At 62.7% G+C, this 56,974-nt stretch carries 53 protein-coding genes, 2 tRNA genes and 3 pseudogenes; 26 read left to right on the top strand and 32 right to left on the bottom strand.

Annotated features, from left to right (window positions below; translation table 11 throughout):
- Nucleotides 1-55 precede the first annotated feature (55 nt).
- Complete coding sequence (locus tag M9924_00290) at nt 56-391, top strand: hypothetical protein (GenBank protein MCO5062831.1); 336 nt, start codon at nt 56-58, stop codon at nt 389-391.
- A gap of 299 nt (nt 392-690) precedes the next feature.
- Here the strand turns inward: M9924_00290 and M9924_00285 are convergent, their stop codons facing one another.
- Nucleotides 691-1,170 carry a hypothetical protein gene (locus tag M9924_00285; protein MCO5062830.1) on the bottom strand — a complete coding sequence of 160 codons (480 nt, stop codon included), beginning with the start codon at nt 1,168-1,170 and terminating at the stop codon, nt 691-693.
- 547 nt (nt 1,171-1,717) lie between these two features.
- On the opposite strand from M9924_00285, the gene M9924_00280 reads away from it, so the two are divergent.
- On the top strand, nt 1,718-3,361 hold the full coding sequence (locus M9924_00280; GenBank protein MCO5062829.1) for a hypothetical protein: 1,644 nt from the start codon (nt 1,718-1,720) through the stop codon (nt 3,359-3,361).
- 331 nt (nt 3,362-3,692) lie between these two features.
- Here the strand turns inward: M9924_00280 and M9924_00275 are convergent.
- Nucleotides 3,693-3,767: transfer RNA gene (locus tag M9924_00275), tRNA-Asn, on the bottom strand.
- A gap of 154 nt (nt 3,768-3,921) precedes the next feature.
- Between M9924_00275 and M9924_00270 the strand changes: the two genes are divergently transcribed.
- The 8 genes from M9924_00270 to M9924_00235 all read left to right on the top strand — a co-directional run bounded on the left by M9924_00270 (nt 3,922) and on the right by M9924_00235 (nt 13,702).
- Nucleotides 3,922-4,209, top strand: a complete 288-nt coding sequence (locus M9924_00270; protein MCO5062828.1) for a hypothetical protein — start codon at nt 3,922-3,924, stop codon at nt 4,207-4,209.
- A gap of 128 nt (nt 4,210-4,337) precedes the next feature.
- A tRNA-Cys gene (locus tag M9924_00265) sits at nt 4,338-4,411 on the top strand.
- 77 nt (nt 4,412-4,488) lie between these two features.
- Nucleotides 4,489-5,160, top strand: a complete 672-nt coding sequence (locus M9924_00260) for a protein-L-isoaspartate O-methyltransferase (GenBank protein MCO5062827.1) — start codon at nt 4,489-4,491, stop codon at nt 5,158-5,160.
- 125 nt (nt 5,161-5,285) lie between these two features.
- On the top strand, nt 5,286-6,701 hold the full coding sequence (locus tag M9924_00255; protein ID MCO5062826.1) for a TolC family outer membrane protein: 1,416 nt from the start codon (nt 5,286-5,288) through the stop codon (nt 6,699-6,701).
- 403 nt (nt 6,702-7,104) lie between these two features.
- On the top strand, nt 7,105-7,797 hold the full coding sequence (locus M9924_00250; GenBank protein ID MCO5062825.1) for a DUF2497 domain-containing protein: 693 nt from the start codon (nt 7,105-7,107) through the stop codon (nt 7,795-7,797).
- Nucleotides 7,798-7,921: 124 nt separating this feature from the next.
- Entirely contained in the window at nt 7,922-10,705 is a 2,784-nt protein-coding gene (locus M9924_00245; GenBank protein MCO5062824.1) for a valine--tRNA ligase, read from the top strand.
- A gap of 402 nt (nt 10,706-11,107) precedes the next feature.
- Complete coding sequence (locus M9924_00240) at nt 11,108-12,334, top strand: outer membrane protein transport protein (GenBank protein MCO5062823.1); 1,227 nt, start codon at nt 11,108-11,110, stop codon at nt 12,332-12,334.
- 573 nt (nt 12,335-12,907) lie between these two features.
- On the top strand, nt 12,908-13,702 hold the full coding sequence (locus tag M9924_00235; GenBank protein MCO5062822.1) for a sel1 repeat family protein: 795 nt from the start codon (nt 12,908-12,910) through the stop codon (nt 13,700-13,702).
- A gap of 2 nt (nt 13,703-13,704) precedes the next feature.
- Here M9924_00235 and xth read toward each other — a convergent pair whose 3' ends face one another.
- Nucleotides 13,705-14,511, bottom strand: coding sequence for an exodeoxyribonuclease III (gene xth / locus M9924_00230; GenBank protein MCO5062821.1), 807 nt, complete (start codon nt 14,509-14,511; stop codon nt 13,705-13,707).
- 120 nt (nt 14,512-14,631) lie between these two features.
- On the opposite strand from xth, the gene M9924_00225 reads away from it, so the two are divergent.
- Both M9924_00225 and M9924_00220 read left to right on the top strand, forming a co-directional pair.
- A complete protein-coding gene (locus M9924_00225; protein ID MCO5062820.1) occupies nt 14,632-16,119 on the top strand; it encodes a purine permease in 1,488 nt (495 codons plus the stop codon).
- A 183-nt stretch (nt 16,120-16,302) separates the two neighbouring features.
- Nucleotides 16,303-16,641: a ribbon-helix-helix domain-containing protein gene (locus M9924_00220; GenBank protein MCO5062819.1), complete on the top strand. Its 339-nt coding sequence runs from the start codon at nt 16,303-16,305 to the stop codon at nt 16,639-16,641.
- Nucleotides 16,642-16,661: 20 nt separating this feature from the next.
- Here the strand turns inward: M9924_00220 and erpA are convergent, their stop codons facing one another.
- Nucleotides 16,662-17,009: an iron-sulfur cluster insertion protein ErpA gene (gene erpA / locus M9924_00215; protein MCO5062818.1), complete on the bottom strand. Its 348-nt coding sequence runs from the start codon at nt 17,007-17,009 to the stop codon at nt 16,662-16,664.
- A 75-nt stretch (nt 17,010-17,084) separates the two neighbouring features.
- On the opposite strand from erpA, the gene M9924_00210 reads away from it, so the two are divergent.
- The 3 genes from M9924_00210 (at nt 17,085) to M9924_00200 (ending at nt 22,952) form a co-directional block, all read left to right on the top strand.
- Nucleotides 17,085-18,302 carry a deoxyguanosinetriphosphate triphosphohydrolase gene (locus M9924_00210; protein MCO5062817.1) on the top strand — a complete coding sequence of 406 codons (1,218 nt, stop codon included), beginning with the start codon at nt 17,085-17,087 and terminating at the stop codon, nt 18,300-18,302.
- Between the two features lie 75 nt (nt 18,303-18,377).
- On the top strand, nt 18,378-20,135 hold the full coding sequence (argS, locus tag M9924_00205) for an arginine--tRNA ligase (protein MCO5062816.1): 1,758 nt from the start codon (nt 18,378-18,380) through the stop codon (nt 20,133-20,135).
- Nucleotides 20,136-20,225: 90 nt separating this feature from the next.
- Entirely contained in the window at nt 20,226-22,952 is a 2,727-nt protein-coding gene (locus M9924_00200) for an SPOR domain-containing protein (GenBank protein MCO5062815.1), read from the top strand.
- Nucleotides 22,953-23,061: 109 nt separating this feature from the next.
- Here M9924_00200 and M9924_00195 read toward each other — a convergent pair whose 3' ends face one another.
- Entirely contained in the window at nt 23,062-24,273 is a 1,212-nt protein-coding gene (locus M9924_00195) for an NADP-dependent isocitrate dehydrogenase (GenBank protein ID MCO5062814.1), read from the bottom strand.
- A 176-nt stretch (nt 24,274-24,449) separates the two neighbouring features.
- On the opposite strand from M9924_00195, the gene M9924_00190 reads away from it, so the two are divergent.
- The 4 genes from M9924_00190 to rpsD all read left to right on the top strand — a co-directional run bounded on the left by M9924_00190 (nt 24,450) and on the right by rpsD (nt 27,241).
- The gene (locus M9924_00190; protein ID MCO5062813.1) at nt 24,450-25,340 is read left to right on the top strand and encodes an RNA methyltransferase; all 891 of its coding nucleotides are present in this window, start codon (nt 24,450-24,452) and stop codon (nt 25,338-25,340) included.
- The gene (gene murI, locus M9924_00185; GenBank protein ID MCO5062812.1) at nt 25,333-26,133 is read left to right on the top strand and encodes a glutamate racemase; all 801 of its coding nucleotides are present in this window, start codon (nt 25,333-25,335) and stop codon (nt 26,131-26,133) included. The genes M9924_00190 and murI overlap by 8 nt, the downstream gene beginning before the upstream one ends.
- 53 nt (nt 26,134-26,186) lie before the next feature.
- Entirely contained in the window at nt 26,187-26,372 is a 186-nt protein-coding gene (locus tag M9924_00180) for a DUF3008 family protein (GenBank protein ID MCO5062811.1), read from the top strand.
- A 251-nt stretch (nt 26,373-26,623) separates the two neighbouring features.
- A complete protein-coding gene (rpsD, locus tag M9924_00175; protein ID MCO5062810.1) occupies nt 26,624-27,241 on the top strand; it encodes a 30S ribosomal protein S4 in 618 nt (205 codons plus the stop codon).
- A gap of 79 nt (nt 27,242-27,320) precedes the next feature.
- Here rpsD and rimO read toward each other — a convergent pair whose 3' ends face one another.
- The 4 genes and pseudogenes from rimO to M9924_00155 form a co-directional block, all read right to left on the bottom strand.
- Entirely contained in the window at nt 27,321-28,637 is a 1,317-nt protein-coding gene (gene rimO, locus M9924_00170; GenBank protein MCO5062809.1) for a 30S ribosomal protein S12 methylthiotransferase RimO, read from the bottom strand.
- A gap of 105 nt (nt 28,638-28,742) precedes the next feature.
- On the bottom strand, nt 28,743-29,438 hold the full coding sequence (locus tag M9924_00165; GenBank protein MCO5062808.1) for a TerC family protein: 696 nt from the start codon (nt 29,436-29,438) through the stop codon (nt 28,743-28,745).
- A gap of 156 nt (nt 29,439-29,594) precedes the next feature.
- Nucleotides 29,595-29,777, bottom strand: a pseudogene (locus M9924_00160) (hypothetical protein).
- Nucleotides 29,778-29,862: 85 nt separating this feature from the next.
- Nucleotides 29,863-30,093: a helix-turn-helix domain-containing protein gene (locus tag M9924_00155; GenBank protein MCO5062807.1), complete on the bottom strand. Its 231-nt coding sequence runs from the start codon at nt 30,091-30,093 to the stop codon at nt 29,863-29,865.
- Nucleotides 30,094-30,398: 305 nt separating this feature from the next.
- Between M9924_00155 and M9924_00150 the strand changes: the two are divergent.
- A pseudogene (locus M9924_00150) lies at nt 30,399-30,487 on the top strand.
- A 145-nt stretch (nt 30,488-30,632) separates the two neighbouring features.
- Here the strand turns inward: M9924_00150 and M9924_00145 are convergent.
- Entirely contained in the window at nt 30,633-31,541 is a 909-nt protein-coding gene (locus tag M9924_00145; protein ID MCO5062806.1) for an AraC family transcriptional regulator, read from the bottom strand.
- A gap of 92 nt (nt 31,542-31,633) precedes the next feature.
- Here M9924_00145 and M9924_00140 point away from each other — a divergent pair, with 92 nt between their 5' ends.
- The gene (locus M9924_00140) at nt 31,634-32,377 is read left to right on the top strand and encodes an SDR family oxidoreductase (GenBank protein ID MCO5062805.1); all 744 of its coding nucleotides are present in this window, start codon (nt 31,634-31,636) and stop codon (nt 32,375-32,377) included.
- A 333-nt stretch (nt 32,378-32,710) separates the two neighbouring features.
- On the opposite strand, the gene M9924_00135 is transcribed toward M9924_00140, so the two are convergent.
- Nucleotides 32,711-33,049 (bottom strand): helix-turn-helix transcriptional regulator, encoded by a 339-nt coding sequence (locus M9924_00135; protein ID MCO5062804.1) that lies wholly within the window; start codon nt 33,047-33,049, stop codon nt 32,711-32,713.
- 89 nt (nt 33,050-33,138) lie between these two features.
- Between M9924_00135 and M9924_00130 the strand changes: the two genes are divergently transcribed.
- The 5 genes and pseudogenes from M9924_00130 to M9924_00110 all read left to right on the top strand — a co-directional run bounded on the left by M9924_00130 (nt 33,139) and on the right by M9924_00110 (nt 38,368).
- On the top strand, nt 33,139-33,888 hold the full coding sequence (locus M9924_00130) for an SDR family oxidoreductase (GenBank protein ID MCO5062803.1): 750 nt from the start codon (nt 33,139-33,141) through the stop codon (nt 33,886-33,888).
- Between the two features lie 131 nt (nt 33,889-34,019).
- On the top strand, nt 34,020-35,054 hold the full coding sequence (locus M9924_00125) for a nuclear transport factor 2 family protein (protein MCO5062802.1): 1,035 nt from the start codon (nt 34,020-34,022) through the stop codon (nt 35,052-35,054).
- 742 nt (nt 35,055-35,796) lie between these two features.
- A complete protein-coding gene (locus M9924_00120) occupies nt 35,797-36,168 on the top strand; it encodes a MarR family transcriptional regulator (protein MCO5062801.1) in 372 nt (123 codons plus the stop codon).
- Between the two features lie 3 nt (nt 36,169-36,171).
- Nucleotides 36,172-36,987 (top strand): NAD(P)-dependent oxidoreductase, encoded by an 816-nt coding sequence (locus M9924_00115; protein ID MCO5062800.1) that lies wholly within the window; start codon nt 36,172-36,174, stop codon nt 36,985-36,987.
- A gap of 556 nt (nt 36,988-37,543) precedes the next feature.
- A pseudogene (locus tag M9924_00110) lies at nt 37,544-38,368 on the top strand (LysR family transcriptional regulator).
- A gap of 120 nt (nt 38,369-38,488) precedes the next feature.
- Here M9924_00110 and M9924_00105 read toward each other — a convergent pair.
- The 21 genes from M9924_00105 to M9924_00005 all read right to left on the bottom strand — a co-directional run bounded on the left by M9924_00105 (nt 38,489) and on the right by M9924_00005 (nt 56,974).
- Nucleotides 38,489-38,731, bottom strand: coding sequence for a DUF2274 domain-containing protein (locus M9924_00105; GenBank protein ID MCO5062799.1), 243 nt, complete (start codon nt 38,729-38,731; stop codon nt 38,489-38,491).
- Between the two features lie 2 nt (nt 38,732-38,733).
- Nucleotides 38,734-39,957 (bottom strand): TrbI/VirB10 family protein, encoded by a 1,224-nt coding sequence (locus M9924_00100; protein ID MCO5062798.1) that lies wholly within the window; start codon nt 39,955-39,957, stop codon nt 38,734-38,736.
- Nucleotides 39,954-40,976 (bottom strand): P-type conjugative transfer protein TrbG, encoded by a 1,023-nt coding sequence (trbG, locus tag M9924_00095; protein MCO5062797.1) that lies wholly within the window; start codon nt 40,974-40,976, stop codon nt 39,954-39,956. The genes M9924_00100 and trbG overlap by 4 nt, the downstream gene beginning before the upstream one ends.
- Nucleotides 40,977-40,999: 23 nt before the next feature.
- Nucleotides 41,000-41,683: a conjugal transfer protein TrbF gene (gene trbF, locus M9924_00090; GenBank protein MCO5062796.1), complete on the bottom strand. Its 684-nt coding sequence runs from the start codon at nt 41,681-41,683 to the stop codon at nt 41,000-41,002.
- Complete coding sequence (trbL, locus tag M9924_00085; GenBank protein MCO5062795.1) at nt 41,683-43,035, bottom strand: P-type conjugative transfer protein TrbL; 1,353 nt, start codon at nt 43,033-43,035, stop codon at nt 41,683-41,685. The genes trbF and trbL overlap by 1 nt, the downstream gene beginning before the upstream one ends.
- Nucleotides 43,036-43,039: 4 nt before the next feature.
- Complete coding sequence (trbK-alt, locus tag M9924_00080; GenBank protein MCO5062794.1) at nt 43,040-43,354, bottom strand: putative entry exclusion protein TrbK-alt; 315 nt, start codon at nt 43,352-43,354, stop codon at nt 43,040-43,042.
- 10 nt (nt 43,355-43,364) lie between these two features.
- Nucleotides 43,365-44,129 carry a P-type conjugative transfer protein TrbJ gene (gene trbJ / locus M9924_00075; protein MCO5062793.1) on the bottom strand — a complete coding sequence of 255 codons (765 nt, stop codon included), beginning with the start codon at nt 44,127-44,129 and terminating at the stop codon, nt 43,365-43,367.
- Nucleotides 44,126-46,564 (bottom strand): conjugal transfer protein TrbE, encoded by a 2,439-nt coding sequence (gene trbE / locus M9924_00070; protein MCO5062792.1) that lies wholly within the window; start codon nt 46,562-46,564, stop codon nt 44,126-44,128. The genes trbJ and trbE overlap by 4 nt, the downstream gene beginning before the upstream one ends.
- 10 nt (nt 46,565-46,574) lie before the next feature.
- Nucleotides 46,575-46,856, bottom strand: a complete 282-nt coding sequence (locus M9924_00065; protein ID MCO5062791.1) for a VirB3 family type IV secretion system protein — start codon at nt 46,854-46,856, stop codon at nt 46,575-46,577.
- Entirely contained in the window at nt 46,856-47,188 is a 333-nt protein-coding gene (locus M9924_00060; protein ID MCO5062790.1) for a TrbC/VirB2 family protein, read from the bottom strand. Before M9924_00060 ends, M9924_00065 begins: the two co-directional genes overlap by 1 nt.
- Nucleotides 47,185-48,168, bottom strand: a complete 984-nt coding sequence (gene trbB / locus M9924_00055; protein MCO5062789.1) for a P-type conjugative transfer ATPase TrbB — start codon at nt 48,166-48,168, stop codon at nt 47,185-47,187. The genes M9924_00060 and trbB overlap by 4 nt, the downstream gene beginning before the upstream one ends.
- A 172-nt stretch (nt 48,169-48,340) precedes the next feature.
- On the bottom strand, nt 48,341-48,775 hold the full coding sequence (locus M9924_00050) for a CopG family transcriptional regulator (protein ID MCO5062788.1): 435 nt from the start codon (nt 48,773-48,775) through the stop codon (nt 48,341-48,343).
- A gap of 12 nt (nt 48,776-48,787) precedes the next feature.
- Nucleotides 48,788-50,773, bottom strand: a complete 1,986-nt coding sequence (locus tag M9924_00045; protein ID MCO5062787.1) for a conjugal transfer protein TraG — start codon at nt 50,771-50,773, stop codon at nt 48,788-48,790.
- Nucleotides 50,774-50,798: 25 nt separating this feature from the next.
- The gene (locus M9924_00040; protein MCO5062786.1) at nt 50,799-52,538 is read right to left on the bottom strand and encodes a relaxase/mobilization nuclease and DUF3363 domain-containing protein; all 1,740 of its coding nucleotides are present in this window, start codon (nt 52,536-52,538) and stop codon (nt 50,799-50,801) included.
- A 244-nt stretch (nt 52,539-52,782) separates the two neighbouring features.
- Complete coding sequence (locus M9924_00035) at nt 52,783-53,547, bottom strand: lytic transglycosylase domain-containing protein (protein MCO5062785.1); 765 nt, start codon at nt 53,545-53,547, stop codon at nt 52,783-52,785.
- Nucleotides 53,548-53,550: 3 nt separating this feature from the next.
- Nucleotides 53,551-53,898 carry a DUF736 domain-containing protein gene (locus M9924_00030; GenBank protein ID MCO5062784.1) on the bottom strand — a complete coding sequence of 116 codons (348 nt, stop codon included), beginning with the start codon at nt 53,896-53,898 and terminating at the stop codon, nt 53,551-53,553.
- Between the two features lie 45 nt (nt 53,899-53,943).
- Complete coding sequence (locus M9924_00025) at nt 53,944-54,489, bottom strand: S26 family signal peptidase (GenBank protein MCO5062783.1); 546 nt, start codon at nt 54,487-54,489, stop codon at nt 53,944-53,946.
- Complete coding sequence (locus M9924_00020) at nt 54,486-54,995, bottom strand: DUF2840 domain-containing protein (protein ID MCO5062782.1); 510 nt, start codon at nt 54,993-54,995, stop codon at nt 54,486-54,488. Before M9924_00020 ends, M9924_00025 begins: the two co-directional genes overlap by 4 nt.
- Nucleotides 54,992-55,246, bottom strand: a complete 255-nt coding sequence (locus M9924_00015; GenBank protein MCO5062781.1) for a hypothetical protein — start codon at nt 55,244-55,246, stop codon at nt 54,992-54,994. Before M9924_00015 ends, M9924_00020 begins: the two co-directional genes overlap by 4 nt.
- Nucleotides 55,243-55,881 carry an AAA family ATPase gene (locus M9924_00010; GenBank protein ID MCO5062780.1) on the bottom strand — a complete coding sequence of 213 codons (639 nt, stop codon included), beginning with the start codon at nt 55,879-55,881 and terminating at the stop codon, nt 55,243-55,245. Before M9924_00010 ends, M9924_00015 begins: the two co-directional genes overlap by 4 nt.
- A 208-nt stretch (nt 55,882-56,089) precedes the next feature.
- Nucleotides 56,090-56,974, bottom strand: coding sequence for a replication initiator protein A (locus tag M9924_00005; GenBank protein ID MCO5062779.1), 885 nt, complete (start codon nt 56,972-56,974; stop codon nt 56,090-56,092).

The raw sequence follows: 56,974 nt of genomic DNA, 5'->3' as shown, positions 1-56,974 counted from the left end.
AAATTGGCTGAATTGCTTTCAGCAGGTTTCAACCCCTGGTTGGGTACCATGCAACATGCGAGCAAACTCCACATCCTGGCCAATCGCTTTGCTGCTGTGTGGGGCGGCGGGTTTCGGCTACATGGCTGCCGACAGCCGGGTTGTTTCCGGTGCGGGTGGCGCTGCCGTTCGCCTTATCAAGGGAGGCGAAATCAGGGGAGGCGAAATTCGGGGCGCTCGGGCGGCCTGCAACATCAAAGGCAATGTCAGCATCAACACCGGCGAGAGAATATACCACGTGCCGGGTCAGAAATACTATGAAGCGACAATCATCCGCCCTGAATATGGGGAGCGCTATTTCTGCTCCGAGCAGGAAGCAAGGCGCGCGGGCTGGCGGCGGTCAAAAATCTGAAAAAACGAACACCAGCCAAGTGTTTGCTCTATTGCACGCTCACCGTCGGCACGATGGATGCTGTCGGGTAGTCCGGGCACTCCGTCGCCCTCGGACTGCAGAGCACCGATGGTGTGCTGGGGCCGGGGCCGCCGACACACCCGCAAAGGACCACGCAAGAAAGTATTGCGATTGATATGCGTGCAGAGAGTCTCATGTCGAGTTCCCCTGTGAACATACCATTACGCCTCCGTACGAGGCTTGTAGTCAAGCGGTGCTGGAGCCGCTGGCAGCCCCCGGCGCAGAATCTCAGCCTGAAATCAGGCTGAGACGTCACAAGTCGGCAGATATTTGCGCGTGTGATCGTACTTCATGGTCTTCAGCGTGCTCGTAAGGCCGCCATTTGCCGCTATCCATTCCCGGACCCATCCCGGATAGGATCGCATCAGAAACTCAGTTGCCGCGGCGACCGTCGCGCTTGAACGCGCGGTCGGACGGTGAAATCGAAAATAGGCTCCAGGCTCCACGCAAACCCTGTTTCGGGGAAGGCCAAGATACATGGTGCAGGCTGAATCGCACCGGCCAGCAAATCTGAGTTTTCGTTCGTTCCGCTTAAGCTCGGCGACTCGCATCGCATAGGCGACCACATAGCCGCCGCTATCATTCCTGACGACGAATTCCTTCGCTGATTGCCGCGCCTTGTAACCCGCCGAATCACTGGTGCTGGCGGTAGAGCCGCCCACGGTGGAACAGCCACTGAGGAGGGCGGTGACTGCAAAAGCTACCAGTATGCGGTTCATTGAACGACCTCTTTTGCTTGAGGTCGCAAGCGGTAATACATGAGATTAAACAGAATACAAAAGCAGCAATGAGCTGCCTTCAGTATTAGATTTTATATTTAATGCAAGATAGTTTGATTATCGAAAATTTTATCTAAGTACTTAAGTTTGAGGAAACATGTAAAATATAAATATTTATATCAATTTAAACTTTAATAACCTTAAATTATTCAATGCGGGTAAATTCCCTCTTGTGTAAGGGTGAAAAATTTATCTAGGAGAAACTTACAATTTAATTTGAATCATCACGATCTCGCATGAATGGGGCAATTGGCTAGAGATGCATCGTTCGACTGATTTCGGTCGGCCAGCAGCGAAATTGCCTGGTGCACCGAGCCTGATTCCCGTTCAGCCGCCACGCCCTTGCGCCGCCCTTGCGCTGCCGGGCGGAGGTCCAGTGGCACCCCCTTCCAAGACAACTCGCAGTTGAGAGCCGCTTCAGCACTCGTGGTGAAGAGGTCCGAACGGAGCATGTCCTGCTCCGAGTAAAACGCAGGAGAAAATGCCAATGCGCATGCACATTTTTGCCGCCTCAATTCTTCTTCTGGGATCTCCCGCACTCGCTGCCGATCCTGTTGGCATGAAGTGGGTCGATCTCGGCGATGCGCGCGCTTCCACGGCTCAGGAGGTTGGAACCGAAGCCGTTCCGACCGGCGATCCAGGTGCTGGCGCCTCCACGTTGAAATCGGCCGGCGCGCAAGCGACGGCCGAGTGCAGGGCCGAAAGTGGAACGGCCGAGGACTGCCTGTGCGCGAGCGTCCTCGAAACCGGGTCCAGCGACGCGCTTGCGCGCTTCCAGAAACAGCATCCGAATGCGGGCACCATTTGCAATGCAACGGCTTCAACCGCATCGACAAGGGCCGGTGCCGGAAACGGCACCACGCCAGGGCAGGTGGGTGGCGAAAAGAATGCAGCCAATTTGTGCGCAAGCATTCTGAAGTCAGGCTCCATCGAAGCCCTTTCGCGATTCCAGAAGCAGTATCCGAATGCAGGCACGATCTGTAACGCGACTGCTTCGACCGCACTGACACCGGTTGGAACCGGAAATGGCGAAAATGGGGACTTTGCCAATCGTGCGGGCGGCGCCGGGAATTTGGCCAGCCTTTGCGACAGCATTATCCAGTCTGGATCCAGCGCCGCGCTCGCGCGGTTTCAGAAAGACCATCCGAATGCCGATACACTCTGTAACGCATTGGCATCGACTGCGCTGGCGCCGTCTGGCCAGAGAAACGGTGACAATGATGGTCGTCATGGAAACGCAAATGGTGACGGCGGCAACGCAAACGGTAACGGCGGCGGTGACGGCCGCAATGGAAATGGCGGCGGAGACGGCGGCAATGGAAATGGCGGCGGTGACGGCGGCAACGGCAACGGCGGCGGAGACGGCGGCAACGGCAATGGCGGCGGAGACGGCGGCAACGGCAATGGCGGCGGAGACGGCGGCAACGGAAATGGCGGCGGTGACGGCGGCAATGGCAATGGTGGCGGTGACGGCGGCAACGGCAATGGCGGCGGAGACGGCGGCAACGGCAATGGCGGCGGTAACGGCGGCAATGGCAATGGTGGCGGAGACGGCGGCAACGGCAATGGCGGCGGAGACGGCGGCAACGGTAACGGCGGCGGTGACGGCGGCAATGGAAATGGCGGCGGTGACGGCGGCAATGGAAATGGCGGCGGAGACGGCGGCAATGGCAATGGCGGCGGAGACGGCGGCAACGGCAATGGCGGCGGAGACGGCGGCAACGGCAATGGCGGCGGAGACGGCGGCAACGGAAACGGCGGTGGCGATGGCGGCAACGGCAATGGGGACAATGGCAGTGGTCATGGACCAGGGCACGGCGGGGGACATGGACATGGACATGGCCACGGCGGAGATCATGGCGGCAAGGGTGACGGCGGCAAAGGCGGCAAGGGTGACGGCGGCAAAGGCGGCAAGGGTGACGGCGGCAAAGGCGGCAAGGGTGACAGCGGCAAGGGCGGCAAGGGTGACAGCGGCAAGGGCAGCAAGGGTGACGGCGGCAAGGGCAGCAAGGGTGACGGCGGCAAGGGCGGCAAGGGTGACGGCGGCAAGGGCGGCAAGGGTGACGGCGGCAAGGGCGGCAAGGGTGACGGCGGCAAGGGCGGCGAGAGCGGGAAGGGAAGGAACTGGTAATCCAGAGAGATTGGCTGACCGCTCGCAATTCTCCGCGATGATTGCCATGTTGGTCGAGGGGCGGGACAGGCCGGATCTACACCTCTAACGATGATTCCAAAGCGCTTCGCGTTAGAGGTGGAGCAACGGGGCATTGCCCCGTGTTCGAGCGCAAAGTGACCTGTCGGACGGTGCGACTTTGTTCTGCGGTTTGGTTCTGATCCGAATCGCGCCCGAAAGTGGTGATCCACTTGCGATCACGCAGAGAGCAATTCTGGGCAAGAAATTGATACCAGAACCGCGCTGCCGTCGATTCTGACGGGCGATAAATCTGCTAAGTCTCTGAAAGTGTTGGCTCCCCGGGCCGGATTCGAACCAGCGACCAACCGGTTAACAGCCGGTTGCTCTACCGCTGAGCTACCGGGGAACTTGGGCTCGCGTTACGCGGCGCTGCCTATAGCAAACAGTTTTCCCCTTTGCAAAGAACAGATACGAACTTTTTTTCGTGCCGTGACATTCTGCGACAGCACGCACATATGTTGAGCGCAGACCGGGAGATCGCTTGGGGCAATGCTGGACGCATGAAAGAGAACCAAAAAGACAGAATTCACCAGCAAAATCCGGCGCCTCGCGCAATTCGAGTTTTTGGGCGTTCGATTCCTTTGCCACAGTCGCGTGCGTTGCGCGTCGCGATTGGCGTGGCGCTGTGTTTCTTCGGATTGCTTGGCTTCTTGCCTGTGCTCGGGTTCTGGATGATACCCTTGGGTCTGCTGGTGCTTTCCTACGAGTTTGCGGTCGTCAGGCGCTTTCGTCGCCGCGCCGTGGTCTGGTGGGAGCGCAGGCAGCGCCGCTCCGCAGGCCGTGACTAGAGCCTTGCAAGATATGCCGCGCCACGGCATGCGGCATAAAGAGGCCAGGAAACGCCGGGTAAATCCCACGGGCGGCTTGACGCCAATTTTGCGGCAACCTAAGAGCCTCGTGTGCGCCAAGCACGTGGGGCCTCGTGGCGGAATGGTTACGCAGAGGACTGCAAATCCTTGTATCCCGGTTCGATTCCGGGCGAGGCCTCCAAAGGCGCACCTATGCGATTCTAACTGCGCCCTTGCCGCATTTGTCGCGCTGGGCGCCTTGAGGTGGGCCGGCGCGTCATGAACATCGACTATACCGGGCAGCGCGTGAAGATGGTGGACGGTCAGGTGCGCACCACCGATGTCACCGATCTCGCCATAATTTCGGCGCTTCTGGAAATTCCGAGGGAAGAGTTTGTCCCCGAGCGGGTAAAATCGCTCGCCTATATCGATGAGGATATCGCCCTGACCGAAGGCGAGGGCGGCGCTCCGCGTTTCCTGATGGAATCCTCTCCCTTCGCGAAGCTGGTGCAGCTAGCTGAAATCCAGCCGTCGGACCTTGTTCTGGATGTCGGCTGCGCGACCGGCTACTCCTCGGCAGTGCTGTCTCGCCTCTCCGGCCAGGTGATCGCGCTCGAATCGGATGCCGAGCTGGCGCGCCGCGCGACCGAAACGTTGAGCGCGCTTGGCTGCGACAATGTCGCGGTGGTCGAAGGGCCGTTGCAGGAGGGCTATCCTGCCGAAGCGCCCTATGATGCAATCATCCTTGAAGGGGCCGTCGGCGCGGTGCCGGGCGCGCTTCTGGACCAGTTGAAAGAAGGGGGGCGGCTGGTTGCCGTCGAGGGGTACGGAAACGCCGGCAAGGCGCGAATCTATCTAAAGACGGGTGGGAAGGTGACAGGCAGATACGCATTCAATGCGGCAATTAAGCCACTTCCCGGCTTTGAAATCGTTCGTGGTTTTGAATTCTAAACTGTTTCGGTTGCATATTTTGTCGTGACGTGTTGCCTTCCCGGCTCGATTGATTTGCGCTTGCGATTAAGATCGGGCAAATCCTTTGGGGCCATGCGACTGCGTAATTGAATGAGGGATCGATCCTGGTGTCGATGAGAAAAAGACTGTTTGCGACCTTCCTGGCGTTCTCCACAGCGATGGCGACGCCCGCCTTTGCAGAAACAATCACCGGCGCGTTGTCCAAGGCATATCAGTTCAATTCCTCGCTGAATTCCGCGCGCGCGAGCGTGCGCGCCACGGATGAAAGCGTTCCGTTGGCCAAGTCGGGATACCGCCCGCAAATTGCCGGCAGCGCAGACATATCCTACACGAACACGCGGCGCGACCGCATGTTTTCCAATGGCGTTGGAGGCGTTACGCCGCGCACCACCAATTCGACGAGCGGGGGCGTCGGCGTCCAGTTGCGCCAGATGTTGTTTGACGGGTTTCAGACGCGCAACAACGTTGCGGCAGCCGTCGCGCAGGTTTACGCCTCAAACCAGAGCTTGCGGAACACCGAACAGACAACCCTGTTCAATGCCGCGCAAGCCTACATGGACGTCATCCGCGACCGTCAGATCGCAGCGCTGACAGAACAGAATCTCGCATTCCTCAATGAACAGGTTCGCGCCGCAAATTCCCGCTTCGAAGTGGGCGAGGGAACGCGCACCGACGTGGCGCAGGCCGAGGCGTCTCGCGCGAATGCCGTCGCGCTTGTGAGCGATGCGCGCGCGCGGGTGGCGCAAAGCTCTGCAAATTATCGGGAGTTTATTGGTGAGAAGCCGGGCAAACTGGCTGCTGCTTCTCCCTTGAGCAAGTTGCTTCCCAAATCCGAGGACGGTGCCATCGCCATTGCGCTCGAAGAGCATCCTGCGATCCTGGCGAGCAAGCACCTTGTTGACGCAGCCGACTATGGCGTGAAATCCGCTGAAGGGGCGATCCTGCCTCAACTTGACGCATTCGCCGGCATCAGCCGCGATTATTCGGGTTCGCAAACAGGTGGTATCGACAGCGAATCCAACACATGGTCGCGAAACGCACAGATCGGTGCACAGCTCACCATCCCGATCTATCAGGGCGGACGCACATCGGCGGAAGTTCGGCAGGCTAAGGAAAACCTTGGCAAGGCCCGGATCGATGTCGACGTCAATCGCGACACCGTACGCAATGCGGTGTCATCGTCCTGGGCGAGCTATGTGTCCGCGACTGAAGGCGTGCGTGCGCAACGCTCAGTTGTGGAGGCGGCGCGCCTCGCCCTCAACGGCGTGATCGAAGAGCGCAATGTGGGTCAGCGCACCACTTTGGACGTGCTCGACGCGCAGGCCGATGTCATCGAAGCGCAGATCAATCTCGTCAGCGACGAGCACGACGTCGTGGTCGCGTCCTACGCTATTCTGTCGGCGCTGGGTCGTCTTACCGTAAAGCGCCTTGGCCTCAGCGTTGCGGAGTACGATCCGCAGGAGCACTACCGCGCGGTCAAGGACAAGTGGATCGGCCTGCGGACACCTGACGGAAGGTGATCCGTCGTCGGCCATGGTCGCCTGCGATGCGACCATGGTCCGGTCTGGCCCGGGATCAATGACCAACCCGACCCGGCACGCTTAGCCTGTTGATATTTTTCCTGACAACATATTGACGATTCTATCTCGCCGTTGCGTCAGCTACGCTGGTTTCAGTGATTCGGGCCGGGTATATTCGGCGGGAAGCTGTCAGGCGGAAAGAATGGCACAGTCAAGCGCACAACGCGATCCAACAATGGAAGAGATACTCGCCTCTATCCGCAGGATCATTGAGGAAGGCGAAGAGGCCCGCAGGCCCGCCGAAGCGCATGGCGATCATGACCCCGTCGTCATCGGCCCTGCGGCGAACGATGCTTTGCGCCGCCCGTTGCCTCCGGCTCCGGAGTTGAGCAGGGACATACCAATGGTTGACCCGGTCGAGCCGAGCGCTTTTGCAGGCGCGACCGGTCGCGACCGGGTGGAAAGCAACCTGACGCCGGAACAGAGAGTTCAGGCCGCTGGCGATGAACTGGCGCTTTCTCTCGAGGATTTCATTATAGATATGGACGAGGTTCGCGACGTCGCTCCTGCGGCCATTGCTCAACGCAGCGTTGAGGCCCCGGCAGTCGTCGCAGGTTCGGATTCGCCTGCACCGGCGGCGTCCACAATGCCGAAGGCTGCGACCTTGCCGGAGGCTGGGCGCCAGCACGTCGAAGCCCGAATCGTTCAGTCACAGCCAGCGTCCCCGCCGCGAGAAACTCCAGAGGCGCCATCTGGTGCGCGCGCAGCTACGGTCGCAAGCATTATGATCACGGGCGGCAGGGCCGCCGGTACTGCACCCGCTGCGCCAGGCGCGGCTCCGACTGAGACCGCTTCTGCTCCCGAACAAGCCGACCATAAGTCCTCAATCCTATCTCACGTTGCAGAAAAGCAAATTGCCGCTTCGTTTACCGAGTTGAGTGAAGCGCTCGCCGCGAGCCGCCGTCGTTCGATTGACCAGATCGCGGAAGAAATGCTGCGTCCCATGTTGCAGGAATGGCTTGATAACAATCTTCCCACGATGGTTGAACGCCTCGTGCGCGAGGAAATCGAGCGGGTCGCGCGCGGCGCAGACTAGAATTTCGGTTGAAAGGGGACGCGGACGCCGCCTTCGGGCGGCGTTTGCGTTTCCGGGCAGTCTGCCTTGTTGCGGCCTTGTGCCTTTCGCATTACATCGGGCCAACAGAACCGGACTGATATCTATGCTCGAAAAGACATATGACGCGAAGGCCGTCGAGCCACGCATTGGCAAACTTTGGCAGGACGCGGATGCCTTCCGCGCGGGAGCCGGCGCCGAGCCGGGCGCGGAGGCTTTCACCATCGTCATTCCTCCGCCCAATGTGACCGGCTCGCTTCATATGGGCCACGCGCTGAACAACACGCTGCAGGACATTCTGGTTCGATTCGAACGCATGCGCGGCAAGAATGTGCTCTGGCAGCCGGGCATGGACCATGCTGGCATTGCCACGCAGATGGTTGTTGAGCGTCAACTGATGGAAAAGCAGGTTCACCGCCGCGACCTCGCGCGCGAGGACTTCGTCAACCGCGTCTGGACATGGAAGGCCGAGTCGGGAGGCATGATCGTCAACCAGCTCAAGAGGTTGGGTGCGTCCTGCGATTGGTCGCGCGAGCGCTTTACCATGGACGAGGGCCTTTCGAAGGCGGTTATCGAAGTATTTGTAACGCTTTACAAGGAAGGGCTGATCTACAAGGACAAGCGTCTCGTCAATTGGGACCCCAAACTCCTGACGGCGATTTCGGACCTTGAGGTCGAGCAAGTCGAACTTAACGGCAATCTCTGGCATTTCCGCTATCCCATCGAGGGCAAAACCTTCGATCCTGACGATGAAAGCACCTTTCTCACGGTCGCCACTACGCGGCCCGAAACGATGTTGGGCGATACCGCCGTCGCGGTTCATCCTGAAGATGGGCGCTATGAGGCACTGGTCGGAAAGAACGTCGTATTGCCCATCGTGGGGCGCAGCATCCCTGTCGTTGCGGACGAGTATTCCGATCCGGAGAAGGGTACCGGGGCGGTCAAGATCACGCCCGCGCATGATTTCAACGACTTCGAGGTCGGCAGGCGTCACAATCTGCCGGCGATCAATATCCTGACCGTCGATGCGGCCATCGACATCATCGAAAATGACGATTTCCTGGCCGGAATTGAACAGACGCCTGAACGCCTTCAATTGTGGGAAAAGCTGCACGGAAAGGACCGTTTCGCCGCCCGCAAGCTTGTCGTGGAGATGATGGAAGAGGGCGGATATCTGGCAAAGATCGAACCGCATCGGCACATGGTGCCGCATGGCGACCGCGGCGGCGTGCCGATCGAGCCGTTCCTCACCGACCAGTGGTATGTCAACGCTGCGGAACTTGCGAAGCCCGCGATCCGGTCTGTTCGCGAGGGCCGCACGAAATTCGTCCCGAAAACCTGGGAAAAAACCTATTTCGACTGGATGGAAAACATCCAGCCGTGGTGCGTTTCGCGCCAGCTTTGGTGGGGTCACCAGATCCCCGCTTGGTACGGGCCGGACGGCCACCCCTTTGTCGAGCGGACGGAAGAGGAAGCGCTGGATGCGGCCATCCAGCACTATCTCGCTCATGAAGGACCGTGGAAGGCCTGGGTCGAGGAAAAGCTGGAGAATTTTGAACCGGGCGACATTCTCACGCGCGATGAAGATGTGCTCGACACGTGGTTTTCGTCGGCCCTGTGGCCGTTTTCGACGCTCGGCTGGCCGGACAAAACCCCGGAGCTTGAAACCTATTATCCAACCAGCGTGCTCGTGACCGGCTTCGACATCATTTTCTTCTGGGTCGCCCGGATGATGATGACGGGGCTGCATTTCACGGGCGAGGAGCCTTTTCACACGGTCTATGTGCATGCGCTGGTGCGTGACAAGAACGGCGCGAAGATGTCCAAGTCGAAGGGCAACGTCATCGATCCGCTCGACCTGATCGACGAATATGGCGCGGATGCACTGCGCTTCACGCTGGCCATCATGGCCGCGCAGGGCAGGGACGTGAAGCTCGATCCGGCGCGCATTGCAGGCTACCGCAATTTCGGCACCAAGCTCTGGAACGCCACCCGCTTCGCACAGATGAACGGCGTGAAGCGAGACGATACGGTCTGGCTGAACGAAGCGAAGCTGACGATAAACCGCTGGATATTGACCGAACTCTCGCGTGCCACGCGAGAGGTGACGGACGGCATCACCACCTATCGTTTCAACGAGGCGGCGGGTGCGGCCTATCGGTTCGTGTGGAATCTGTTCTGCGACTGGTATCTGGAACTGCTGAAGCCCGTTTTCATGGGTGACGACGAGGCCGCCAAGGCCGAAAGCCAGGCTTGCGTCGCCTATGTGCTGGACGAGATTTTCAAGCTCCTGCATCCCTTCATGCCGTTCATGACGGAAGAGCTTTGGGCGCTCACCGCGCCGGAGGGCGAGGAGCGGTCGACGCTGCTCTGTCACGCGACATGGCCGCAGCCAAGCTTTGAGGACAAGGCGGCTGCTGCCGAGATCAACTGGCTGATCGACCTGGTGTCGGAAATTCGTTCGGTCCGGTCTGAAATGCATGTGCCCGCGGCGGCTATCGCGCCTCTGGTCGTGGTCGACGCGGATGAGGCGACTGCGGCCCGTCTTGAAAGGCACGATGCGGCAATCCGGCGGCTGGCGCGCATTGGCGACATCGATTTTGCGAAACTGTCTCCGAAGGGCGCAGCCCAGATCGTATTGGGCGAGGCAACCTTCTGCCTTCCGCTCGGCACGCTGATCGATGTTAAAGCGGAAACGACCCGGCTGGAGAAGGAATCCGGCAAGGTTGCAGACGAAATCGCACGCATCGAAAAGAAGCTTTCGAACGAGAAGTTCGTGGCCGGGGCGCCGGATGAGATCGTCGCAGCCGAGCGCGAAAAGCTGGACGAGTTCCGCTCATCCCAGTCGAAACTCTCGATCGCTTTGGGCAGATTGCGGGAAGCCGTATGAATCCGGTTCGACGCTGCGGCTGAGTCGAGGCTCGCCGCAGCGCATTCTTCTACCTATGCGCGAGCATGCCCCAACGTCACGACTGTGCGTGACGCAACGTCATAGATTAGCTTATAGCATTTTTGGGCCGCAATGTTGCCATAATGTAACAAAAGCTGCGTGGGCACGCGAAATTCAGGCAGTTTACTGCCATATTGGCATTTTCAACCGCAGATTTTAGCAACTGCCACTGCGATTCATGTCCATTTTGCAGGATTCTTGGCTTCTTACCTCTGTGCAACGCTTTCCCTGAGGCCTCCGATTAATATCTGGTAAAGCCTTGTGGCCACATTCTGCATTGCAAGATCGTCCAACAGCCGTGCACACTCCACAGCACTGAATGCCCAGGGGAGAGGACCTTCAATGAACAGACTGCTTCTGAAATCGCTGCTGGGCGCGACCTGCCTGTCTTTGGCGATTGTGGGAACAGCGAATGCCGGCGGGTTCAGCCGCGGCTCGGCAGATACCGACATCATCTATGAAGACGGCAACTTCAACATGCGCTCGAGTGTGACCTATGTCAGCCCGAGGCGTGAATTTTCGTCCAATCCCAACCCTGCGTTGAATGGTACGAGATACACGGAAGACTACGTCGTTCCCTCCCTGGCCGTGAAGTTCAACATCGTTGACGATTTCCGCTGCGGCCTGACGCATGTCATGAACAATGGCGGTTCGGTGAAGTACGATTTTCCGACGGCGAGCGGCAAGCTGCTCGAAGAATTCACCACCTATGAATCCGCCGCGACCTGTGGCTACAAGTTCGACGTTGGCAAGGGGCGCGTCTGGCTGATCGGCGGCGCGTTCATGGAGAAGCTCGACTACCATCGCGAAAATTACTACGGGGTGTTTGGCGACGCATCGCTCGATCTGGCCGGAACCGAATACGGCTTTCGCGTCGGCGCAGCCTATGAAATCCCGGAAATCGCGTTCCGCGCGCAGGGCATGTATCGCTCGGGCACGGAGTATGGCGCGGACGGCATGGTGATCGCTCCGGCGGCTGTGCTCTACGGCGCGCTGGCGAGCCAGGGCATTCCCAATGCGGCAAATCCCTTTGCTGCAATTGCCGCCGCCAATCCGACGGCTCAAGTTCCGGTCCAGGCGATCGGCGTCGGCAACTTGCCCGAGAGTTTCGAGGTGAAGCTCCAGTCCGGCATTGCAGAGGATTGGCTGGCTTTCGGCGCCATTAAGTGGACCAATTGGAGCAAGACCACGACGCTGGATGTCCGATCGGCCATCGGCAATTTCCCGATTACCGTCGACGAGTTCTACTGGAAGGACGGCTGGACCTTCACCGGTGGTCTCGCGCACAAATTCAACGAGACCGTATCGGGCCTTGCATCGTTCACTTATGACAGTGGTGTTTCGACCGGTTACGACCTGACCAGCGACACTTACACGTTCTCCGCAGGCGCGCTATTCAAGGACAAGCTCGGTGGCGAGTTGCGCATTGGCGGCGGCCTGAGCTACATCGCCTCTGCTGAGGAAACGAAATACGGCCTCAATCCGAACGCGTTCGAACCGGCGTTCGACCAGGCAGTGGACTCCGCCTGGGCGCTCGCCGGCAGCATTGGATACGCCATCAAGTGGTAGGCTGAGCGCGCTCCACGCCCATCGAGATCAAGCAAAGCCCGGCTTCCAGCCGGGCTTTGGCTTTTGGGTCCCGGGAAACAGACTTGTGACGATTCAGCAACATCTGGAAAGGAGCAGCGGCGCGGATCGCTGTCGCCGGACGCATTTGCCGTTTTCCCGCCATAAACCGCGCGCACCCGAATAGGTATGGAACGCAAGGTAACGACGTTCCTTGAACATATGCCTGACGGTTGGCACAACAGGAAAAGTCGCGATTGCGGCGCGGATGACATGAGCGCGAGGGCCTTCTCTAAAATCGGAAACGCGAAAGGCGTCGCTTGGCGTCGGGAAGCGTTTGCCGCCGCGTGCCGCCGGCAGGGGGATGCGCGCGCGACGCCGGTCTCGTCCGACTTTCTCCATACGTCCGCCCTAAGCCCGACCGTTCCGGGCCGCACTTTGGCCGAAAATCTCGAGCATCTTCGTCAGGAACAAGAGCATCCGGGGGTCCCGGCTGCTCGATATGCTATTTGTGGGAGCGCCGGACGGATGCAGGCGAACATCGTTTGCGTGCCGTTTAGGCGGAAGCACGTGCGCATGAGTTTGGCGAAGGTCCTGCATTCTTCCTTTATATCTGCGGCGCTTGCCGGCTGCCTGGCGGGCGGCGTGGAGGTCGCGCGGGCGCAGGAAGGCGCTGTTACTGAAAAGTCCAGTCCGTGGGATGTCTTCAAGTTTGGTTTCACCGCCTACAAGAGCGGGCATAAGGATCAGGCGATTCAGGCCTATCGTGACGCATCGGAGCAGGGGCAGATCGGCGCGACATGGAAACTTGCGCGCATGTATGCCGAAGGTGACGGTGTAACACGCGACGACTACGAGGCTTACAAGTATTTCGCCGAGATTGTCAGCCGCGATGTCGAGCCCGGCAGCAGCGACGAACGCTTTGTCGGCGATGCGCTCGCCGAGATGGGGCGCTACGTGCAGGACGGCATACCGGGCACCCCGGTGCTGGCCGACCCTGATGCGGCGCGCGAATATTTCCAGCGCGCAGCCAATTACGGCAGTCCGATCGGACAGTTTGAAGTCGGCAAGATGTATCTGCAGAGGGCGGAATCCTCTCCCTCCAAGCTGAGGCTGGCCGGTCGCTGGCTGAAGCTTGCGGCAAAGAACGGTCACGAGGGCGCGCGCGCGATGCTCGGCAACCTGCTGTTCCAAAGCGGCAAGGTCGTTGACGGGCTGGCGATGATGACCACGGCGCTGGAGCGCGCGGAGCCGAGCGACCGTCCGTGGATCCGCAGCATGCAGGAAGAGGCGTTCGCGGTCACCGAGGAAAGCATTCGCCGCAAGGCAATCGACCGCGCCGACGAATTTTCGCTCGACGATCAGCGCTGAGTTCAGGCCACTGCCTTCAGCGGCAATCTCAGGTCCAGTTCAATTGCAACCGGAACGTGGTCCGAGGGCTTCTCCCACGCGCGCACATGCTTCTCGATGGAAGCCGACACAAGGTGATCGGCGGCCTCGGGCGACAGCAGAAGATGGTCGATCCGAATGCCGTTGTTCTTCTGCCATGCGCCTGCCTGATAGTCCCAGAACGTATAAACGTCGCTGGCGTCCGTGACGGCGCGGACCGCTTCCGTCAGTCCGAGCGATTTGAGCCGTCGAAATGCCCGCCGCGTCTCCGGCTGAAACAGCGCGTCACCCAGCCAGTTTTCGGGATGGCGCGCGTCCTGCGGCTCGGGAATGACATTGTAGTCACCTGCAAGGACAAGTGGCTCCTCCAGCGCGAGCCGTTCCTTCGTCCAGTTCTCCAGCCGCTCCATCCAAGACAGTTTGTATGAGAACTTTTCACTATCGACGGGATTGCCGTTCGGAAGGTAGAGCGAGACCACGCGCAGCGCCCCGCGATCTGTCGAGAACACGCCTTCGATGAACCGCGCCTGTTCGTCGTCGCCATTTCCCGGTAAACCCCGGTTGACCTCGTCGAACGGCAGTTTCGACAGGATGGCGACGCCGTTGAATCCCTTTTGCCCGTGCGTCTCGACATTGTAGCCAAGCGCTTCGACCTCGGCGCGGGGGAACTGCTCGTCTACGGTTTTTATTTCCTGGAGACATGCAATATCGGGCTGGCTCTCTCCCAGCCAATGCGTAAGATTGCCAAGTCGGGCCCTGACTCCGTTAATGTTCCAGGTGACGATTTTCATGCGAATCTCGCGAATTATTCAAACACTTCTTGATAGTCGGCGCACCGCTTCTTGGTCATTCTCCGCCATCCTGCGGCTTGAGCAGCCAGACGCCCGCAGGATTAAACCGGGAGAGCACCGATGACGTCAACAGTTCATCCTGTGGATGAGGTATTGCCACTGCCACGCCTTGCCACGCTGGGCATTCAACATGTTCTCGTCATGTATGCAGGGGCAATCGCCGTACCGCTCATTGTCGGTCGCGCGCTCAACCTGGAGCCGCACGACGTGGCCTTTCTCATTTCGGCGGATCTGTTCTGCTGCGGCATCGTCACGCTGATACAGTCCTTCGGCGTCACGCAATGGTTCGGCATCAAGATGCCGGTCATGATGGGCGTCACCTTCGCGGCGGTCGGTCCGATGGTTGCGATGGCCGGAGCCAATCCCGGGCCGGATGGCGCACGCCTGATTTTCGGCTCCATCATCGGCGCGGGCATCATTGGCATATTCCTGGCGCCGCTGGTCGGCAGGATGCTGCGTTTCTTTCCCCCGGTGGTGACCGGCACCATCATCCTCGTCATCGGCGTGACGCTGATGCGGGTGGGCATACAGTGGGTGTTCGGCGTGCCGGTCGGGCCGACCGCGCCGAAGCTTGTGTCCCCCGAGCATGTGGAATGGCTCAAATCCGTGCAGGCGCTGGCGGATGGCGGCGCATCGAACCTGCCGCCGGTTCCGGCAGGGCTCCAGCTTGCGGCCACGGTCAACAATCCGGCCTATGCCCCGCTGTCGCATATCGGCATTTCGGTCCTCGTGCTTGCCTCGATCCTGTTCATTGCGAAATACGGGCGTGGCTTCGTTTCCAACATCGCCGTGCTGCTCGGCATCGTCATCGGCGGGGTGGTGACCGGCCTCCTCGGCATGATGCATTTCGACAATGTAGCGAAGGCCGACTGGTTCGCGGTCATCACGCCTTTCCATTTCGGCACGCCGATCTTCGATCCGATCCTGATTGCCACAATGGTGCTGGTGATGATCGTGTCGCTGATCGAATCGACAGGCATGTTTCTGGCGCTGAGCGACCTTGTGGAGCGCAAGATCACGCCGCAGAGCCTTTCGGCGGGGCTGCGGACCGATGGTCTGGGAACCGTGATCGGCGGCATCTTCAACACGTTCCCCTACACCTCCTTCTCGCAGAATGTCGGGCTGGTGGGCGTGACGGGCGTGAAGAGCCGTTTCGTCTGCGTTGCTGCCGGGGTCATTCTGGTGATATTCGGATTGATCCCGAAAATGAGCGCTCTGGTGGAAAGCCTTCCGACATTCGTGCTCGGCGGGGCGGGCCTCGTGATGTTCGGCATGGTGGCCGCAACCGGCATCCGCATCCTGTCCAATGTCGATTTCAAACACCGCCGCAACAATCTGTTCGTCGTCGCGGTGTCGCTCGGCATGGGCATGATTCCGCTGATTGCGCCGACCTACATGATGTGGCTGCCGCACGCGATTCATCCCCTCATCGAATCGGGCATCCTGCTGGCGACGATCTCTTCCGTCGCGCTCAATGCGTATTTCAATGGAACAAAGCTGGATGAAGCCGACGTTCGCGAAGCTGCCATGGCCGCCGAGGCGCACTAGGAAGTATATACAATAATATAGATCGTTATTTATGAGGAAGCCCGAAAGGGCTTTCTTTTGTTTATTGGGTTATATCTAGACCTTCCCCAAAAGAGGAAAGTACAATTTGTCCCTACGCCTTACTAACCATAAGGCGGTATTGAGCTACCTCGCGCCGCCGTCCACAAAGCCCTGCGAGGAGGCTTGGGGCAAACACGGTCGAGCCAAATGAGTATTGAACAAGACGGGGGACTAAAGCCGGCATCGCCAGAAAAGGATCCATTCTCACCTGAATTCCGGGTCGTCGCACGCGGCAATGTGCGACGCGGTATCAGGCTTGAGCGAATCTTCTGGACGACGCTCAAACGCATGGCGGAAAGCCGCAAGATCACCATGGGAGCGCTGATCGAAGAGATCGTGCTCGAGCATGGGGAGTCCGGCAACCTGACATCCGCCATCAGGGTGACATGCCTGAAATGGCTGGATGAGCAGAATGCGATGCTGCGCGAACCGCAGCCGGGGAAAGGCCAAAAGAGCGGCTGAAACGCCGCTCTTTCGCACTGTCAGATTGAAAAGCTCGTCCCGCAGCCGCAGGACGCGACCGCATTCGGATTCCTGATCTGGAACGACTGCCCCATCAGATCATCCACGAAGTCGATCACGGATCCGCCCATGTAGACGAGCGAAAGGTCGTCTATCAGGACGGTTGCGCCATTGCGCTCAATGGCGACATCGTCCTCGTTGCGGGATTCCACCAGGTCGAACTTGTAGGAAAAGCCGGAACATCCGCCGCCTTCGACGGATACGCGCAGCGCCGTCTTGCCCGGTTCGCCAGAAACGATCCTGGCGATGCGTTTGGCCGCCGCCTCGGTCAGTTCAACCTTCATGTTTGACTTTGCATCCGCGCCCATCGCGCCCACCTTGCATTGGCTTCTGTACAATAGGTATGAAGCGCCTCTGTCCAAGTCAACCGGAGGGCGGGAGAAGTGGGCGAACTCGACAAGCACGGCATCGGCTTCGGCTACCGTCCGCGCGCACCCTATGCCTGCGATCCGGCCCGTTCGCGCGGGCGGCTCTATCCGGAGCCTGAAAGCCCGACGCGCACGCCTTTCCAGCGAGACCGGGATCGCATCATCCATTCGACCGCGTTTCGGCGCCTCAAGCACAAGACGCAGGTTTTCATCGCCCATGAGGGCGACCACTACCGCACACGGCTGACCCACTCCATCGAAGTGGCACAGGTCGCGCGTGCATTGGCGCGTTCGCTATGCTGCGATGAGGATCTGGCCGAAGCCATCGCCCTCGTGCACGATTTCGGCCACACGCCGTTCGGCCACACCGGAGAGGATGCCTTGAACGAGCGGCTTTCTCGTTGGGGAGGGTTCGACCACAACGCCCAGTCGCTGAGGATCGTGACGGCGCTCGAACGGCGATATGCGGAATTTGACGGCCTCAACCTGACCTGGGAAACGCTGGAAGGGCTCGTCAAGCACAACGGGCCGCTGACCGATCGCGCCGGGCAGGGGCTGAAAGGGCCGGTGCCGCAGCCGATCCTTTCCTTCAGCGCCCGTTTCGATCTGGAGCTTGCGCGCCATGCGGGCCTAGAGGCGCAGTGTGCCGCGATAGCCGACGACATCGCCTATGACGCCCACGACATTGATGACGGCCTGCGATCCGGCCTGCTTTCGCTGGACATGCTGGAACAAGCGGAGATGCCGGCACGGCTCCTGTCGGACGTGCGCGGCCGCTATCCTGCCCTCGATCCTGCAAGGACGGCGCACGAACTGGTGCGGCGCCAGATCACCGCGATGGTCGAGGATGTCATCCTGACGACCTCTGAAAACCTGGAGCGGATCGCACCGCTGAGCGCCGACGACGTGCGGGATGCTGGCGAAACGCTTGTCCGGTTCTCCGGGAAAACCGCCGCTGAGGAGCGGCAGCTCAAGCGCTTCCTCTACGCCAATCTGTACCGCAACCCCGCTGTCATGGCCGTTCGGGAGGAGGCGGAGCAGGTGGTGCGCGACCTGTTCGACGCCTATTTCGCCGACCCCGCACTGATGGGCGAAGGCTGGCGCGAGCTGCCGCGCGATATGCCGGAGGAGGGCAGGGCGCGCCACATCGCGGACTATCTCGCCGGGATGACGGACACCTTTGCACTCAAGGAACACCGGCGTTTGTTTGACCGCACGCCGGATTTGGGATAGCTCCGCCCGCATGATTGCGCGCCGTCCATGAAGGAATGGCGCGCGTGGTCCACGCAAAATTTGTCCGGTAGTCTCATGAATATCTTCGCCGACTTCACGGGTCGGGTTACCAGAATTGTAGAAGGTCTGGGCATCGCATCGAAGGACGGTGCGCCGCTCGATCTTTCACGTATAGCGGTCGAGCCCCCGCGCGACGCGAGCCATGGTGACCTTGCTACAAATGCGGCAATGGTGCTCGCGAAACCGGCGGGCGAAAATCCCCGCGCGCTCGCCGAACGCCTCGTCGCGGAATTGTCTAAGGACCCGGATATCGTGCGCGCCGAAGTGGCGGGGCCGGGTTTCGTCAACCTGAAACTGGCGGACGGCTTCTGGCAATCGCTTCTGTCTGGCGTGCTATCGGAAGGGCAGGACTACGGACGCTCAACGCTCGGCCAGTCGCGCAAGGTGAATGTTGAATATGTCTCCGCCAACCCGACCGGGCCGATGCATGTGGGCCACTGCCGGGGCGCGGTGGTCGGCGATACGCTTGCCAACATGCTCGCCTTCGTCGGCTATGACGTGACCAAGGAATACTACATCAACGATGCGGGCGCGCAGATCGACGTTCTGGGCCGGTCTGTTCTGTTGCGCTACCGCGAGGCTTTGGGCGAGGACATCGGCGAAATACCCTCCGGCCTCTATCCGGGCGACTATCTTGTGCCCGTGGGCGAGTCCCTCGCGAAGGAATTTGGCCGCTCCCTTTTGCAGAAGCCCGACGATGAGGCGCTGGACATCGCCAAGGAACGCGCGATCGAGGCCATGATGGAGATTATCCGCGAGGACCTTGCCCTGCTGAACGTCCATCACGAGGTGTTCTTTTCGGAGCGCAGGCTTCATGCGGATGGCGCGCAGAAGATCAGGTCGGCCATTAACGAGCTGACGCTTGCGGGCCATGTCTACAAGGGCACGCTGCCGCCGCCGAAGGGGGAGAAGCCGGTGGACTGGGAGGATCGCGAGCAGACCTTGTTCCGTTCGACCGCCGTGGGCGACGATCTCGACCGCCCGCTGGTCAAGTCGGACGGCTCCTTCACCTATTTCGCGGGCGACGTCGCCTATCTCGCCGACAAGATTGCACGCGGCTTTCAGGAAACGGTGTTCGTGCTCGGCGCGGATCATGGCGGTTATGTCAAGCGCATGGAGGCGCTTGGTCGTGCCCTCTCGGGCGGTGCGCTGAAAGTGTCCATCCTGCTTTGCAACCTGGTCAAGCTGTTCCGGGACGGCGAGCCTGTGCGCATGTCGAAGCGGGCGGGCGAGTTCGTCACGCTGCGTGACGTGGTGGAGGAAGTTGGCCGCGATGCGATCCGCTTCATGATGCTCTATCGCAAGAGCGACGCCCCGCTGGATTTCGATTTCGCCAAGGTGACGGAGCAGTCCAAGGACAATCCGGTCTTCTACGTGCAATATGCTTCCGCACGCTGCCATTCGGTGTTTCGCCAGGCGCGCGAACATTTCCCCGACCTAGCGGTCGACCGCGAAACGCTGCGCAAGGAGGTCGGCAGGCTGACGGATGAGGGCGAGATCGCGCTGGTCAGGAAGCTCGCGGAATATCCCCGGCTGGTCGCATCCGCAGCGCAGGCGCACGAGCCGCACAGGCTCGCATTTTACCTGTATGATCTGGCCAGCACCTTCCATGCACATTGGAATCGAGGCACCGAGAATATAGGCTTACGCTTTGTTAAGGTTAACGATGCAGAATTGACTCTAGCCAGATTGGGACTGGTGCAGGCGGTTTCCGATGTCCTGACGTCGGGTCTGACGTTGATCGGGGCGGATGCCCCCTCCGAGATGCGTTAGCAAAGGATCATCTGTCACCTTTTGCCCACATTGCGCTGGTAGGGGCCGCAAAATGCCTCTGTAACCGTGTAACATGAGTGCGAGAGAGACATGGCTGAAAAAACATCGGGTGCGAATGCGGGTCGCGAAGACCTGAAGGATTCCGACCTGCCCTCCGCCGATCCCTTTGCCGAATTGACGCGCATTATGGGTTTCGATCCGCGCCGGGCCGAAGGCGGCGCCAAAAATGCTGCGCAGATGTCGTCGGTTGAGGAATTCAGCATCGACCTCGAACGGGAGCTCATTCACGAGTTCGGCGAAGACGAATATGAAAACAACGCTGCTCCACGGCAGGACAACGTCCCGTCATTTGAGGCTCCGCTGCCCCCGCTCGCCGCAAATTCCGACGACGAGCAGGAAGAGGCGATCGAAGAGGCGATAGAAGAGGCCGTTGCCGAGCAGGTTGAGCAGCCCGCGCTCGTGCTTCAGCGCCAGGCCCTCGACCGTCAGTCTGATCTGATGGAGGCCGAGCTTATGGCTGCGTCATCTTCCCCGGAAGAGGAGGACGTGCCGGTCATCAAGCTTAGCCCGATCGAATCGCTGATCGAAGAACCCCAGCCCGAGGTCGTTGCGCCTGTGCTGGCCGATGCCGAGCCTGCTGACGAAGCCGAACTGGAAGCGGAATTCAATGCCCTGCTGGGCAATCAGTCCCAGCACGAAATCCTCGATACGAGCGCGGAGCAGCTTGCCGCCGTTGCCCAAAACAGCGTTCCGCAAGAGCACGCGCCCGCGCAGCCTTCGGTCACAATGGCCGATGCGGAAGATGATTTGTCCGTGACGTTCGGATTCCCCGAGCCCGAGGCCCTCGACAGGGTGCCCGAGCCTGTGGCCGAACAGGCGGCGCAGCCGGAGGAGATTGAGGAGCCCGCGCCCGTCGAGGCGATCGAGGCGGAAATCGAGGCCGAAGCCGAAGATGAAATAGCCGTCGCAGCCGAAGACATGCAACCTGCCGCCGAAGTCAAGGCGCAGGAGCCGGCTGCCGCAGAAGAAGATGACCCGTTTGCGATGTTAGCCGCTATGGCGCAGAAGTACCGCGTATCCGAGCCCAATGATTCCTGGCGTTCCACGCCGCTACAATTCTCTCGTGCAACCCCGCAGATCAACCGCGTGGAAGTGCAGCGCTCTGCGGCGCCGCGCCCGACCGCGCCTGCGCCGGTCCCTGCGCCGGTCATTGAAACGCCTTCGCCGCGCGTCGAAACTCCGCACGTGGAGGCACCGCGGCCCGTCGTTGCGAGCCATGCTCCCGAAATCGAAACCGTCGATGTCCCCGACCGCGTCGTTGCCGTGGGCTACGATCTGGATATTCCGGAAGCCGAGCCGGTTGAAGAGCCTCCGGTCGTTCAGCCGGTGGACGATCTCGACACCGAGTTTAACAATCTGCTCCAGCAGATGAGCGTGCCGCAGCCGGCCCCTGTTGCGCACCGTCCGATGACCGCGCCGGCACCTGTTGCGCCGCGCGCCGACATGTCTTCGCATAAATCGTCAGTGTCGCACGCACCGTCCGGCGCGAGCTACGCTCAGGAACACACCGCACAGGCCTACCCGGCGCAGCCGCCGCTTACGGCACACGAGCAGATTGTGGCCGCACGGGAAGCATACCGCGCAGCGGAAGCTTCTTCCGCCTACGAGACGCCGTCGCATGTTTCGCATGCCGCTGAGGAAAGGCAAGCCGCCGCGCCGGCAGCCTATCGGCAGTCGGCACCTGCGAGCGCGCACCAGGACGAAGACGATATCCGTATTGACCTGACCGAAGACGACCTCGCGGAAGCCTTCGACGATTTCGACAGCGCGGCGATGGACGATTTCGATCTCGATGGCGAATTCGAGGACGATATTGCTCCCGCTGCCTATCAGCAGCCGACATATCAACAGCCAAAGCGTCGCGGATTGCTGATTGCCGCGATTGTCGGCGGCGTCGCGATCCTCGGCGTTGCTGGAGCAGTTGCAATGTCGATGATGGGCGACGCGCAGGGCAGCGCGCCGGAACTGGTCAAGGCTGATCAGGAGCCGTTCAAGGTTCGTCCGGAGAATCCCGGCGGCGCCACCGCGCCGAATCAGGAAAGCAAGGTCTATGAGACGGTTGCGCGTACCGGCGGTGATGGCGGTCCGACGCAGGAAACGCTCATAAGCAACACGGAAGAGCCGGTTGATCTGCCGGATCAACTCCCCGACAACGCCGATGACGATGTTGCGCTGGCTGTTGACGGTGCATCCAAATCCGAAGACCGCATCGTGCCGCCCGGCGCCGAAGCTGCGCAGTCCGCCGATGGCGAGGCGCTGGCGGTTGCACCGCGCAAGGTTCGCACCATGGTGGTCAAGCCCGACGGCTCGCTCGCACCTCGCGAAGAGGTCCAGCCCCAGACGCAGGACGCCAGCTCGAACAAGCAGAACGATGCCGCAGCGACGCCTGTCGACTCGGACGATGCGGTTGCCGATGCGATCGACGGGGAGCCGGACGCCGATCAGGCAGCCGCCCCGGTCGAGGTCGCGCAGGAACAGACTGCTTCGATCACGCCGCAACCGGCAGTCGATGGCGGGTGGACGATGCAGATTGCGTCTGAATCGAGCGAGGAAGCCGCCAAGGCAACCTACCAGAAGATGCTGGGTCGCTATGGGAACGTGCTTGAAGGCAAGGGCGTCAACATCATCAAGGCCGATGTTGCGGGCAAGGGTACCTTCTGGCGCATCCGTATCCCAGCCGAATCGCGGGATGCCGCAGCCGGCATGTGCAACAGCTTCAAGTCCGCTGGCGGAAAGTGCTTCGTGACGAAATCCTGATCGAATACGCTTTCTGAGCAAACATGAACGCGGGCCGCCAGGCCCGCGTTTTCATATGAAAAAAGGCGCACCGGGGTGCGCCTTTTTTGGTTCTGGGAAAGAGGCTGTGCTACCCCATCGCCTTCTGCAAATTCTCGTCTACCTTGTCGAGGAAGCCGGTCGTCGAAAGCCAGGGTTGATCCGGTCCGATCAGCAGCGACAGATCCTTGGTCATGAAGCCGGACTCGACGGTCTGGATGCAGACCTTTTCCAGCGTGTCCGCAAATTGTTTGAGCGCTGCGTTGTCGTCGAGCTTTGCGCGATGCGCGAGCCCGCGCGTCCATGCAAAGATCGATGCGATGGAATTGGTGGATGTTTCCTCGCCCTTCTGATGCTGGCGATAGTGGCGCGTCACGGTGCCGTGGGCCGCTTCGGCCTCGACAGTCTTGCCGTCCGGCGTCATCAGCACTGATGTCATCAGGCCGAGCGAACCGAAGCCCTGCGCCACCGTGTCCGACTGCACGTCGCCGTCATAGTTCTTGCAGGCCCAGACATAACCGCCCGACCATTTCAGGCTCGACGCCACCATGTCGTCGATCAGCCTGTGCTCGTACCAGAGCTTGCGCGCCTTGAACTCCGCCTCGAATTCCTTCTCGTACACCTCCTGGAAAATGTCCTTGAAGCGCCCGTCATAGGCTTTGAGAATGGTGTTCTTGGTGGACAGATAGACCGGATAGCCACGCAGCAGGCCGTAGTTCAACGAAGCGCGTGCAAATTCGCGGATCGACTCGTCCAGATTGTACATTGCAAGCGCGACACCTGCGCCCGGAGCATCGTAGACTTCGTGCTCGATCACCTGCCCGTCGTCGCCGACGAATTTGATCGTCAGCTTTCCCTTGCCGGGGAAGCGGAAATCGGTCGCCTTGTACTGGTCGCCGAAAGCGTGGCGTCCGACGATGATCGGCTTGGTCCAGCCGGGCACCAGGCGCGGCACGTTCTTCATGATGATCGGCTCGCGGAAGATCACACCGCCGAGAATGTTGCGAATCGTGCCGTTAGGGGATTTCCACATCTTCTTGAGGCTGAATTCCTCGACGCGGGCCTCGTCCGGCGTGATGGTCGCGCATTTTACGCCGACGCCATATTTCTTGATCGCGTTTGCGGCGTCCACCGTCACCTGATCGCTGGTTGCATCGCGGTTCTCGATGCTGAGGTCGTAATAGTCGAGGTTGACGTCGAGATACGGGTGGATCAGCTTGTCCTTGATGAACTGCCAGATGATGCGGGTCATCTCATCCCCGTCCAGTTCAACGACAGGGTTGGCCACCTTGATCTTCGCCATGAAAAAGCCTCGTGCGTCCGCGGAATTTTTGAATTGAACCCGGCCTATAGCAAAGCGGTCCAATGCGTGCAAACGCGCTGTGCAATGTTGCGACCAAGTGCTGAGGCACTTCAATTCGCAGCGCGGATGTGGCATCCGACCGCTCAATAGCCGCAATCGACATGCAGGCGCAGGACATGGCCGGAACAGACAGCGACAGGACATTGATGACGGGCGGTCCCGCCATCATTCTGGTTGAGCCGCAACTCGGCGAAAACATCGGCATGGTGGCGCGCGCCATGGCGAATTTCGGCCTGTCCGAGTTGCGCCTCGTCAAGCCGCGCGACGGCTGGCCGAACGAGCGGGCGAGGGCGGCCGCCAGCAAGGCCGATCACGTCATCGACAATGTGGCGGTGTTCGAAACCTTGGCCGATGCGGTATCGGACCTGCAGTTCGTTTTCGCCACAACCGCGCGGGAGCGCGACGGCTTCAAGCAGGTGCGTGGCCCGGTCGAGGCGGCGCGGGAGCTGCGCTCCCGTTCGAACGACGGCCAGAAACTCGGCATCCTGTTCGGGCGCGAGAAATTCGGCCTGTTCAACGAGGAGGTGGGGCTTGCGGACGAGATCGTCACCTTTCCGGTCAATCCCGCTTTCGCTTCGCTGAACATCGCGCAGGCAGTCCTGCTCATGTCCTATGAGTGGATGAAGTCCGGCCTCGCAGCCGAAACCGACACCGCGTTCAGAACCGACGTGATGGAGCCTGCCTCGAAGGCGCAACTGCACAGTTTTTTCGAACATCTGGAGGCCGCGCTGGAGGCGAGAGGTTATTTCCGCCCGGCTGCGAAGAAAGCCAAGATGGTGGACAATCTGCGGGCCGTACTAACCCGGCCAGGTTTTGCGGAACCGGAACTGAAGGTGTTGCGAGGCATTCTCGCCTCGCTCGACTATTTTTCCCCGAAGCAGCCGCGCGGTAGTGGCTATCCCGACCGCAAGGCCGTCGCGGATCGCGCCGCGCATGGCGAAGGTCCCGCGCCGCTGTCCGAGCGAGGCAAGGCGGCGATGAGCAAACGGAACATCAAACATGGCTAACCGACCCATTCTGATGTTCGACTCCGGAATCGGCGGGCTGACCGTGCTGCGCGAGGCGCGGGTGCTGATGCCGGATCGCCGCTTCGTCTATTTCGCGGACGACGCAGCCTTTCCCTATGGCGATTGGGACGAGCACGCGCTGAACGATCGCATCATTGCCCTGTTCGGCGACCTCATAAGGCGATATCGCCCGCAACTCGCGGTCATTCCGTGCAATACGGCCTCGACGCTTTCGCTGGCCAATTTGCGCGCCGCCTATCCGCAGACGCCTTTTGTCGGCACCGTGCCGGCGATCAAGCCCGCGGCGGAGCGCACGCGCACCGGCCTCGTTTCCGTGCTCGCCACACCCGGAACCGTGAAGCGGCAATATACGCGCGACCTGATCGGCAAATGGGCAGGACAGTGCCATGTGCGCCTTGTCGGCTCGATGCAACTCGCGCGGCTGGCGGAAATCTACATGCGCGAGGGCTTCGTCGACGAGGACGCCGTACGCACGGAGATTGAACCCTGCTTTGTCGAGAAGGACGGCCTTCGCACGGATATTGTGGTGCTCGCCTGCACACACTATCCCTTCCTGATCAACCGCATGCGCAAGATGGCCCCATGGCCCGTGGACTGGATCGATTCCGGCGAGGCCATTGCCCGGCGCACGCTCTCCCTTTTGGGCGAGGTGAACCCCGGCGAGCATGCCGCGCCTCCCAAGGACATGCACGACATCGCGGTTTTCAGTTCCGGCAGCGTCGATTTCGCGACCCGCCGCCTCATGCAGGGCTTCGGACTTTCCGTCAATTGATGGAACGGGCGGCTTCGGCCCGCGTTTCCAGCCATCAACGACAGGAGGCTTCCATGCCCGCAAGATCACAGGCGCAACAGAAGGCGGCAGGCGCAGCGCTTTCCGCCAAGCGCGGCGAAACGAAAAAGAGCGCGTTGAAGGGTGCTTCGAAGGAAATGTACGATTCCATGAGCGAGAAACAGCTTGAGGAATTTGCGGAGACCAGTCGCAAGGGCCTGCCGAAAAAGAAGGAAAGCTGATCGCGTTTGACATTTCTCGCGCTTTCCCATATGTCCACGCCGCGCCGGGTCGAAAAGCCCGGCGCTGGCTTTTGTCGGTTCAGGACCTGACGGAGACGAGCCACAAGGTCCTGAGATCACTGACGTGTCCCGTGGATTGTCCGCAGCGTTGCGGAAAATCCTGTCAGGTTTCGAAAACGGAAACCAGAGGAGGGCGCGTTTCCTTCACCCGGAGCTTCGGCTTCGGGCGCAATGTTTTGAAAGGGAATGCGATGAGCAAACGCGAATCGGCAAAATACAAACTCGATCGCCGTCTTGGCGAAAATGTCTGGGGCCGCCCCAAGTCCCCGGTCAACCGTCGTGAATATGGTCCCGGCCAGCACGGCCAGCGCCGCAAGGGCAAGCTGTCCGATTTCGGCTTGCAGCTTCGCGCGAAGCAGAAGCTCAAGGGCCATTATGGCGACGTCTCGGAAAAGCAGTTCCGCAAGATCTATGAAGAAGCGGATCGCCGTCGCGGCGATACCTCGGAAAACCTGATCGGCCTGCTGGAGTCGCGGCTGGACGCCATCGTCTATCGCGCCAAGTTCGTGCCGACCATTTTTGCGGCGCGCCAGTTCATCAACCACGGCCATGTCAACGTCAACGGCAAGCGCACGAACATCGGTTCCTACCGCTGCAAGCCGGGCGATGTCATCGAAGTCCGCGAGAAGTCCAAGCAGCTCGTGCTGGTTCTGGAATCGGTCCAACTCGCCGAGCGCGACGTGCCGGACTACCTCGAAGTCGATCACAACAAGATGGTCGCGACCTACGCCCGCGTTCCGGGCCTGAGCGACGTTCCGTTCGCTGTCCAGATGGAACCGAACCTGGTCGTCGAATTCTATTCGCGCTGAGCACTTTCGCTTCGCGCAACTCATACGAAAAGCGGCCCGCAAGGGCCGCTTTTTTCATGCTTGCAATGCTTGAAGCGCTTTATCCGGCGATCCCGTACAGATCGTAGGCGTCGGCACGCTCGATCTTCACCGTCACGATGTCGCCGCTGCGCAAGGGACGCCGTGACTCGACATGCACCGCGCCGTCGATTTCCGGCGCGTCATATTTCGTCCGGCCCTTCGCTGACGTACCGTTGGCCTCGTCTATGATGACGGGCAGGCGCTTGCCCACCTTCTTCCGGAGTTGCTGCGCCGAGATCTTCTGCTGCCGCTGCATGAAGCGGTGCCAGCGCGCCTCCTTCACCTCCTGCGGCACTGCCGCGAGGCCCATGTCCTCCGACCGTGCGCCTGATACCGGCTCATATTTGAAGCAGCCCGCGCGGTCGATCTTCGCCTCGTCCAGCCAGTCGAGCAGCATGTCGAAATCCTCATCCGTCTCGCCCGGAAAGCCGACGATGAAGGTCGAGCGGATCGCAAGGTCAGGGCAGGATTCACGCCAGCCGCGAATGCGCTCCAGCGTCTTTTCGCCGTGGGCTGGTCGGCGCATGTTTTTCAGCACCGCAGGCGAGGCGTGCTGGAACGGAATGTCCAGATAGGGCAGCACCTTGCCCTCCGCCATCAGCGGAATGACATCCGCGACATGCGGGTAGGGATAGACATAGTGCAGGCGCACCCACATGCCGAGGTCGCCAAGCTCTCGCGACAGGTCGAGGAATTTGGCGCGAACTTCGCGTTCGCCCCATTGGCTGGGGGCGTATTTGATGTCGACGCCATAGGCGCTGGTGTCCTGGCTGATCACCATGATTTCTTTCACGCCGGCCTTCGCAAGCCGCTCCGCTTCGCGGAGCACGTCTGCCGCCGGGCGGGAAACCAGATCGCCGCGCAGGGCAGGGATGATGCAGAAGGTGCAGCGGTTGTTGCAGCCCTCCGAAATCTTCAGATAGGCGTAGTGGCGAGGCGTGAGCTTCACGCCCTGCGGCGGAAGCAGGTCGATATACGGGTCGTGCGCGGGCGGCGCGGCCTCATGGACGGCAGCCATGACGCTTTCATAGGCTTGCGGCCCGGTGATCGCGAGAACGTTGGGATGTTTGTCGCGGATGAGGTCGGGGGTTGCGCCCATGCAGCCCGTGACGATGACCTTGCCGTTTTCCTTGAGCGCCGTGCCGATGGCGTTCAGCGATTCGTCGCGCGCCGAATCGAGAAAGCCGCAGGTGTTGACCACCACGAGGTCGGCGCCGTCATGCTTGCGGGCGATCTCGTATCCTTCGGCGCGCAGGCGCGTGATGATCCGTTCGGAATCGACCAGGGCTTTCGGGCAGCCAAGGCTCACGAAGCTGACGCGGGGGGCTGCGGACATGGGTTTCGTTCCAATGCTCAAGGGCCGAACCTCGCGGTCCGGCCCTTATGTTCTGTCGGTTGCGCGGCGCAGTATCACACTTGGGCGCGCAAGAAAATATCCGCGTCAGTGGCCGGTAATGCCGGGCGCTCCAAACCAGTTGCCCAAAATGGCAAGGTGATCCGGCCATTGGCTGTAAGCACCTTTCAAGGTCATCTCGATGGCCACGTAGAGAATGACCAGCAGGCCGAAATAGGCGATCCAGCGATAGCGATGCAGCAGCCGCGCGATAAATGAGGCGGCAAAGCCCATCAACGCGATGGAAAGCGCAAGGCCGATGATCAACACCGTCGGATGATCCATCGCCGCGCCTGCGACGGCCAGCACATTGTCCAGTGACATGGATACGTCGGCAATGACGATCTGCATCGCGGCCTGCGCAAAGGTCTTGCGGTGACCTTTGCCGGCAATCGTACCGTCCTTGTTGTAGTCCGCGTCCGAGAGAGCTTCGGTGGCTTCCTCCTCCTCCTCGTGCGAAACGCGCAGTTCGCGCCACATCTTCCAGCATACATAGAGCAGCAGCAGACCGCCGGCGATAAGCAGGATGGGACCGATCTGCAGGAGCTTCTGTGTGATCAACGCGAAGACGATGCGCAGCACCGTCGCGGCGCCGATGCCGACGAGGATCGCCTTCCTGCGCTGATCTGACGGCAGTCCGGCGGCGGCCAGCCCAATCACGATCGCATTGTCACCCGCCAGAACGAGATCGATTGCGATCACCTGGAGCAGGGCGGAAAATCCGGCGGCGGTGAAAATTTCCATATAGCGCTTACCTCCCGCTTATCGTTGGCGATGGCCCTAACGTGTCAGCTTGTTTCACGTCAAGCGGCTCACTGAAATACGTTGACCTACCGGCGCAGGTCAGGCTCCTGACCTGGCAGAGTGGGCAACGGCATGTGTATGGAATGGTTGCAGGCATCAGATGAGCGCGAGGCCCTTGAGGCTCGAATAGCCGGCCTTGCCCACGATGATGTGATCATGCACCGCGATGCCGAGCGGCTTGCATACATTGATGATTGTCCGGGTCATGTCGATGTCCGCCTTCGACGGCGTCGGGTCGCCCGAGGGATGGTTGTGGACCATGCTCTTCGTCGCGCTAACCCATTGATTCCCATGTAAATAATCAAAATTTGGCGATGACTGGTGCCGGAGACTGGGGGCGGTTGATCATGCATGAACGTGACCATCACGTGTGATCACCCCTGTGCTCGCCGAGTCCCTTGGGGGCACGGCATTGCACTTTATTCTTTTCATCCCAGGCATCAAGCTCATCGAGGGGGTAGAGCACGGCCTTGCCGATTTTGACGAAGGACGGTCCGAGACGCATCGCGCGCCAATTCCGCAAGGTCCCAACCGAAATACCGCCTCGGTAGCGCTGAGCCACCTCGTCAGGCGTAAGGAATTTGCTATCTGGCACTACCGCCTCCTTCGGCAGCACGACCAAGGCCTTGCCGCCGCGTCTTGAGTTGATCATCGCGGTAGTTCGTTGAGGGGCGCTTCGGGTTTAAGTTTAAGGGCCCGGAACCGGTGCCTCACGCTGCCGCACGGACATACATGCTGCGCCATTCACCGTCGCGAAAGACGTTCCCGGCTCGGGTCGGAGAAACGGATACCATAGAGGCCACATAGGCGGGGTTGGCCGAATTGCCTTTCGTTGATGCGCTAGGTGCCGCGCAGGTGCTGCGCAACGGGTATGTGGGCGATCTCGGGTGCGAGTTTGTGGCGGGTATGGCGGAATACGAAAGACGCGATTCCCTTCAAAATCCGCCGTCCTTACGGATATGTCGGTTCGAGTCCGACCGCCCGCACCATCTTTCTCAGAAGCGCCGCTGCCCGAAATTCGGGTGACGGTTCTCGGACTGTCAGCGCGCTTCTGCTCCCGACACCGCAGGATCGAGAACCTGTACGCTCGACTAGGCGCAACGCTGGTGCTGCATCGCCCGCGCGGGCCTGCGCTTATGCTCGCGCGAAATGGCTCGGCGGGCGACCGACTTCGCGGCGGAACGCGGTGCTGAAGGCGCTGGCGGATTCATAGCCGATGGCAGCCGCGACGGCTTCCATTGGCGGACTCCCCCGGCACAGCATGTCCTTCGCCAGCGCCATGCGCCAACGCATCACATATTCCATCGGCGCCAGGCCGACCTTGCGCAGGAAGCGTTCGCTGAAGGTCGAGCGAGAGAGACCGGATTCGCGCGCCAGCGCGGCGACGGTCCAACGCTCCGCAGGCTGCGCGTGAATGCGCCGCAAGGCGCGCGCGAGCTGCGGATCGTCGAGGCCCTCGAGCAGGCCGGGCTGCGCAAGCGCGCCGATCTCGCCCGCGCGGCAGCGCAGCGCCTCGAGAAGCAGCGTCTCGACCAGGCGCTCGACGACGAGATCGCGGCCCGGACGGTCGCTCAAGGCTTCGTCTGCGATGAGTTCCATCACGCAATGCAGGCGGCGCGCGGCGCGGTGCTCGCGCCTGACGTGCAGGAGCGCCGGCAAGAGGCCGGCGATGAGCCCGGCATTCGCGGGTTCGCATTGGAAATAGCCGCCGATCATCCGGAATGAGGGATCGCCTTCCGGATCGCCATGGCGCAGCGCAGCGAGGCCGGCAGACGCACTGGCGTCGAGCGCGCGCAGGGGCGCTTGCGCATCCGTGTAGATCGCGAAGCCCGGATTGGGCGGCATCAGCACGAAGTCGCCCTCGGCGAAGCGTACGGGCTCCCCCGCGCCGACCCGCAGCCAGCAGGCACCGGTGAGCACAAGGCCGAAGCCGGCATTGTCGACGGCGGCATAGCGGGCGCCCCAGGCGCCCTTGCCGGTGATGAGCTTCACGCCCGCCGCGCGCGGCCGCAGCGCCATGAGGATCGAGGCCAGAGGATCCATTCGGACGATCTATAACGTATTCTGGTGTGTCAATTATAGATCGTACGGATCGCGGCCGCTAGCCTGCACCCGGTCAAAAACTGGAGCGGATCATGAAAACAGTGCTGATTACGGGTTCTTCGAGCGGCTACGGGCAGGAGACAGCGCGCCACTTCCACGCCAAGGGCTGGCGCGTGATCGCCACAATGCGCACGCCCCGCCCGGAGGCCCTGCCGCAGTCGGAGCGCATGCGCGTGCTGGCGCTGGACGTGACGAAGCCCGAGAGCATCGCCGCAGCGCTTGAGGCGGCCGGTCCGATCGACGTGCTCGTCAACAATGCCGGCATCGGTTCTTTCGGCCCGCTGGAGGCGTCATCGATGGCGATGGCCCGCAAGGTGTTCGAAACCAACACCTTCGGCGTGATGGCGATGACGCAGGCGGCCATTCCCCAGATGCGGGAGCGCCGTTCCGGCGTGATCGTCAACGTGACGTCGAGCGTGGTGCTTGCGCCGCATCCGCTTGTGTCCGTCTACGCCGCCAGCAAGTGGGCGATCGAGGGCTTCACGGAGTGCCTGGCGCCCGAACTCGGCGCATTCGACGTGCGCGTGAAGCTAGTGCAGCCGGGCTACGGGCCTTCGACGCGCTTCACGCAAAACACGGACGTGGACTTCGAGAAGGCGATTCCGGAGGACTACAAGGCCTTCGCGCAGCCGATCCTCGCTGGCTTTGCGGAAACGATGCTCACGACAACGGCGGCCGATGTCGCCGAGGGCGTGTGGCGCGCTGCACACGACGAGACCGGCGCGCTGCGCTTTCCAGCCGGCCCCGACGCCGTCGCGTTGGCGAATGCCGGCTAGGCTGGCTATTGCCGTTTCAGCGCTCCAACAATCAAGGCGATCACATCGTCGAGTGCAGCGGATTGGTGCTCGAGCGAACCATCGGTCGCCACCAAGTCCGGGTGGTGATAACGAAAGGTAGCGTTCAGGATTGCACGTGCTGTTGATTTTGGATCGTGAGCCTCGGGCAGAGATCGGCGGCATTGACCGCAGTCTCACCAATGTAGCCCCGGGTCGACGTAGGCCAGTTCGACGGTCTCGCCGGTGGCGTTTTGTATGGCCTGGGCCACTTTTCATAAAAAGCGCTCAGCACTTCGGGAACGTTGGGGTAGTGATTACCTAAGGGCGCACACTTCATCGCCCGCCACTACCCTTTTCGACACGGCTACGATGCCGCGTTCCCCAATCGCAGAGGGGCAGGAGGGCTTCTACCAGCGTTTCTCCGAACGGTGTCAGTGTGTAGTCAACCTTCGGTGGCACCTCTTGATAGTCGTACCGGATCAGCACCTCAGCCCCGACAAGCTCGCGAAGCTGCTGAATTAGAACCTTTTCACTGATGCCTGCGACAAGGCGCTTCAGATCGCCGAAGCGTTTAGGGCCGGAACGGAGGTGATAGAGGATCAGCGGCTTCCACTTGCCGCCCATCACGGCCAGCGAGACGTCGAGGCCACACTCGGGTTGGGTCATGCTCATCAAACAATTCTACACTTACCTTTAGGTAGGTTCTAGTCCAAATGGAAGTGACGCCACATATTTCCTCCACCACAGCAAGGAGACGGAATATGGGTAGGTTGCAGGGAAAAGTCGCTGTCATCACCGGCGCCAACAGCGGTATCGGCCTGGCGACGGCGCGACGTTTCGCCCGTGAGGGCGCGCGAGTGTTCATGACTGGTCGGCGTCAGGCCGAGCTTGACGCTGCGGTGGCCGAAGTCGGCGGCGGCGCGATAGGGGTCCAAGGCGACGTGTCAAAACTGGCCGATCTGGACCGGCTCTATCAGGTCGTGCGCGACAAGGCAGGGCAGATCGACGTTCTGTTCGCCAATGCCGGTGGCGGAGAGTTCGCGCCGCTCAGCGAGATAACCGAAGAAGAGTACGACCGCACCTTTGGCAGCAACGTCAAGGGCACACTTTTCACCGTGCAGAAGGCGCTGCCATTGCTGAAGGACGGTGCGGCCGTGATCCTGACCGGATCGACCGCCGCCACCAGGGGCTATCCCGCGGTCAGCGTCTACAGCGCGAGCAAGGCCGCGATCCGCAATTTTGCTCGGGGTTGGAGCGTCGATCTGGGGCCGCGCCGAATTCGTGTGAACGTACTCGTGCCCGGCTCGACACTCACGCCGGGCTGGCGCGCGCTCTCGCCAACCAAGGAGCAGCATCAGGCCTTCGTCGCGATGTCGGAAGCGGCGACGCCGCTTGGCCGGATGGCAAAGCCTGACGAAATCGCCGCCGCGGCCCTGTTTCTCGCATCGGACGACAGCAGTTACGTGAATGGTAGCGAGCTGTTCGCCGATGGCGGGTCGGCGCAGATTTAGGGGCACACTTTCTGTGAAACTGGCACTGCGTGGAACTCGTAAGGGTCCGCTCGACCTGCCAACCGGACCCGGGACGAAAAGATCGAGTCGTTCAACTGCTACCCCACGGGCGCCGCTGCGCCGGTTTTCCGTTGTTCGATCTGTCCGATCTTAGGGCGGCCATCGCCGCTGTCGCTGCGCCGAAGAAAAGCGGCGACGTCCTCCTGAAATTTGAAATCACGTTATGGAAAGGAATAGCAATGTCTAACAGGACCATTGAGCAGCTCAATGATATTGAGGACATTAAGCAACTTAAGGCCCGCTATTGCCGGCTGATCGATCAAAAGAATTGGAACGAGCTTGAAGCGGAGTTGGTGCCTGATGCAACAATTGAGATTGCTGGCGCCCCAGGTGGGGCTGACGACACGCAGAAATTCAGCTCTGCTCATGGCTTTATCGAGGGCCTGCAGCAGTTGATGGGACCTCTGGTGTCCGTGCATCAGGTGCATGCACCAGAGATCGAGATCCTGGACCGGGAGACTGCGCGAGGAACCTGGACGATCTCCGATCGCCTTGTGTTTCCTGATGGAAGCCCGCTCAAGATTCTTCAAGGATGGGGAATCTACCACGAAACCTACAAGAAGGTTTCGGGAAGCTGGCGTTTTGCAAGCGTGCGGCTTGAGCGGCTGCTGGTGGAGCCTGTTGAAAGCGCCGCTCCGAACGACGCCAGGGCCATAGCCAACAAGCTGTTGCAATGCATTGGCGGCAAGGATCTTGAGGGCATAAAGGAACTGTTCGCCGAAGAGATCGACTGGTTCGTTCCCGGATCGAGCGAGTTGCCTTGGACCGGAAAACGCACCAAAGGAAGCCAAGCACCGGAGTTCTTTGCGGTGATGTGGCCATACTATGTCGAAGGGAAAAGCACGGCGAGCATCAACGACATCGTCTCGGACGGCAATAATGTCGTTATCACCGGAACGTTCTCACACGTCATCGCGGGGAACGACAGGTCGTTCGAGACTCCGATCGCTCTGCATCTGAAGGTGCACGACGGGAAGATCAGCCATCTTCAACTCTACGAGGACACTTTGCTGATCTCTCAAGCTTTTGGCGCAGCCCAAGGAGCCCCGGCGGTCGGCCCGAACGATCTGCCGAAGCATCTCACGGCTGCCGAAAATCAGGCATGAGCGATGCGTTCGCAGCCGAGTGGCTCAGCTTGAGCGATCGGACGGCTACCTTACTTTGAAGGAAGGGACTCGGCCGAACTGCGGCGGAAGCATCTGCAACCAAGCGAGGTCGCCGACCCGCCTCGACGCCAGCGCGTTTTCACTCGATGCCCGGTGCTCCGTGCCTCCGGAGGAGTCGAAATGGCGGTCGACCGGTGGCGGGATATTGACTACTGGTTTGATATAGACTGGATCTGACGTAGCCTGTGCGCCAACCGCGCCATTCGGAAGAACAAGAGCCAGCAATATCGCGAGAAGGTGATCAAACCGCGTCGTCATCGGATTACTCTCCGAGGGATTTCCAGCCCGCGTACCAATAGACGCCTCACTTGGCCATCTTCATAAACGCGCCGAATTTCGCATCTCGGCTGCTGCTTCCCGGATCTGCGGATGCGGAGGCAAGTGACTCTCCGGGAGGTGGTGCTGACGAATTGGCCAGGAAATCTGGCCTCAGCACGGAGACAACGCTGCTGGCGCCCGATCAGGCCTCGATCATCTAAACCGGCGCCGGCTGATATGTGTCGTGACCTGCTATCGGCAATTCGGTGCACCCGCCACCCACGCCTGACTGTCCCAGATAGCCAGCCTTGACATTTTGTATGGCGCCTGACATTATTGTCAGGTGGCTAACAAATCGAACGATATTCATTACGGGTCCGTCGGGGCTTGGGCGAAGCGTTGCTACCTGGCTGGTCGCGCGGCGATGGAGGCGATGCTGCGCCCCTACGATCTCGGCGCCACGCAGTGGTACGTGCTCTACCATCTGGCACATGACGGACCGATCATGCAGCGCGATCTGGTGAGGATCCTCCAGGTCGAGCGAGCCACGTTAAGCGCGATCATAGGCGTGCTTGTCCGCAAGGGGTTCGTCGAGCAGGTGCCGGACAGCGTCGACCAGCGGCAAAAGCTGCTCCGGATGACTGCGGCGGGCATCAAGCTCTGGGACGAGCTGCCCGATCTGGCAGTCATTCACAACATCGCCTTCGACGGCATGGACGACGTTGCGGTCGCCGCAGCGGTCGAGGTTCTCAAGACCGCTACCGAGCGACTCGAGAAGCTCACAGAAAGGAAGTGACGTATGACAGTCTTGATAACTGGTGTGACCGGACTGGTAGGAGCCCGCCTCCTGCCTCGTCTCGTCGAGGCGGGCGTGGATTGTCGCGCCCTTGTGCGCGGAGGAAAAGACGTTCCCGCAGGCGTTACGGCAGTCGAGGGCGACCTTTTCGATCGTTCGACGCTTGGGCAGGCGGTTCAGGGCGTTACAGACATCATCCATCTCGCTGCGGTTTTCCGCACCCAGGACACCGACCTGATCTGGAAGAGCAATTTGGAAGGGGCGCAAAATCTCGTCGGCGCGGCGAAGGACCACGCGCCTGAAGCGCGCTTCATCCTCGCGAGCACCAGCAACGTTTACGGCGCGGACGGCACTCATCCCGGACGGGAGGACGATGCAGTCGATCCCAAACACGCCTATCCCGCAAGTAAGGTCGCGGCCGAGAAGGTATTGCGCGAGAGCGGTCTCAACTGGGCGGTCCTGAGGTTTCCCTTCGTCTACGGCGATCAGGACGGCCATCTGGAAGAACTGCCTAAGCATGCCGTCGCGGGCAAGTGGCACCCGGCGAAGCGAATCAGCACGATTCATCATCGCGACATCGCTACGGCCATCAAACTTGCCTTGGACGGTCTTTTCGACGGCCGCATCGTCAATATTTCCGATGAGGCGCCGAGCTCAATCTATGAGCTCGCGGCATTGGTCGGCGAAAAGCTGGAGTCCTCCGCCGAGCCGCTGGAAAACCCTTGGCATCTCCACGTGGACGCCTCGCTGGCGCGCAGTCTCGGTTTTCAGCCCAGTGTGCGGACGGTTTACCAAGCCGCTCAAGACAAGCTGATGTGACCCACCGGCAGCGCTATCCGCGAATGCGATAGTAATCGCTGCGCAACGAAATCCGGCCTTTTACCGCCTCTTGCGGGTTAGCCGCGATTTCAACGTCGCCCTAACATTCGCAGGTCAAGATTATGGTCACAGATCATATGGCGTTCGGCAACACTGGCCTTTGGGAAGACGCTGGTTCGGTGATCGCGGACTTTGCGGGGTCCCAGCGGATCGCTAGCACGCACACCAAGGAGTGAGACTGTCAACTCGTGCGTTTCTGGCCGCCGCCTCCGCGTGAGGCCGCCATCGCGACCCGAGGTTCTCAAGCCAGGTTTTGTGAGACGAGCCGCGTGGAGTCGCGGGAGGGACGAGACCCTGTTCGATACCTCAATCTTGATAACGGCCCGCGCCGAGCTTTGGTATCGTGGCGCTATACAATTAAATCGGTCGTCGGCTCGTCCGAGTGGTACCGATGCCGTCGCGCGGTATCGGCAACGCCGCCGCTGTCGACATTCAACAACTGGATTCTTCTTTCCTTTCGGGGGCCGGCCTTCATGGGCTCCAGGCTGCGCGTTCGATGCCTGATCTGTCTTTGGACCTGCGATATCTTCGCTATGCGATAGCTGCCTCGGAATCTGGAAGCTTTAGACAGACCGCCTTAGCGCTGAGTGTTTCTCAGTCAACAGTGAGCCGTCGTATTCAACTGCTAGAACGCCGGCTTGGGTTCCCGCTGTTTCGTCGCGATCGAAAGGGCGCTCATCTTACTCCGGACGGCGAATATTTCTTGAAGGAAGCTGCACCAGGAGTTGATCAGCTCCGGCGTGCTATTCAGGTTACTTCGGCAAGGCGCCGCGGAGAACATGGTGAGCTTAACATCGGCATTCTTGCTTCTCTTACCGCGGGGTATCTTCACCTTGTGTTTAAGGAGTTCCATCAGCGCCATCCCGGCATTAAAGCCATTCTTCACGAGGGGACGGCGGAGGAAAACCTTCATCGGCTGGCCCTCGGCAGTCTCGATGTCGTCTTTGTCACCGGCGAGCCGATCGTCCCGGGGCATATTTCCGAGAGGCTTTGGAGCGAACGCATCTATGTCGTCCTGCCTTCCAACCACAGTCTTACTCAGAGGTTAGATCTTGCATGGCGAGACATAAGAAATGAGACGTTCATTGTGACTAGTGGCGGTCCTGGGCCGGAGGTGCATGACTATCTGGTAAGGAAACTTTCCGAATTAGGATTTCGCCCTAGGATCGACATACATGACGTTAGCCGCGAAAGCTTGATGAACCTGGTCGCCATCGGTTACGGGCTCACTCTCACCAGCACATCTTCGTTGGGGACTGCTGCGGTAGGGCTGGCATTTCGACCGTTGTCCGACGATACGGAGGATCTTCCCTCAAGCGCAGTCTGGGCGATGAGTAATCCGAACACAGCGCTCAGGCGTCTTATCAAAGTGGCCAAAGACGTGGCGAGTAGCTATGCGCGCAAGGCATCCTCGGTCGCCATCTGTTGCGCAGTCGCGCTTTCATCGGTCGGCAATTTCATTGACTCGACGAGTTCGTCGAGCCCGCGCAAAACCCCTGTCGGTGTCTATGAAGCGCTGCAGCATCGGTACGATCAACTTGTGCGGATCCACGATAGGCTGCCCCGTCTCGCCGGAAAGCACTTCCGCATAGGCAATAAGGTCGCGGTGCAGAGGCGCGGGCAATTCCACGGTGACCTTGACTGGCTTGTGGTCGGTCAAGGGGCCGAGTTTTAGCTTCGTCATGATCATCCTCCGTAGGGTTCGAGAACGAGATCGCGCGTCACGATCACGCGCACAGGAAAGCCCGGCCGGATCGTCAGTGTCGGCGCGATGTTGAGCTGTCGGCGAACGATCTCCTGACCCGCCTGATTGAATGTGTCCTGACCACCATTGCGGATGGCGCGCAGAAGCCGGTCGTCATCGTCGATCGCCAGCTCGGAGCCGATGCTAAGCAACGTCGAGAGACCTGCCGCCTTGGCTAGATCCCACCAATGATAATCGACGCCATCCTGCAGACCGGCATAGCCCTCGGCTTCGGCCCCAGGTTGGCGCTCCAAGACGATGGAGCGGCCGTTAGGAAAGATTAGGCGGTTCCAGACAAGAAGTACCCGGCTCTGCCCAAACTGGACGTTATTGTCGTATTGCCCGATCACACGCGTGCCCTGCGGCACGAGCAGAATGCGGCCGGTCGGGCTATCGTAGATGTTCTCGGTTACCTGGGCGGTGATCTGACCGGGAAGGTCGGAGCGTATACCGGTAATCAGCGCTGCCGATATGACCGCGCCAGCCTGCAGCACATAGGGGGACGCCGGCGCTGCCACCCGATCCGGGGCAATGGTGCGCCGATCGACGGCGGCATTGAGGAAAGCATTCTGCCGATCCTGGGCGGTCGGCGTCGTCGGCTGCGGTGCAAGGCCGAGGCCCGCGAGATCGGAAATTGCCGGCGCGACCGCAGCCGGTGCCGACGCTGATGGATTGACGCCTCGCGTCTCGGTCGGGGCGAACAGGCGCGCGGTCCGTGCCGATTCAAGCTCCTGAAGCCGCCGCTGCTCTTCGGGGTTGAGGCCCGGACTGAGCGTTGCGACGCCCGGCGCCGGCACGGGCTGTCCGCGATTCTGTGCGTCGAGGATCGGTCGTCCAAGATCGCCGGGCAGCGGCGGGCCGAGCTGCGGGACGCCGCTATAATCGCGCGGCAGACCAGCGATGCCATCGGCCGTGGCCCGATTTTCGGTTGAATATAGCTCTTCGGCCGGGCGACCGCTGTCGCGGGTCTGAAGGGCATAGACCAGCGCGCCACCGATGCCGACGCTGGCGACCAGACCGACGCCGGCCAGCACGTTGCGCGACAGTCGCGTCACGCGCGGCGGCTCCGCGCGCAGTCGCATCGCCGCAGGACTGATCGGCTCGCCCGTCAAGGGCTGAGCACCGTCTTCCGGATCTTCTCCCTTCCGGGTGTCACTGTCGTTCACGACGTCGACCTCCCGTCGGTGCGGACGATTCGGACGCGCTTCTGCTCGCGGCCAGCGCCGAAGCGTAGCTCGGCGGCGGCGAAGAGGCGGTCGACGATCATGTAGTTCGAGCGGACGCGGTAGTTGACGAGTTCAGACGTGTTGCCTTCCGGACCGACGACGAAGAGCGGCGGCATTTCGCCCTGGCCGATGCCGCGCGGGAATTCGATGAAGACCTGGCGCCCGTCATCGAAAGCGCGCAACGGGCGCCAGGGTGCGCGGTCGCCCTCGATTGCGTAACGGAAGTTGACGTTGGTCAGATCGACACCTGTCGCGACGGGTCTCACCGCCTCGGCCTGCGCATTCTGCCGGCGCAGTGCGATGAGCTGATCCTGCGGGTATTGCCAGGAGACAGACGCCATATAGGTGCGCTCCGTCGAGCGCAGTTCCATGTGATAGGTGCGCAAGTTGGTGTTGATGATGAGGTTGGTCATCAGCTCCGGTCGGGTCGGCTTGACCAGGATATGGACCTGTTGCGTCGCCCCTGAGCCGCTCAGCGTGTCGCCGATGATCCAGCGGACGGTGTCGCCGGCGGCGACCGGACCGGAGCCGACGAGCTGCTCGCCGGGTTGGAGGGCGATGTCGGTGATCTGGCCGACCGCCGTATAGACCTGATAGAGCGCCCCTTGTGTGAACGGGTAGACCTGCATCGAGTTGATGAACCCGTCGCGGACGGGCTGCACGCGCGCCGCGGCGTTGGCCTGATTCACCCGTGCCGCTGGATCGGCGGGTTCCGGTCTCTGCCGGGAGCGCTCGACCGGTTTCATCTGGCCGGGAAGCGGAAGCGGCCTCGGCAATTCCACGACGGTGACGGGCGCCGGGGGATCGACTGTCTGCACGGCCGGAGCAGCGTTGTCGTAGGATATCTCCGGCGGTTTGTGCGTGGTCGCGCATCCCGCGAGCGCCGTCGTGGCGAGGAGAATGGCCGGCAGCATGCCGATCCGCAGATGCGGATATGTTTGGATGTGTGAAGCCGGCATTCCGGCTTTACGGAAAAACAGCTTCATTGCCCAAGCTCCCGTGACCAGTTGATGGCGTTGACGTAGATTCCGAGCGGGTTCTTACGCAGCGTGTCGGCGTTGCGCGGCGTCTGGATCACGATCGTCAGGATCGCGGTCCATCGCTCGGTCGTCGCAAGCTGGCCGCTCTCGTAGCGGCGCTCGACCCAGGCGACGCGGAAGCTGTCGGGAGATGCGCGGATGACGCTGGAGACCTCGATGGAGATTTGCTGGCGACCGACCTTGGTGAAGGGGTCATTGGCGCGCGCATAATCATTGAGGGCGGCGGCGCCGCGATCGGTCGTGAAGTCGTAGGCCCGCAGCCAGTTCTGGCGGACGATGATGGCGTCGGCCGGGATCGAGCGCACCTCTTCGATGAAGCGGGCCAGGTGGAAGGCGATCTGCGGATCGGTCGGGCGATAATCGGCCACGGCTGGCGCGACGGCCTGTGCCTGTCCGAGCCGGTCGGTCTGCACCACCCAGGGCACGACGGTGCCCCGCGCCGACTGCCAGACGAGCGCTGCGGCGAAGCCCGCCGAGAGGAAAAGCGAACCGAATGCCATGAGCCGCCAGTTGCGCGCCTGGACGCGGGCCGAGCCGATCCGCTCATCCCAGACTTGGCTCGCGCGCTGGTAAGGCGTCTCGGGTTCGGGGCTCTTGCCATAGTGGGTGGAGGGTCGTTTGAACATCAGCGGTCGCTTTCGGAGAGGTTGACGGAGGAGCCGCCGCCGTGCGCGTCGCCGGAGCGGACGGCGTGCGCCGTGGCCTGGACGGCATGGGTCATTTTCTGACTGCGGCGCATGCGTTGGGCCCAGGCGGGAGGACCATCTGTCTTGGAAGAAGACGCGGCCTCGGCGGCGTCACCGCCGATCGTTCCGCCGGTCGACAAGCCGCCCGTGGCTTCGAGCGCGGCACGCCCGCCGGCATTGAAGCTCGAACGCATGCTGTCGGCGGCGCGCGAAGCGGCACGGCGCAGGGGCGAGATCGCCGCGCTTCCTCCGGCGCGGGCGACGCCGCCGAGACCGGATGCGACGCCCGCGGCCCCGGACTGGCCGGCCGCGCCAAGGCTGTAGGCCGTCGAAGCGCCTCCCGCGAGAGCCGCGCCGCCACGGGCGGCGGCAGCAGCGCCCCCGACCAACGAGGCCCCTCCCGTCGCGGCCGCGCCCACGGCGCCGGCGCCGAGCGCGACCATGCCGCCAGCGGCGAGGCCCGTTCCCACCGCCGCGCCTGCGCTGAGCTGCGGTCCCCCGGAGACGATGCCCGATGCGATGCCGGGGCCGAAGATGCCGAGGCCGAGCAGCGACAGCGCGGCGAGCACGATGGCCATGGCCTCGTCGATCGAGGGTGTCGCGCCGCCGAAGCCGGCGGTGAACTCGGAAAAGAGCGTCGAGCCGATGCCGATGATGACGGCGAGGACGAGCACCTTGATGCCGGACGAGATGACATTGCCGAGCACGCGCTCGGCCATGAAGGCGGATTTGCCGAACAGGCCGAATGGGATCAGCACGAAGCCGGCGAGCGTCGTCAGCTTGAACTCGATCAGCGTGACGAAGAGCTGGATGGCGAGGATGAAGAAGGCGAGCAGCACCAGCGCCCAGGCCAGGAACATGCAGGCGATCTGGATGAAGTTCTCGAAGAACGACCAGTAGCCCATGAGGTTGGAGATGGAATCGAGCAGCGGCCGCCCGGCGTCGAGGCCCGTCTGCGCGACCTTTCCCGGCCGCAGGAGATCCGCCGTGGTGAATCCCGTGCCGCTGGCTTTCAGCCCGAGTCCTGCGAAGCTTTCGAAGACGATGCGGGCGAGATTGTTCCAGTTGCCGATGATGTAGGCGAAAACGCCGACGAACAGCGTCTTCTTCACCAACCGCGCGATAATGTCGTCATCGGCGCCCCAGGACCAGAACAGCGCGGCCAGCGACACGTCGATGACGATCAGCGTGGTGGCGATGAAGGCAACCTCGCCGCCGAGGAGGCCGAAGCCGCCGTCGATGTATCGGGTGAAGACCTCCAGGAAATGGTCGATGACGCCGGTGTTGCCCATGTGCCTATTGCGCCTCGACCGGCTGGGGCGCCGTGGGCGCCTGAGGGAGGCGCTCGGCCGGACGGGAACCCGGCGCCAGGAAGCGCCGACGGTTCTCAGCCCATGCACGGCGGCAGGACGGATCGCGGGGACCGGCTTCGCCGAGCGCCTGGCAGCGCAGCAGTTCATCGCGGAGCGGATCGGATTGCGGCGACGCAGGAGGACGGGATGCCCAGGGCTCGGCCGGCTCCTCCTTGCGGCTCATCTCGATCGCCGTCGCGGTGACGGCGATGGCGACGAAAGCGACGGCGGCCAGGCGTGCGAGCATCTTCCCGTCCATGCGCCGACCCTCAGTTGCCGTTGCCGGGGAACATCCGGGCGTTGCCTGGCTGATAGCCGCTGCCGGGCGTCAGGAAGCGCCGGCGCTGTTCGCGGCCCTGCTCGGCGGCGGCCGCGCGCTCGGCTTCGGAGAGTGCCTGCGCGCGGCCATTGGCGGACACCACGGCGGTCAGATCGGCGAGCTGCTGCGCCTGAAGCGCGAGAAGCTGGTTTCCGGCCTGCGTCGCCTGCAAGGCGCCGGTCGCGCCTTGGCTCTGTCCGACCAGCGCCGACATCTGCGCGCGGTTGGTGTCGATATTGCCGACGACACCGGCCTGCACGCGCATGGCGTCCTGAAGGCCGCCGACCGTGTTCTGCCAGCGTTCGCGTGCGTCGGTGACGAGTTGCTGGTCGGGGGCCGTCATCGACGCGTTGCCGTAGGTGGTGCGGAACGCTTGATCGATGTTCTGGACATTGTAGGCGATGCGCTGCGCCTCGCCGAGAAGCTGCTGGGTGCGCTGCACCGACTGCTGGAGCTGCTGAAGGGACGAATATGGCAGGCTCGCGAGATTGCGCGCCTGATTGATCAACATGGTCGCCTCGTTCTGGAGCGAGGTGATCTGGTTGTTGATCTGCTGAAGCGCGCGGGTCGCCGAAAGCAGGTTCTGGGCGTAGTTGGTGGGATCGTAGACGATCCACTGCGCATGAGCCGGAGCGGATAGCAGCGGCAGCGTGATGGCGGAGGTGGTGAGCAGCGCGGCAGCAAGGCGTGCCGCGCGCGAGCGGCGTGGGTTCATGATGACGTCTCCATGATGTTGAGGCCGGGAATGAGATCGACCGCCCAGCCGAGATCGTGGCGGTCGAGCCAGGCTGCGAGAAAGCCGTCGCGGCCGTGTTCGGCGACGGTCTGGGCGATGGCGGTCTGGTCGGACTTCGACGACGCGGCGCAGAGCGCCAGCGCCACATCGGACAGGCCGAGCTCGAACAGCCGGTTGCCCCGGCGCGACTGGCAGTAATAGTCGCGCTTTGGCATGGCACGGGCGAGGATCTCGATCTGCCGGTCGTTGAGGCCGAACCGCCGGTAAATGGCGGTGATCTGCGGCTCGATGGCGCGCTCGTTGGGGAGCAGAATGCGGGTCTGGCAGCTTTCGATGATGGCGGGCGCGATGGCCGACCCGTCGATGTCGGAGAGCGATTGGGTGGCGAAGAGGACCGAGGCGTTCTTCTTGCGCAACGTCTTCAGCCATTCGCGGAGCTGGCCCGCAAAGCCTTCGTCGTCGAGCGCAAGCCAGCCCTCGTCGATGATGATGAGGGTGGCGCGGCCGTCGAGACGATCCTCGATCCGGTGGAAGAGATAGGCGAGCACGGCCGCTGCGGCCCCTGTCCCGATCAGTCCCTCGGTTTCGAAGGCCTGGACGGTGGCCTCGCCGAGATGCTCCGCTTCGGCGTCGAGGATCCGCCCATAGGGTCCGCCGACGCAATAGGGCCGCAGCGCTTGCTTGAGATCGTTGGACTGGAGCAGCACGGACAGGCCGGTCAGGGTGCGCTCGGCGGGCGGCGCCGAGGCCAGCGACGTCAAGGCCGTCCAGATATGCTCCTTGACCTCCGGCGTGATCGCGACGCTCTCGCGGCTGAGAATGGCGGAAATCCAGTCGGCGGCCCAGGCGCGCTCGGCGCCATAGTCGATCCGGGCGAGCGGCTGAAGCGATACGCTATCGTCAGCGCCCTCGGTCAGACCGCCACCAAGATCGTGCCAGTCGCCGCCCATGGCGAGCGCCGCGGCGCGGATCGAGCCGCCGAAATCGAAGGCGAAGACCTGCGCGCGATCGTAGCGCCGGAACTGCAGCGCCATCAGCGCCAGCAGCACCGATTTGCCGGCGCCGGTCGGACCGACAATCAGTGTGTGGCCGACATCGCCGACATGGAGCGAAAGCCGGAACGGAGTTGAGCCTTCGGTCTTGCCGAAGAGCAGCGGGGGTGCTGAAAAATGCTCGTCCTGTTCCGGCCCCGCCCAGACCGCCGAGAGCGGGATCATGTGGGCGAGATTGAGCGTCGACAGCGGCGGCTGCCGGACATTGGCATAGACATGGCCCGGCAGACTGCCGAGCCAGGCGTCGACGGCGTTGATGGTCTCCGGCATGGCCGTGAAGTCGCGGCCCTGGATCACCTTCTCGACCAGCCGCAGCTTCTCGGCGGCAATGCGGGGATCAGCGTCCCAGACGGTGACGGTGGCGGTGACGTAGGCCTGGCCGGCATAGTCGGCGCCGAGTTCCTGCAACGCGAGATCGGCATCCGCCGCCTTGTTGGCGGCGTCGGTATCGACCAGCACCGACGCTTCGTTGGTCATCACCTCCTTCAGGATGGCGGCGATCGACTTGCGCTTGGCGAACCATTGCCGGCGAATTCTGGTCAGCAGTTTGGTCGCGTCGGTCTTGTCGAGCAGGACGGCGCGGGTGGACCAGCGATAGGGAAAGGCGAGCCGGTTGAGTTCGTCGAGAATGCCGGGCGTCGTCGCGGTCGGGAAGCCGACTATGGTGAGGATGCGCAGATGCATATCGCCCAGGCGCGGTTCGAGCCCGCCGGTGAGCGACTGATCGGCGACCAGGGCATCGAGATAGATCGGGGTCTCGGGAACGCGGACGCGTTGCCGCTTGGTCGAGACCGTCGAGTGCAGATAGGTCAGCGTCTCGGCGTCATCGAGCCAGGCGCATTCGGGCACGAAGGCGTCGACAAGCTGCAGGATGCGGTCGGTACGGTCGGCGAAGCCGCGCAGCGCTTCATGGGCATCGGCGCCGCCGCGATCTCGCCCCTCGTAGAGCCAGCTTTCCGCGCGGGCGGCATCTTCGGCCGGCGGCAGATAGAGGAAGGTCAGGAAATAGCTGGACTCGAAATGCGCCCCGGCCTCCTCGAAGCCGGCCTTACGCTCGGCATCGACCAGTGCGGACGCCGGATCGGGAAAGCGGCTGTTGGGATAGGTCGCTGCCTCATGACGCTGCGCCTCGACGAAGATCGCCCAGCCTGAGCCGAGGCGGCGGAAGGCGTTGTTGAGACGCCCCGCGACCGCGACAAGTTCGGCAGGTACGGCGCTGTCTAAATCGGGGCCGCGGAAGCGTGCTGTGCGCTGGAAGCTGCCGTCCTTGTTTAGCACGATGCCATCACCGACCAGCGCGACCCAGGGGAGGAAGTCGGCGAGCCGGGTGTTGCGATTGCGATATTCGGCGAGGTTCATCATGGCGCGACCCTCAAACCGCAAGGTAGGCGGGGATGCGCAGATGCCGGCGTCCGACGTCGACGAATTGCGGATCGCGCTTGGCGGCCCAGACGGCGGCGAAGTGGCCGATGGCCCACAGCGCAATCCCGACCAGCCAGAGGCGCAAGCCCAGGCCGAGCGCTGCTGCAAGCGTACCGTTGAGGATGGCGATCGAGCGCGGCACGCCGCCAAGCATGATCTGTTCGGTCAGAGCCCGATGCACCGGCACCGAAAAGCCCGGCACTTCTCCGCCATGGTCCGCGCCTGCGACCATCAGACGAGCGCCCCGCCGCCGAACGAGAAGAAGGACAGGAAGAAGCTCGAGGCCGCAAACGCGATCGACAGACCGAACACGATCTGGATCAGCCGCCGGAAGCCGCCCGAGGTGTCGCCGAAGGCGAGCGTCAGGCCGGTGACGATGATGATGATCACCGCGATGATCTTGGCGACGGGGCCTTCGATGCTCTCGAGGATGCTTTGCAGCGGCGCTTCCCATGGCATGGAGGAGCCGGAGGCGTGGGCGGCCGGCGCGAGCGCCAGGCTGATGAAGGTGACGGACGCCGCCGTGGCGATGTGACGGCGGATGCGCAAGGCGTGTCGGATCATGACAGGTCTCCATGGTTGGCGTGCTGGATGGGGGTCACGCGGTAGTCGCCATCGGGGCCGAGCCCTTCGATGCGCCCGAGTTCGGCAAGGCGGCGCGCGGCGCCGCGGCCGGACAGGACCGCGACGAGATCGATGGTCTCGGCGATCAGCGCGCGCGGCACGGTGACGACGGCTTCCTGGATGAGCTGTTCGAGACGGCGCAGCGCGCCGATGGCCGTGCCGGCGTGGATAGTGCCGACGCCGCCGGGATGGCCGGTTCCCCAGGCTTTGAGCAGGTCGAGCGCCTCGCTGCCGCGCACCTCGCCGATGGGGATGCGATCCGGGCGCAGGCGCAGCGACGAACGGACGAGGTCGGACAAGGTCGCGACGCCGTCCTTGGTGCGCATGGCGACAAGGTTGGGCGCGGCGCATTGCAGCTCGCGCGTATCCTCGATCAGCACGACGCGGTCCGAGGTCTTGGACACCTCGGCGAGCAGCGCGTTGGTGAGCGTGGTCTTGCCGGTCGAGGTGCCCCCGGCGACGAGGATGTTGCGTCGTTCCGCGACGGCGGTGCGCAGGGCATCGGCCTGGGCGGCGATCATGATGCCGGTGGCGACATAGTCGTCGAGGGTGAAGACGGCCACGGCCGGCTTGCGAATGGCGAAGGCCGGCGCGGCGACCACGGGCGGCAACAGTCCCTCGAACCGCTCTCCCGTTTCCGGCAACTCGGCCGAGACGCGCGGTGACCCGGCATGAACTTCGGCGCCGACATGATGGGCGACGAGGCGGATGATCCGTTCGCCGTCGGCCGGCGAGAGCCGCTGATCGGTCCCGCACAAGCCTTCCGACAGTCGGTCGACCCAGAGCCGCCCATCGGGGTTGAGCATCACCTCGACGATCGCGGGATCTTCCAGAAAGCCGGCGATCGCAGGGCCCAGCGCGGTGCGAAGCATGCGCGCGCCGCGAACGATCGCCTCGGATTTCTGGTGGGGGTTTGCCACGTCGTCCCCGTTCTCTTGCGGGCGCGCCCGATGCGCGGCCCTGGATCGGGATCAAGTAGAAGAGGCAGAAATCAGGGCATTACAACAACTGAAATGTGGTCGTCGTACCGTGGCGTACAAAGACAGGGAAACGGCGGACGTACAGAATACTTGTGATCAACTCTATGGACGACTATTTCGCGTCGCGCGCGGGCTCGACTTCCTCCGAAATCTCCTGCCGGAGCTTCGGTCCGCTGGCGAGTCGCCGGCCGAGCGCGGCGACGAAGGCGTCATAGCGTTCGGCCACCTTGGCGCGGGCAGCCTGTGCGGCGGCCTCGGGCAAGGCAGGCGTGGTGTTGAACCAGAAGCGCACGAAGATGGCGAGCGTCTCGACGGCGATGCCGACGTCACGCTCCATGCGCGTCATGCGCCGGTCGAGCTGGTCGAGGCGTTTGGTGATGGCGGCCTCCTGGCGCTCTGCGGCGTCGGGCGACAGGAACGAGGCGATGCCGGCCTCGGCGACGAGGGATAGGGACAGATCCCGGCGGGCGGCGTGGAGCGCCAGCGCCTTCATCACCTCGGGTTCGAGATAGACGGACAGACGCTGTTTCCTGGGCGGTTTCGGCATGGGGTTCCTCCTTTACAGCTCGATGCCGTCGCCGGGATCGAGCGAGGCCTGACGTGCGACCTCGCGCATGGTGTCGCGCAGACGGCTATTGCGAGCGACGTCCTCTTCCGGTTCATCGACCGGATCGATCTCGAACTCGTTTTCGACGGATGGCTTCCTTTCGGGCTGCTCCACGCGACTCAGCTCGGGCTGATGGCGGCGCTCGGAGTCTGTGGTGTCCTCGTCCTCCGCAGGCGTGGCGGCTTTGGGCGCGGTGATGGTCGGCGCGGGCGGCGGTGTGAGCGCGCTCCAGTCGTCGGGGAGCGCCTTCTCAGGCTTCTTCAGCGCAGGCGGCGGCAGCACGCGCTCCTGAAACCGCGCGTCCTCGAAGTAGCGCGCCTTCTTCGCCCGGATCGGCGGGGTGCCGGCGACCATGACGATCTCGTCGGCGGGCGGAAGCTGCATGATCTCGCCGGGAGTGAGCAACTGGCGGGCCGTCTCGGAGCGCGACACCATCATGTGGCCGAGCCAGGGCGAAAGCCGGTGGCCGGCATAGTTCTTCATCGCCTTCATTTCGGTCGCCGTGCCGAGTGCGTCCGACACACGCTTGGCGGTCCGCTCGTCGTTGGTGGCGAAGCTCACGCGCACATGGCAGTTATCGAGGATCGAGTTGTTCGGCCCATAGGCCTTCTCGATCTGATTGAGCGATTGGGCGATGAGGAAGCTCTTCAGCCCATAGCCGGCCATGAAGGCGAGCGCGGATTCGAAGAAGTCGAGCCGGCCGAGCGCCGGAAACTCGTCGAGCATGAGCAGCAGCCGGTGGCGATGCGCATTCGCCTGCAAGTCCTCGGTCAGGCGACGGCCGACCTGATTGAGGATCAGGCGGATGAGCGGCTTGGTGCGGTTGATGTCGGAAGGCGGCACGACGAGGTAGAGCGTGGTCGGGTGCTTGCCGCCGACGATGTCGCCGATCCGCCAATCACAGCGCCGCGTCACCTCCGCGACGACGGGATCGCGATAGAGCCCGAGGAAGGACATGGCGGTGGAGAGCACGCCCGAGCGCTCGTTGTCCGACTTGTTCAACAACTCCCGCGCGGCGCTGGCTATCACCGGATGCGGTCCGGCTTCGCCCAGATGCGCGGTCTTCATCATGGCGGCGAGTGTGGATTCGATCGGACGCCTGGGATCGGAGAGGAAGGCTGCGACGCCGGCGAGCGTCTTGTCCTTCTCGGCGTAGAGGACATGGAGGATCGCGCCGACCAGCAGGGCGTGACTGGTCTTCTCCCAGTGGTTCCGCTTCTCGAGGCTGCCTTCCGGGTCGACCAGGATGTCGGCGATATTCTGGACGTCGCGCACTTCCCACTCGCCGCGCCGCACCTCCAGCAGCGGATTGTAGGCGGCCGACTTGGCATTGGTGGGGTCGAACAGCAGCACGCGGCCATGGCGGGACCGGAAGCCTGCGGTGAGCTGCCAGTTCTCGCCCTTGATGTCGTGGACGATGGCCGAGCCGGGCCAGGTCAGTAGTGAGGGCACGACCAGGCCGACGCCTTTGCCGGATCGGGTCGGTGCGAAGCACAGCACATGCTCAGGCCCGTCGTGGCGCAGATAGTCGTGATCGAGCTTTCCGAGGACGACGCCGTCGGCGCCGAGGAGCCCGGCCGCCTTCACCTCTTCGGGCCGCGCCCATCGCGCCGAGCCATAGGTCTCGACGTTCTTCGCTTCGCGCGCCCGCCAGACCGACATGCCGATCGCCACCGCGATCGAGATGAAGCCGCCGGACGCGGCGATATAGGCGCCCTCCACGAAGATCGGCGGCGCATAGGCGTCGTAGAAATACCACCACCAGAAGAAGGCCGGCGGATAATAGACCGGCCAACCGGCGAACTCGAACCAGGGCGGGCCGAGTTGCGGCTGGAATCCCAGCCGCCATGCCGTCCATTGCGTCGCGGCCCAGGTTGTCAGCAGCACGATCACAAAGACGGTGAGGATCTGGCCCCAGAGAATTTTCGTTGCGGACATTGCAGGGCTCCTTGTCTGTTGGGCGCTAGAGGCCGAGGCCGCGCTTGCGGCCGAAGCTCCAGTCGACACCGCCATCGCCTCGGGCGACGCCGGAAACATGCTGACCGAGCTGGCGTTCGAGCGAGGGCGTCCAGGGCACGAGCTGGAAGCCGAGACCGTCGTCGATCATGGCGAAGCGGCCGGAGGCGAGCGCGAAGCGCTGGCGATAGGTCCCGGCGACATACTCACCCGTTCCGGCCTTGCTGAACGGTCGCCCGGTTTCGGCCGACACCCTGTCGGCGAGTCCGTCCAGTTCGCGCTGGCGCAGCGTGTCGATCAGGTTGCGCGAGAAGATGACGCTTTGGCCGTGCCGTTCGGCGAGGCGTTGCTCGATCAGATGCTCTGCGCGCCGGTCCATGGCGTCGCGGACTTCAGCGCCGAACCCGCCCCCGCCGAGCGCCGCCGGTTCGCGGGCGATCGCCTGCCGGTCGAGCCAGGTGGCGCCGGTCGCGGTTACCTGTCGCTCGATGTCGAGATCTGAGCGGACGGCGAGCGCGACACGGCGCTGGCCACGCGCATCGTCGAAGCGGCGCAACTCGACGATCGAGCCGGGCGCGCTGTCGGCGGCGGCGTCGAGGTCGGGGAGCTTGATATGGTGGGTGCGTCCATCGACGCCGTCGACCACGGCGTAGGCCGTGCCCTTCAACTCGTCGTCGAGACCGCGGTCGACCAGACGGCCGACGATCGGATCGTCGGTGCTCTCGGCGGCGAGTACATAGCTGGCCGCGCCGCGCTCGATGCCTCGCTCGGTCAGGCCGCGATGGATGCGCTTGATGATGTCGCCGCGCTCGCCCAGTTCGCGCAACGTCGCCTCGGCCGTCTCGGACATCGTCCATTGGCCGGGACCCACTTCTTCGGCGAGGCCGAGCCGTTCCAGCTTGCGCAGCCGGCCGACCTTGAGGGCCTGGAATTCGTCGGGCTGGCGGTCGGGATGCGGCGCGAGATCGACGATGCCGGTGCGATAGCTGTCACGGGCAAGCTGACGGTCGAGAGCGGTCCAGCGCTCGGTCTCGATCTGGCGCTCAAGGCCTCGGCGGATATCGTGATCGGTGCGCGGCCCCAGTTCCTGGGTGATGAGATCACGCGCCCGGTCGCGCATGCCTTCCTTGATATAGTCGCGGGAGATGACGAGGTTCTCGCCGTCATCGCGGACACCGCGCACGATCAGATGGACATGGGGATGCTCGGTGTTCCAGTGATCGACGGCCGCCCAGTCGAGCCGGGTGCCGAGATCCTTCTCCATCTGGCCGACCAGCTCGCGGGTGAAGCCGCGCAGGTCCGACATTTCCAGGGCATCGTCCGGTGAGACGATGAAACGAAAATGATGACGGTCATCCTCGCAGCGGCCGGCGAAATCCTTCGCATCCACTTCGTCGCCGCCCGGACCGAACAGGTGGGCCTTTTCCCCATCCCGGGTGACGCCCTCGCGGCGCAGATAATTGAGATGGGTGCCGAGCGGCGCATTGCGTCCGCCGTGCCGGACCACGCGCGCCTTGATGACGGCGCCGCGCGATCGGGCGGTGAGCAGCCGGTTGGCCTGCACGGCGGCGCGCTGTCCCCGGCCGAAACGCGAGCGGTTGCCGGGACCGATCCTGCCCTTGCGGGAGACGGAGCCACCGGCCTTCTGCGCGGCGGCCAGCGCCTGCGCGATGAAGGGCCTTGCGGACTGCGCGCGGGTGGAGCGGATGCGGCCGGGCCGGATGCGGAAATCGTCCTCGCCGCTCATGACGGGAACCCCGCACATCGCGCGAAGGCGTGGAAATCATTGTGAAAGCGCGGTGTGCGCACATTGCGCCGATCAGGCGCACATCGCGCAGATGCGCGATAACTCCTTGAAAAACCACAACCGCCCAAAGCCGCACATCGCGGCCCTTTATCCTGCCATCGTGCGGTTGTGGTTCCCGTGCCTGCCCGCTCTCCCGCCCTTCCTGCGCTGGAGCCCGTCATGGTGCGATCCTGTGCGAACGCGGTCATCGCGGCACCGCAGGCGAGGATCGGCCGACAAAGAGGCCGCCGGTTTGTGGGTCGGCCGTCTCGGACGCGCGTTCCGACGGCGGCGCGGATGACGCAGTCGGCGCGCCGTCATGCTGCGACCGGTCCGCGGCCGACCCTCCGTCGGCCTGCACGATGAAGAGCGGAGCGCGCGTCCAGGCGAGCGGATCGGCGGCGGCGACCGTGACGGGAGTTGGCAGGCCGCTTCCGCCGATGACCGGCGCGAGCATGGCGACATAGGCGCGCGTTTCGACCGGAAGGGAGCGGCCGCGATCGCGATAGTCCTCATAGCGGCCGGGACCGGCATTATAGGCCGCCAGGAAGCCGGGCGATCCGTAGCGATCATGCATCTCGCGCAGATAGGCCGCGCCCGCGAGGATGTTGTCGCGCGGGTCGTACGGATCGGTGCCGAGTGCATATCGGGCGCGTATTTCGGCCCAGGTGGCGGGCATGAGTTGCATCAGGCCCATCGCGCCCTTGGGCGACATCGCGCGTACGTCGCCGCGGCTTTCGACGCGCATGACGGCGCGAATCCACAGCTCGGGAATGGCGAACCGCCGCGCAGCCTCGGCGACGAAACCGGCATAAGGATCGGCGGGCTCGGAGCGCAGCGGTGGCGCGGTCTGCGCACCGGCGGGCGACGCCGGGAATACTGCGGCAGGCAGGCCGGTAAGGAGAAGGAGGACCGTCAGCCGGGCGGCGGGAAACCGCCCGGTGACAGCGCGAAGGCAGCGGGACGGCATCGCTCAGTCCCGCTCGCCACGCCTGGGCGGCCGGTTCCAATGCAGCCCCCAGGACGACTTGTCGTCAGCCAACTGGAAGAGATTGGCGCGGATCGGCTGAAGGAAGGTCGGATCGTCGAATTGCAACGAGACGTAATCGCCGGCCTTCTCGCCGGTGCGCTTCCAGCCGGCGCCGATCTCCGCGCCGGTCTCGTTGTTCATGCCATCGAAGACATGAATGCGGTAGTCCGGCGCGTTCTCGGCGTCCGACGGTTCGGCAGGAACGATGATGATGTCCTGTTGCAGGGCGAGTGTCTGCAAGTTGCCGATGAAGCCGGAATCGTCGCGCGTGAATTGACCGATCAGGGACATGGTTGCCTCCATGGGATTGCGGTGAGGATGGACATGGGCGCGCCGTCACCGCGTCGGCGCGCGCCAGACGAAGCGGCCGTCGCCGTCCTCGTCGGTGTAGAGAGGGATCGCCCGGCCGATGACGGCGGAGGCCGGAAGCGGACCGAAATAGCGGCCGTCCAGGCTGTCGCGGACCTGCCAGTTCATGAGGAACAGTTCGCCCTCGGCGATGGTTTTGCAGCCCTGCCAGATGGGCAGCGGGCGGCCGAGGCGGTCGCGCGCCAGCGCGTCGCCCATCGGCACAGCGTCGACCGTGATGGCGAGGCCATTCCGGCAAACCCGCTGTCCCGGCAGCGCGGCAATGCGCTTCATCAGCGGCACGCCGCGTCCGATATAGCCACGCTCGACCAGGAAACTGTCGAGCGGCTCGGGTGCGCGAACCGCGACGAGATCGGTGATCTCCGAGGACCGTTCCGGCTCGATGGCATAGAGGCCGATCGGTACGCTGGCCGACGCATTCCAGATGAGCCTGGGCGCGAAGGAGACGATCGACATGACGCCGAGCAACGAGACGGCGGCGGTCGTGGCGATGGCGTAGCCGAGCCGGATCATGCGTCGATCCTCCGCGCGAGGAGGAAGGCGCGATGGCGCGCAGGCGAATAACTGCGCGGCGTCTCGCCTGCGGCGAGGCGGTTGTGAACATGGCGCCAATGATCGGGCGAGACCTTGGCGGGATCGATGCCGCTTGCCTCTATACGGTCGATGAGCTGGAGCACCCGCTCGACCTTCGGCCAGCCATCGACGCGCAGCAGAATGTCGCCGCCTGGCGTCACGGTGGGGACGCTCTGGCAGGGCTCGCCGCGCCGCACGGCGCGCAAGATGTCGAGGCGCGACAGCACGGTGCCATGCTCGTTCGCGGCCCAGCGCACTAACGCGAAGATCGTGTCAGGCGCGAAGAACAGGATGCGGCGGCGGCGGTCGAGGACCTGTTCACGGATTTCGCGTCCGAAGCGCACCCAGTGCTCGGTCTGCTTCTCGATCCAGACGAGTTCGACGGCAGTGAGACCGGTCGGCGGCGCGGCGACGGCCGATGCCAATGGAGCGACAGGGCCGCTCATTGTCCGTCTCCCGGCGCGGATGGGAATTCGCGCTCGAACAGCGCACGCAGCATCTCGGCGACGGTCTCACCGCGCTGGAAGGCGGCGATCTTGATGCGGCCGCGCATGTCGGGGGTGACATCGATGGTCAGTCGGGCGGAGAAGTCCTCGAACTGCGACGGACGATCGGTCGGAGGCTCCGGCGCCTTGATCCAGCTCTCGGCGTCACCGGGACGCGCGGCGAAGCCGCGTTTCGGGGACCGCGCGTTCATGACGCGATCCTCTCGATAGCGGCGGTCAGCGCGACGATCTCGGCGACAGCGTGCGCCGCATGATCGAGTTCGCTGACCAGCCGGCCGCGCTGTGCGGCTTCGGCAAAGGCGACGCGCTGGCCGATCGTGGCGGCGAGCACGGGCGGATCGTGGTCGGCGAGCGCCTCGGCAGTCTCGCGTGCGATCACGGTGCGGGCCGCGCAGCGGTTCAGCACGAAGCGCGCCGCGAGGTCGGGACGATAGATGCGCGCCTCGCTGAGCAGAGAAAGCATTTCGGCCGAGGCCCAGCCGTCGAGCGGCGAAGGCTGCACGGGGATCAGGACGAGATCGGCCGCGAGCAGCGCCGAACGCATCAGGCCAGCGACTCGCGGAGGGCCGTCGATGACGACATGGTCGACACTGCGGGCCAGCTCCGGCGCTTCGCGATGCAGGGTGTCGCGCGCCAGGCCGATGACACTGAACAGCCGCTCCAACCCCTCCCGGTTGCGCTGCTGCGACCAGTCGAGGGCCGAGCCCTGCGGGTCGGCGTCGATGAGCGTGACGCGCTGTCCACGCCGAGCCCATTCGCCTGCCAGGTGCAGCGCGAGCGTCGTCTTGCCGACGCCGCCCTTCTGGTTGAGCAGGGCGACGATCATGACGGACTCCCGGCAATCGGGGACCAGTCCACAGAGCGCGAAAAAGCGGTCCGCGTTAGAAAGATTCCGTAGGAATCTAGGTTAGAGAAGTTACGGGGGTCGCAAGCCGCTGATTCAAAAAGCTGAATCGGCGATTTCGGTCCCCGATAGCACGAGACTCCGGTCCCCGATGGCACGATAGTGCCGGTCCCTGATAGCACGAGACGATTCACAGCTTATCCCCAGGCTGGCGGTTGGCACGGCGACGACGGCGCGGTGTCCCGAAGGGGATCGGATCGGTCGGCGCGAAGGTGAGGATGTCGCGACCGCCGGCGCAGGGCTCGATGGTCAGCCTGTAGCCCGGCAAAGGTTGGCGACGCACGATCTCGCGCAGGTCATAGGCGAAATGCTTGAGCGGCGAGAGGCTGCCCGACTTGGCGTGGAGGTGAGCGAAGTCGAAGCTCCAGCCGAATTCCTGTTTGCCGCCATGCTTGCGCACCAGGCGGTAGAGCCAGCGCTCCAGCCCGCCGGTTAGCCCGAAATAATCCCGGTCGATGGTGAGGACGAGTGCCTCATCGAGCACCGCGCCATAGAACCAGTCGGGCACGATCAGTTCGAGACCGAGCGGCCGGCCACGATGGTCGGCGCGCTCCTTCCACTCGTTGATCCAGGAGAAGCGATGCATGCGCCGCTCGGTCGGCTGGCGGATGGAGGTCGCCACCGTCGTCGACTGGAGCCGGTCGAGCGCGGCCTTCAGGCGGTCGTAATCGCGCAATGAGACGCCGCGGCCGATGAAATTCAGGATCTCGTAGGGCGTGGTCGCCATCAGGCGTGATGGCCGCAAGCCGAGATCACGGGCCTCGACGATCTGCGAGGCCGCCCAGATCAGGATGTCGGCGTCCCAGATGGTCGCCATGCCATGATCGGCGACGGCCTCGACGCGGATCTTCACCGAACCCGCCTTGAAGTCGATCGGCGCGAGGCGCTTCGACTTGGCGAGCGAGAAGAAGGGATAGGCCATGAGGTCCTGCGCGTCGCGCGGCGCGAGGTCACCGGGCAGCGCCCGGAACAGGTCGAGCTGCGCGCGCTCATCGTGTTGGCGACGGGACGACAT

The organism is Rhizobiaceae bacterium (assembly GCA_023953835.1).
Classification (GTDB): domain Bacteria; phylum Pseudomonadota; class Alphaproteobacteria; order Rhizobiales; family Rhizobiaceae; genus Mesorhizobium_G.
The sequence above is the reverse complement of the archived record's forward strand: the minus strand, read 5'-3'. Positions and strand labels throughout refer to the sequence as shown.

Coding starts and splice junctions, on each gene's coding strand:
- M9924_00290 (MCO5062831.1), top strand. CDS start 56: ATGCGAGCAAACTCCACATCCTGGCCAATCGCTTTGCTGCTGTGTGGG.
- M9924_00285 (MCO5062830.1), bottom strand. CDS start 1,170: ATGAACCGCATACTGGTAGCTTTTGCAGTCACCGCCCTCCTCAGTGGC.
- M9924_00280 (MCO5062829.1), top strand. CDS start 1,718: ATGCGCATGCACATTTTTGCCGCCTCAATTCTTCTTCTGGGATCTCCC.
- M9924_00270 (MCO5062828.1), top strand. CDS start 3,922: ATGAAAGAGAACCAAAAAGACAGAATTCACCAGCAAAATCCGGCGCCT.
- M9924_00260 (MCO5062827.1), top strand. CDS start 4,489: ATGAACATCGACTATACCGGGCAGCGCGTGAAGATGGTGGACGGTCAG.
- M9924_00250 (MCO5062825.1), top strand. CDS start 7,105: ATGGTTGACCCGGTCGAGCCGAGCGCTTTTGCAGGCGCGACCGGTCGC.
- M9924_00245 (MCO5062824.1), top strand. CDS start 7,922: ATGCTCGAAAAGACATATGACGCGAAGGCCGTCGAGCCACGCATTGGC.
- M9924_00240 (MCO5062823.1), top strand. CDS start 11,108: ATGAACAGACTGCTTCTGAAATCGCTGCTGGGCGCGACCTGCCTGTCT.
- M9924_00235 (MCO5062822.1), top strand. CDS start 12,908: ATGAGTTTGGCGAAGGTCCTGCATTCTTCCTTTATATCTGCGGCGCTT.
- xth (MCO5062821.1), bottom strand. CDS start 14,511: ATGAAAATCGTCACCTGGAACATTAACGGAGTCAGGGCCCGACTTGGC.
- M9924_00225 (MCO5062820.1), top strand. CDS start 14,632: ATGACGTCAACAGTTCATCCTGTGGATGAGGTATTGCCACTGCCACGC.
- erpA (MCO5062818.1), bottom strand. CDS start 17,009: ATGGGCGCGGATGCAAAGTCAAACATGAAGGTTGAACTGACCGAGGCG.
- argS (MCO5062816.1), top strand. CDS start 18,378: ATGAATATCTTCGCCGACTTCACGGGTCGGGTTACCAGAATTGTAGAA.
- M9924_00200 (MCO5062815.1), top strand. CDS start 20,226: ATGGCTGAAAAAACATCGGGTGCGAATGCGGGTCGCGAAGACCTGAAG.
- M9924_00195 (MCO5062814.1), bottom strand. CDS start 24,273: ATGGCGAAGATCAAGGTGGCCAACCCTGTCGTTGAACTGGACGGGGAT.
- M9924_00190 (MCO5062813.1), top strand. CDS start 24,450: ATGGCCGGAACAGACAGCGACAGGACATTGATGACGGGCGGTCCCGCC.
- murI (MCO5062812.1), top strand. CDS start 25,333: ATGGCTAACCGACCCATTCTGATGTTCGACTCCGGAATCGGCGGGCTG.
- M9924_00180 (MCO5062811.1), top strand. CDS start 26,187: ATGCCCGCAAGATCACAGGCGCAACAGAAGGCGGCAGGCGCAGCGCTT.
- rpsD (MCO5062810.1), top strand. CDS start 26,624: ATGAGCAAACGCGAATCGGCAAAATACAAACTCGATCGCCGTCTTGGC.
- rimO (MCO5062809.1), bottom strand. CDS start 28,637: ATGTCCGCAGCCCCCCGCGTCAGCTTCGTGAGCCTTGGCTGCCCGAAA.
- M9924_00165 (MCO5062808.1), bottom strand. CDS start 29,438: ATGGAAATTTTCACCGCCGCCGGATTTTCCGCCCTGCTCCAGGTGATC.
- M9924_00145 (MCO5062806.1), bottom strand. CDS start 31,541: ATGGATCCTCTGGCCTCGATCCTCATGGCGCTGCGGCCGCGCGCGGCG.
- M9924_00140 (MCO5062805.1), top strand. CDS start 31,634: ATGAAAACAGTGCTGATTACGGGTTCTTCGAGCGGCTACGGGCAGGAG.
- M9924_00135 (MCO5062804.1), bottom strand. CDS start 33,049: ATGAGCATGACCCAACCCGAGTGTGGCCTCGACGTCTCGCTGGCCGTG.
- M9924_00130 (MCO5062803.1), top strand. CDS start 33,139: ATGGGTAGGTTGCAGGGAAAAGTCGCTGTCATCACCGGCGCCAACAGC.
- M9924_00120 (MCO5062801.1), top strand. CDS start 35,797: ATGGAGGCGATGCTGCGCCCCTACGATCTCGGCGCCACGCAGTGGTAC.
- M9924_00115 (MCO5062800.1), top strand. CDS start 36,172: ATGACAGTCTTGATAACTGGTGTGACCGGACTGGTAGGAGCCCGCCTC.
- M9924_00105 (MCO5062799.1), bottom strand. CDS start 38,731: ATGACGAAGCTAAAACTCGGCCCCTTGACCGACCACAAGCCAGTCAAG.
- trbG (MCO5062797.1), bottom strand. CDS start 40,976: ATGCCGGCTTCACACATCCAAACATATCCGCATCTGCGGATCGGCATG.
- trbF (MCO5062796.1), bottom strand. CDS start 41,683: ATGTTCAAACGACCCTCCACCCACTATGGCAAGAGCCCCGAACCCGAG.
- trbL (MCO5062795.1), bottom strand. CDS start 43,035: ATGGGCAACACCGGCGTCATCGACCATTTCCTGGAGGTCTTCACCCGA.
- trbK-alt (MCO5062794.1), bottom strand. CDS start 43,354: ATGGACGGGAAGATGCTCGCACGCCTGGCCGCCGTCGCTTTCGTCGCC.
- trbJ (MCO5062793.1), bottom strand. CDS start 44,129: ATGAACCCACGCCGCTCGCGCGCGGCACGCCTTGCTGCCGCGCTGCTC.
- trbE (MCO5062792.1), bottom strand. CDS start 46,564: ATGATGAACCTCGCCGAATATCGCAATCGCAACACCCGGCTCGCCGAC.
- M9924_00065 (MCO5062791.1), bottom strand. CDS start 46,856: ATGGTCGCAGGCGCGGACCATGGCGGAGAAGTGCCGGGCTTTTCGGTG.
- M9924_00060 (MCO5062790.1), bottom strand. CDS start 47,188: ATGATCCGACACGCCTTGCGCATCCGCCGTCACATCGCCACGGCGGCG.
- M9924_00050 (MCO5062788.1), bottom strand. CDS start 48,775: ATGCCGAAACCGCCCAGGAAACAGCGTCTGTCCGTCTATCTCGAACCC.
- M9924_00045 (MCO5062787.1), bottom strand. CDS start 50,773: ATGTCCGCAACGAAAATTCTCTGGGGCCAGATCCTCACCGTCTTTGTG.
- M9924_00040 (MCO5062786.1), bottom strand. CDS start 52,538: ATGAGCGGCGAGGACGATTTCCGCATCCGGCCCGGCCGCATCCGCTCC.
- M9924_00035 (MCO5062785.1), bottom strand. CDS start 53,547: ATGCCGTCCCGCTGCCTTCGCGCTGTCACCGGGCGGTTTCCCGCCGCC.
- M9924_00030 (MCO5062784.1), bottom strand. CDS start 53,898: ATGTCCCTGATCGGTCAATTCACGCGCGACGATTCCGGCTTCATCGGC.
- M9924_00025 (MCO5062783.1), bottom strand. CDS start 54,489: ATGATCCGGCTCGGCTACGCCATCGCCACGACCGCCGCCGTCTCGTTG.
- M9924_00020 (MCO5062782.1), bottom strand. CDS start 54,995: ATGAGCGGCCCTGTCGCTCCATTGGCATCGGCCGTCGCCGCGCCGCCG.
- M9924_00015 (MCO5062781.1), bottom strand. CDS start 55,246: ATGAACGCGCGGTCCCCGAAACGCGGCTTCGCCGCGCGTCCCGGTGAC.
- M9924_00010 (MCO5062780.1), bottom strand. CDS start 55,881: ATGATCGTCGCCCTGCTCAACCAGAAGGGCGGCGTCGGCAAGACGACG.
- M9924_00005 (MCO5062779.1), bottom strand. CDS start 56,974: ATGTCGTCCCGTCGCCAACACGATGAGCGCGCGCAGCTCGACCTGTTC.